Genomic DNA, 56,042 nt, shown 5'->3' with positions numbered 1-56,042 from the left:
TGATCTCGACGATTGGCGCTTTCGTCTTTGCTGCTGGGGTCATGACCTTCGTGATCGATATTTTTCGGCCGAAGCCCGAGACCATGGAGCGCAATCTCAACCCCTGGAACGCCGGCACGTTGGAATGGACCAATGATCCAAGTGAAAGTTGGGGTATGCGTTCGGTGCCGATCATCACCAGCCGCTACCCGCTATGGGAACAACCGAACCTTCAGGCCGATATTGAAGCGGGACGCTACTATCTCCCGGACGCGAAGTCGGGCAAGCGCGAGACGCTTGTGACTTCCGTGCTTGATGCCGAGCCGATCCAATGCCTGCGCGTCGGCGGCCTCTCCTACGTGCCGATGGTGGCCGCCCTGGCACTCGGCGGCGTATTCATCGCGCTGACCTTCCACTGGTGGATCCCAACCATCATCTGCGCCATCATAACCTTCATCGCGATCATGGTCTGGCTCTGGACGGGGACGGCGCAGATCCCAGAAGCGGAAGAGGTGGATGTCGGCCTTGGACTAAAACTGCCGGTCTATGTCTCCGGACCAGCTTCGGTCGGCTGGTGGGCGATGTTCATCACCATGGTCGGCGACGGCACCGCCTTTGCCAGCCTGATCTTCGGCTATTTCTTCTACTGGACGGTGCATGATGATTTTACCTCCGGTGCAGTAGGCCCAGGCGTATCTTGGCCTATGGCGGCGCTCGCCCTCTTCGTCGTCGCATGGCTCCTTACCATCGCGGCAAGGCAGCTGAACGAGAAGGGACCTGCTGGCTGCCGCATCGCGCTCGCCGCCGGCATGCTCGTCACCATCGCAGCCTGTCTCGCAGGGCTTGCCGGTCCCTATTTCCACGGCATGGATCCGACCTTCAACGTCTATCCTGCCACCGTCTGGATCATCGCCATCTGGACCGTCGCCCATGGGGCGGTCGGGGTAATCATGCAGGCCTATTGCCTTGTCGGCAGCCTTACCGGCCGCGTAACTGCGGTCTATGATCAGGATATCCGCAATGTGACGCTCTACTGGCATTTCATGGCCTTTACCGCCGTCGTCGCCTTCGCGGTGCTCGGCCTTTTCCCGATGGTGAGCGCATGAAGAGCGTCATCCCGCGCGAGGTGGAAAGCCTCTGGACCCTGTTTACCGCTCCGACCGTCTGGGCAGTGCACTTCGTTGGCTGTTATACGACCGTTGCCGTCTATTGCGCCAAAGCCTCATCCCTCGGTTTCGGCTTCGAGACGGTAAGGCTGCTTCTGGCAGGCCTCACCATCCTCGCATTGGCAGTCATTGTGCTTTCCGCCTGGCTCGCCTGGCGGCAATGGGGCTTCGGCGTGCATGATCCACCACATGACGAACCGACGAAAAAAGGCCGTACCCTGTTTCAGGGCTATGCGACGCTGCTTCTTTCGGGCCTCAGCTTTGTCGCCGTCGTCTACGCCGCTATTCCTCTGATTTTCATCGCGGAGTGCCAGCGATGAAACGCGCTTCGCTCTATACCGGTTTGATCCTGCTCGTAGCGCTTTGGGGGGTGTTGCTACCCTTCGCCGACCGAGCCTCGTTCACCATCCACATGATCGCCCATATGGGCGTGGTTGCTGGTGTGGCCCCACTGGTCGCCATCAGCCTCTCGGGCACGCGCTTCGATTTCCCAGCACGCTGGCCGTGGTTTTCGCCGATCGTTGCTTCAATATTGGAACTCGCCGCTGTCTGGGTCTGGCATATCCCCGCCCTTCGGGCAGTTTCGGAAATCTCTCCATTCATCGCCGCACTTGAGCAGATTACTTTTCTCGTGGCAGGTCTGGCACTTTGGCTATCCTGTCTCGGTGGGCTTGAAGCGGGCAGGGACGGTCGACGCATGGCCGGAGCCATCGGCCTCCTATTCACCTCCATGCACATGACGCTGCTCGGCGCATTGCTGGCGCTGTCGCCGCGGGCACTTTATGGCTCAGGCGATGTGAGCTGTTTCGGTATCCCGCTCACCCCGATCGTCGATCAGCAGGCAGGCGGCGTCATCATGTTGCTGGTCGGAGCAGCGATCTATCTCGTTGGCGGCGTCTCGCTTCTGGCCACGATGCTCAATTCCGGCAGTCCGCAAGCATCGCGCAGGAGAGGCTGATGACCATTCGCTCGAAACACCTGATCGTGCTCGCCATCCTCGCGCCCCTGCTCGGCCTCGCCGTCGGTTGGTCCGGCCTGTTGAGCGTGCGCGCCTCAAGCGGCCATTGGGCCGTCACCGACTGGTTCCTGCATTGGGTGATGCGCAATTCGGTCTCGGCCAGAGCGGTTACAACCGGCGACGTGCCGCCGCTCAACGATCCTGGGCTTGTCCCGGGTGCCGCCGGCCATTACGAGACGGGCTGTGCCGTTTGTCACGGTTCGCCGGCTCAACCGCGGCCGGATTCAGTGCTCGCTATGTTGCCCCCACCGCCGGACCTGACGGCCGTGGTACCTGGATGGACAGATGCCGAACTGTTCGAGATCGTCAAGCACGGTGTCCGTTTTACTGGCATGCCGGCATGGCCCATCCAGTCGCGAGACGACGAGGTCTGGTCGATTGTGGCGTTGCTTCGCAAACTGCCGGATATGGACGCGGAGGCCTATCTCCAGGCATCCGGCCTGCATGGGTTAGGTCATGCAGGCGAGGTCTCGCCTTTGCCGATCACTTGCGAAAGCTGCCACGCGGAAAGCAAACTCAATGACGGCAGCCTCGTTCCGCGGCTGGCCGGCCAGTCGGAAGCCTACCTTTTGAACGCGCTCAAAGCTTATGCCGGAAAGACGCGCCCAAGTGGCATTATGCAGGTGGCGGTCGGTACATTGTCCTTTGAGAGCCTGCCAGAACTGGCTGCCTACTATGCCAAGGAGGCTCCAGCGGCTCGTGCCGGTGCTGTTCATGATCCCATTTTGGTCGAGAAGGGTAGGGTACTCGCGGAGCAGGGACGTTATGCCGACAAGATCCCGGCGTGCCTGAGTTGCCATGATAAAGCAGATGCGAATCCGGCCTACCCAAAATTGTCCGGTCAAAACTCAGCCTATCTGCAAAATCAGTTGGCCTTATTTCGATCCGGTGGGCGCGGTGGCTCTCAATACCACCATCTGATGACCGGGTTTGCCAAGGAACTCACGGCCGATGATATTTCAGCTGTAGCAGCCTACTTCAGCGCCAGATAGTATGAGAGATAAGTAGCAAAATTGGAATGGATAACGGTGGATGGGGTAGGAGACTATCCTACCCCTCACAAACCATCAGCAGCGATCCACATACCTGTTACCGTTTCGATCGCGATAGTAGCAACGCCCTGGCTGGTCTGCGACATTGCCGATCAACGCGCCGGATACGCCGCCGACAGCCGCACCAACGGCTGCACCTCTGACATTGCCCGTAGCAACACCACCTATGACGGCACCACTCGCAGCACCGATGCCGGCGCCACGTTCTGTCGAAGAGCATGCGGTCAAAGCCAACGCCGCCAACAGCGGAATGATGATTTTATGCATTGAAGCCTCCTTGTGTACAAACAGCAAAACGCCGCGAGGTGTGATGCGTTCCGCCCATCTTTAGCGAGAGAAGAAGTTGGATCTTGCAACATCGATCAGTTCGTCTCCTCGACCACTCATCACCGCCTTGGCGGCCCAAAGGCTCATGCCCATTACCTGTGCCGCCTTGATTTTCGGAGGAATGGATAGCTCTTGCGGATTTGTGACAACATCCAGAAGCGCTGGGCCTGGATGGCGTAGAACAGCCTCAATGCCGCGTTCCAGTTCAGCGGGATCCTCGACACGGACAGCATGAATGCCGGCGGCACGCGCGACCGCTGCAAAGTCTAGTTTTCAAGATCGGTTCCCGTCTCGATATATCCTGCCGCCTTCATCTCCATGGCAACGAAACCCAGAGACGAGTTATTGAAGACGATAACCTTCACGGGAAGATTTTCCTGTTTCAGCGTCAGAAAATCACCCATCAGCATGGTGAAGCCGCCGTCGCCGGACATGCTGATGACCTGCCTGTCTTTATCGGCAGCCTGCGCTCCAATCGCCTGCGGTAAAGCGTTAGCCATAGAGCCATGAACAAGCGATCCAATCAGGCGTCGCTTTCCGTTCATTTTGAGATATCGTGCGGCCCAGACCGTGGGCGTTCCGACGTCAAAGGTGAAGATCGCGTCGTCCGATGCCTGTTCGCTCAGCAGCCTCGCAACATGTTGCGGATGAATTGTCCCTCCGGCTTTGCCGGTCGCGAGGTCATCCAGACCTTCACGCGCTTTCTCGTAGGCTGCAAGGCAGCGATCGAGGTGTTTTGTGTCCGTCTGCTCTCTAAGCTTTGGAAGTATTGCGCTAAGCGTCGACTTGACGTCACCGACGATCGCCAGGTCGAGCGGTGTTCGTCGGCCGAGGTTTTCGGGCCGGACGTCGATTTGCACGACCTTCGCATCGGCCGGATAAAATTGTCTGTAAGGGAAGTCGGTCCCGAGCATGATCAGCGTGTCACATTCGAGCATCGCCTTATAGCCGGACGAAAACCCGATCAGGCCGGTCATGCCCACGTCATACGGGTTATCCCATTCTATATGCTCTTTGCCACCAAGCGCATGGACGATTGGTGACTTGAGGCGCGAGGCTATTGCTACGACCTCGTCATGCGCGCCTTGGCAGCCACGACCGCAAAGGAGAGTGATTTTTGAACTTTCGCTAAGCAGCGCTATCAAGGCGTTGACCTGATCACCGGCCGGGACCACGCTGGGCAAGGCCACTTTCAGAGCTGCCGGAGAGGAGATTTTCGTGGAAAAATCGGCAAGGGCGATATCGCCGGGGATAACGATCACCGAAACGCCGCGTTTGCCAACTGCCGCCCGAATGGCAGCCTCCATGACCCCAGGCAACTGCTCGGGTTGGCTGACGAGCTCGCAATAATGGCTGCACTCCCGAAAGAGCTGATCTGGATGCGTTTCCTGGAAATAGCCTCTGCCGATTTCCCCCGACGGTATCTGTGCTGCGATCGCCAGAACGGGGACACCCGACCGGTGGCAGTCAAACAACCCGTTGATCAGATGCAGGTTGCCCGGACCGCAGCTACCCGCGCAAACAGCGAGTTCGCCGGTGATATGAGCTTCCGCGCCAGCGGCAAAGGCTGCAGTCTCTTCGTGGCGAGTATGAACCCACTCGATATCACCTCGTTTGCGCAAGGATTCTGTCAGCCCATTCAGGCTATCGCCGACAACACCATAAATCCTTTTTACGCCGGCAGAGTACAGGATCTCGGTCATTACGTCGGCGGCTTTGGATTTCATGAGGATACTCCTTCGAAAAAATGGGTTCATGGCGGCTCCACTATCCCAAGTAGTCCCTATGGTGCCCATTCCAACCCTCGCGCAAAGCGTCAGTGTCGTTGTGAAACTGATTTCGAAGGTTTTGTACTTATGAGATGCCCATGAGCACCGTTGCAGCTGTTGCACACACTGGCTTAGCAGCGCAGTCGATGAATTTTTTCGTGATCGATTGGAACCTCACGTCAGCCAGCGCCTTGTCCAGACATGAGCGTGTCACCGAACAAAAACGAACACTGCAAAGCTGATCTCGAGGTACGAGATCAGATAATTCACGCGCTCTACCTCGGGCTCAAATCCGAGAGGGAGACGCGTGAAGCTCTTCTCGATGCGTCCCAAGCTGGTGCCGGACCTGAGGTTCTGGAAGCCATTGCATCCGATCCTATCCCTGTAATCGATGAGTTCGGACAGGAAGAGACGGTAAGGGTGCTCGTCGACCGGTTTATCGTTAGATCGGATATGAAGTCGATCGAGAATAGTGGCACTGGCAGGTGACACGTGATGCCCAACAAGGTTCCTGCCTATCAAGCGAAACGCGATTTTAAGAAGACCCAGGAGCCATCCGGCGATCTCGAGGTTAGGCCGCCCAACTTCCTTCGGGTCATTATCCAGAAGCATGATGCCACTGGATTGCATCATGATCTGCGCCTGGAACTTGATGGTGTTTTCAAATCCTGCGCGGTGACCCGGGCCCGTCTCTCGACCCTGCTGACAAGCGGCCGGCCGTCGAGGTGGAAGATCAACCCCTAGACTACGGTGACTTTAAAGGCACGATCCCGAAGGGCGAATATGGCGGCGGTACCGTTATGCTACGGGATCGCGGTTACTGGGAGCCGAAAGGCGTCTCCCGACCGAGGCCGCCCTGCAGCGGGAACCACTCTGTGTCGAAGCAAGGTAGGCGCTCCAGCATGTCCCCACAGCCTGCCTTCTTGCCGCCGCAGCTATGCAAATCCCAGGATCGGGCTCCATCCGGCTCCGGCTGGCTGCACGAGATCAAGTTCAAAAACTACCGCATCCAAATGCGCGTCTTTGTCGATGTCAGATAGGTGCGTCAAAGGTTCGATCTTCATCACGAGTTAACGATGAGGTCGGCTTGAGCTGGTCATCTGTCGCTTTTAGAATCAAGAAATCCGCGGTGCTTGTTCAGGCGAGTTGCAGATCAAGTTGAGGATACAGCTTCTTGAGGTTCGGAAGCGACTTGGATTGCCAAGGGTAACGCGCCGTACCTTTCACGACCAGTCGCACGACGGCCAACGTGCGCGCTTCTATCGTGAGTTTTGCGAGCAGATTGATGCCCGAAGAGTTCAGGAATTCGAGACCGGTGAGATCGAATATCACGCGCTCATTATTTTCGTGAAGCGCCGCCGAGGCCAGCGAGTAGATCGGAGCGTAAGCCTCCGGCCCGGCCAGGCGCAAAACGCCGTCGAAAAAAACGGTTTCGTCTTCTGTCCAGATTCGAAAATTCTCGTACCTGATTTCCATCTGAAACTCACCCGTTTGAAGCCAGTGGTAATGTAAGCGAGGCGGTCGTCGTAAGCTTGATGCGGTCTCCGCCAAGGGGCTCGAATTCCCACGACATGCGCGCATCGTAGTCTGCCAGAAGCGTCAACAGACCTAGCCCAGAACCGGTGGCGTCGGAAGCTGCATTTGCCTCGATCTGCCCGATGAGAAGCTCGCTTGGATCAGCAGCGAGGATTTTCGTCAGGATATCCTGAAACCGCTGCGAAGTCTCGATATCAATGTCGTTGCTCACCCTCATTAGGAAAACACCCGCGATCACACAGGCCTCGATCATGATCTTGCCGGGCTGGCGAAATTTTACCGCATTCTCGATCAGTTCGTTGCTCAGGTATCCGATGCTGTGATGGATATCGGCATGCAGCGTTTTCGATGCGGAAAACGGCAGAGCCATTGCATCGGCGATGAAGTCCGAGGTTAATCCCGAATGCCGCCATCCGAGCTCCAGCGGCCCGTCGATGAGCGTCAGGCTGGCCCCGGATAAGAAGCTCGCTTCGGTAAGATCGTAGATGCCTAAGATCGTCTTTGACATTGACTACCTGTGCCGCAATACGAGAAGTGTGATGTCGTCGTGAATCTTGTGGGGACCTATATAGGCCATGAGCTTGTCGATAATCCCGGCGACTATGAGGTCCGCACTTTGTAAGTGCAGCCGCACCGCTTCCTGGCAAAGGCGATCGATTCCAAAAAGTTCGCCCTTTTCATTCTCGGCTTCCGTCACCCCGTCGGTGTGGAGAATGATGATATCGTCTTTCGCGAGCGGGACCTTCCGGGTGCCGACGAAAGGTGAGATGTCGGATTCCAGCCCGATCGGAAGACCGAGATCCATGGTCGCTATTCGTTCCAGATTACCATTGGCGCGAACAACAATGACCTCCTCGTGCTGGCCCGAAATAAGCATATCGCTCCCGTCATAATCAAGGAAAGCGAGGGTTAGATGCTTGTCGATCCTGGTGCGCACGATGTTCTTGAACAGGGCGCTATTGAGATCGACCAGAAATTTGACCGGATCGGTTGTACCTGCCTCCTGCAGAGCTCTGGCGACGGACTGGACCATCAGCATGAGAACGCCGCTTTCGAGCCCGTGTCCGGTCACGTCGCCGATGCCGATCTTGAAGCGTCCGTCTGCTTCGAGAACGTCGTAGTAGTCGCCTCCAACCTCGTCGGCAGCACTCATGTAGGCCGCGATCTCCAAATCCTTTGAAGCGGCTAGTTCCGAGGCGAGAGGCAAAACCATCATCTGGATTCTCTCGGCGACCGCCAACTCCGTGCCCAGCCGCCGGTTTTCACGCTCCAATAGCGCATTGAGCGCCGATATCTCTTCCTTCGCACCTTCGATTTCGACCGTGCGCTCTTCCACGAGCTGTTCGAGATTGTCGGTGTGGTAGCTGATCTGCTCGGCCATCCGGTTGAAGGCCTCGCTTGCTTCTCCGACCTCGTCGCGACTGGAGACCGGGACACGGACCGAATAATCCTGCGCCTGGATGCGTCGTGCGGCGCCGGCAAGCGCGCTGATGCCGCCGGTAATGCGCTTCGACACGGCCAGCACCGCCATCGTCACGATCATCAGGGACAGAAGGATCGCAAGAATCTGGTAGACAACGATGCGGTTTGTCGCATCAAAGATCTTGGTCTGCGCGGCAAACAGGGAGGCATAGATCTCGCGTTCAGGAACGACGATCCCAAGCGACATCGCGTCTTGCCTGACCTTGCCCGGTTCCCAGAGATTGACCGGCGGAAGCTCCTTCATGATCACCATGAACGGCACGGGCTCGCCGTTCTGATCCAGGAGCAGATGCCTGATGCCGTCATCATGATTGCCGGCCAGTTGGGCGATTGCCGGCTGCGAACTGTCCCGGAGCGATCGCTCAAGGCCGGTGACGCCGGTTCCCTGGCCGCCACTTGCCGACCGCAGGCCAATTGTCCTTTCGCCCTCCTTGCTGATGGCGATGACGTTTCCGTCGGACATTGCCAGAAATCCGAAACCACTATCGGCGACCTTTACATTCTCGACTATCCCGGCAAGCTGATCGAGGGTGATGTCGGCGCCGGCGGTTCCGGCCACGCTTTTCCTGTCGGCGCTCCAAAGCGGATGAAAGAAGCTGACGATCTGCTTGCCGGTAATGGCGTCGGTGTACGGAGCGGTCTGGGTGATTTCATTGGGCACGGGTCGCGATCCGCGACCAACCGCCCAGCCTTGCCAGGCCTCGTAAAGGCCCGGAAAGAAAAAGTCCCAGAAATTGGCGTCGTTGTGGCCGGGATAGAGCCGGTCGAAGGTTTGCGCCTGCTCCGTATAGGGAGCCGTGCGGAAGATCGGCCGATCTTTCGGTCCAATGAAATACATCTGGAGTTTCGATGAGCCGTTTTTCAGCAGGCTCGGCGCAATGAGGTCGAGAACGGCGCTCGCTCTAATTTCGGTCTGTACGTCGGTCCGCGGTGAATGATCCTTGTCCAGCAGGTAGCCCCAGGCGCTGACAACAGACGGACTGCCGGGCGCATTTTGGGCCCATTGTCCGGCAGGATTGAAGGAAAGCCCGACGCTCCCCGGTGAAATGCCGGATATCGCAGATCCAATCTCCGCCTGTCCTTTCGGATTGTCGATCTGCTCCTGCAGAACGCCTGCTAGAACACCGACATCGTTGTTCACCTGGCCGAGAAGCAGCGAGACCTGGGCTGCAGTAGAATTCGCGTAGGTGCGAATATAGTCCAGGCTGGCCTGTTCAAGTCCGTGGCCGACCTCTTCGGTAGCGTCACGTGACAGGCGCTGGACATTCCATAGAGCGAGCCCGCCGCTGATAAGCAGATCGAAGAGAACAGCGCCACCGACGACAAGAATGAACTTGGCCCGGAAAGATCCCCACGGTCGGTTGCCGATCTGTGTATTCGCCATCAATATGGTTTCCGCCCTGACGCCGCCCAGATCGGCCATCCTGCGTAGCCCTTGGGATGAAGAGCCGCGAGAACGTGATCCTTGAACCCCTGCCTGAACCTACGTATGAAATCCGGCGGGTCACCTCGCCGTACCGCCATCTGCCCGGCATAGACGTTTTCCCATGCTTCGATCATGTTGGCGAAATCCCGCGGATCTCCGTCAAGATTGGTTACCATGAAGGTCTCTACCTGAATGGCATCGAAGCCGGCATCGGTGAGCAGGCGCCGGCTTTTCGGCCCCATCTCGACGTCCATATCGAAATGGCTGAAGAGCCTGGCGACCTGATCATAGGTCCAGCGGATCGATTCCGAATGCGGCTCACCCAGGCAATGGGAGTTCTTCTCGTTGGTGATGTAGACCCTGCCACCCGGCTTGCATATCCGATAGAGCTCGCGCAGCAGAACATCCGGCCGATCGAAAATCTGCAAGGAATGGCGGCACGTGACGAAATCGAACTGGTTGTCTGCCAGCAGCATCTGGGAGGCATCCCCGTAGGTGTATTCGATGGATGTCAGGCCGAAGTCTGCCGCCACCCGCCTTGCGTATTCCAGGCTTTTCCTCGAGTGGTCTAATGCGAGGAGACGCGTCGGATTGAAATGTCGTTTGATCAGGGTCGCGAAGTCGCCGATCCCGCAACAGATATCCGCGATGGCCAGGCCGTCTCGAAGGCCATGTCGGCCAAGAATCTCGCGCTCATGGCGCCAGGTCATCTTTGTCTGGGTTCGAAGGATGGGAATGAAGCTTTCATCCTCCACAAACGTCTGACCCGGATAGAAGGCTGAATCATAGATTTCGACCAGCAGGTTGGGCTCATCGGATGCCAAAGTCCTGAAGAGAGGCGCTGACCAGGCAATGACACTCGACGTCACGATGACGATCTTGCGCTGTCGGTCTGCCTTGCACGCACTGGACAGGATTTCCGCAATACAATTGAACGCGGTCATGTTGATGTGGGTGAGGCGACGCGTATTCACATAGACGGTGTTGCTGTGGCCATCGAGATTGCGCCTGATGACCTCTGCCGCACTCGCCATTTCCTGAACTGTCTGAGGGCGCATTCTGCCGCTCAGCAGGATCTCCTGATTTACGTCGTTGAACTCTGCCGAGAACGATAAGAGAGATCGGCTCAATGGATGCCCTCCTGCAGAATGAATTCTGCAATCAGCGTCACCCGATCATCGGTGCTGCTATCGAAGGACAGTGTCACTCCGAGGGCCTGGCCCATCATTATGAGGTTCCCGGCAGGTTGTTGCCCTTCAGACCCAGAGGAAATGGCCGGAGCCGACCAGCTATCGCGCCCATGCTTGTCGAGTGGAAAGCCGACCTTCATACGCACACATGCATCGCTTTTCAGCAGATTGAAATCGATCCGGCCTCTCGGGCCCACTGAGCGAAAGGCTAGTTCGACAATCTCGTTGGCAAGCAGGGAACTGAAGTTGGCATAGCGCGCGGGATCCTCGTGCGATTGGCCGATTATAGTCGCCAGATATTCCGCAATCGTGTCGCAGAGGCGAAACTCGCACGCGAACAAAGCGGCATCCAATGTCAACGCCGCCATGTCCTGATACTCTGCCGATCTCGGACTAACGTATTGCCCTGTCATGGTCATCTCCACAAATAGATCCGGAAGAATGCGATTTCATCAGGGCTATGGATGTGCCTGCTGGTCAGGTGAACCAGAGCGCCCGGTGAGTGCCTGAATCAGAGATTCCGAGCTCCGGATAAAGCCCTTTATCGACGCGGCCGGCAAAGGCTTACCGACCGCATACCCCTGCAAACGATCACATCCCAGCCCGCGAAGCCAATCGGCCTGCTCGGACGTTTCGACACCTTCGGCGGCGACCTCCATTCCCAGATCGTGTGCGAGAGTTACGACGGACCGGACGATGGCTTGGCTCTTAGGGTCGATTTCGAGATCTGAAACGAAGTATTTGTCGATCTTCAGTGTGTCGAACGGAAAATTCTTCAGATAGCTCAACGAGGAATACTGCGTACCGAAATCGTCGAGAGCTATCCTAATTCCGAGCACGCTGAGCGTGTTAAGAGTATCCAGGTTGTTGACGGTCTGCTCCAGCAGAACGCTTTCGGTAATCTCGAGTTCAAGACGATCGGAGGCGAGGCCGACAGAATCCAAGACCTGCGAAATCCGATCGGTTAGGCCGCTGACTAGGAATTCGGCGGGAGATAGATTGACAGCGACGATGCACTCGGAAGGCCACGTCAATGCCTCGCGACAAGCATTTTCCAGAACCCATCGACCGATATCACTCATCAGACCGTCCGCCTCGGCCATCGGAATAAAAACAGCGGGAGGGATTGAGCCGAGCAGTGGATGTTGCCATCGAAGCAGCGCCTCGAATCCGAACAGTCGACCATGCTCCACGATCGGTTGGTATTCCAGAATAAACTGGTCCTTCTCAAGTGCAATCCGCAGGCTTCTGCGCAACAGTTCTCGCTGCTCGATGATCTGCAGCATAGAAGCGTCGAAGACGCTGGCGCGGCCGCGTCCAGCCTTTTTGGCGGCGTATAGCGCTACATCCGCGGTTTTCATCAGGGTTTCCGGATCGGCCCCATCCGCAGGTGCAATCGAGATACCGACACTCAGGCCAACAAACACCGAAATACCGTCGATCGTGAAGGATTGGTTGAAGGCCTGAACAAGCGCATCCCCAACCTCTTTGTTCCGAAGGCGATGACCAGAGCCAACGGAAATGATCGCGAATTCGTCGCCGGCCAAACGGTAAACTCGCTCACTGCCGGCAAGGCAGTCCCTGATCCGGCTTGAAGCGAATTTGAGCAGCTTGTCACCCGCCGCATGCCCGAGGGTGTCATTCACCGGTTTGAAGTCATCGAGATCTAACTGCATTAGACAGACGGTATTGCCTTCGGCGGTCAGGTCCTTCAACGCCGCCAAAAGGTCGCTCGCAAACTGCCGTCGGTTCGGCAGTCCGGTCAGCGGATCATGAGTTGCCTGATGCAGTAGGGCAGCGCGCTCCGCCCTGTCCCCGCTCCGATACGTATGCACAACGCCATAAAACTCCCCGATGGCGTGAAACGTGAGTTCGCGGACTGCTCCGTTTTCCAGCTCGTGGCTGATGCGAAGCGGCTGCTCCGGCCTCGTCTTGAGATGGGCCGAGACGGTGACACTATCCAGTTCCGGATAGATATCCCAAAGCGACGAGCCACTTTCGCGAAGGGTCGGCCGACTTCCATTCGTCAAGCCGATCAGTTCGAATTGATGATTGAATAGCGCAAGCTTGTCAGTCCAACTGTTCACGGTTTCTGGTGAAGGCTGCCAACTGGATTGCGCATTGCTCATCTGTGAGAGTACCCCCTCATCGTCGTTCACGGACGTGCCTTCGCACAGCCTAACTCCAAATCTATATTAGTGTAAGCTACTTAATAATCGACCAATAAAGCTGATCGCAATGGATATTGAAGGCTCGGACCTCAGCTCGGCCGCCAGTTCGCCGTCGAGTACGACGGATGCGACATTAGAGCGAGACGCGGTTGGGCTGTATCAATTCAATGTCTTTGAGCCGTGTTATGTTCGCTTTCCACACAAAAAGTACGCTTTCTGTTGGCTTCCAGCGGGTGGTCATCCTCGAGCTTGAATCTATGAGCTTTGCCGAAATCATTCGGCAGGCCGCGGATGGCGCGCAGCAAGGCTACGTAAGTTTTAATTTTCGATTTATCCAATCCAGTCGCGTATGCCGATCGGGCAACTCGAGGTGCTCGCTTTACGATTGCCAGGACGACCCTTGAAATATTTCCTCGATACAAACGTTGTCTCTGAGCTTGATAAGGTCGGCGACGGTAAAGCTGATCCGAACGTGACCGCTTGATTGGCGCGCCGGGATCCCGAGATCTGTATTTTTCCGCCGTGGCAGTTTTAGGGCTTGCGCGCGGGATACTTAGCATACAGAGGCGTGACATTGAGAAGGGCACTTGTTTCCAGGCTTAGATGTATAAGCCAGTTCACCCGGAGTTTGCTGAGCGCATCATGTCTGTCGATGAAACAACTGCGACGCGATGGGCCCCTTTACATATTCGCGATTGCGGCAAATGCAACGGATGTACTCATCGCCGCCATGGCCATCGTGCACCGGTTGATGGGCGTGACGCGACACATCAAGATTACCGGGGATCTGGTGTTGCCCTCCTCGGTCCATGCCATGCCTGATGGCCGGGACGCAGAGCGCACTTTAGCTTTTCGGCGAGACTATCTGAAAATGTTACCGATTTTACAGTCAGCGAGCCATTGGTTCCAACCTAACAAGTCCGCTCTCTAGAATATAGATGAGAACTTCAGGTCATCGTTTGGCCGTCGATAGGTAAGACTTTTATCTCAAGTTCGCGTTCACGAGTATCACGTGCATCGCAAACGCTTTGTGCAGATGTGTCTGCAAAGTGATGTTTGAGCGCCAGCCGCAAATCTCTCTGGCTATCTTTGCGGACCTTAAGTGCGGCGAGCTTTCGCATTTTCGACTGCCGCTGCTCATATTCCATATGAAAACACCTAAATGTCGTTTCTCAAATAGTCGCTCGAGAGAGGTATAGACGTGGTCATCTGCCCCTTACGTAGCTGACTAGCGCGATTTGACGGTGTGGTGGCGTGAAACAAGCGTGACATGCTTTTGGGCGCTAGACATGAGGATAACTCGTCCTCCTATTCTGAACGTCAACTGCTCGCCTGATTTCAAAGCCGCCGCTGCGTAATTTCGCGAGCTCAGTTCAGAAAAACACCTCCATTACCGATAGGCACCCAAAAACAAAGACCCAATAAATTTTTGATCTGGCACAACCAAGACCGGTTGCATCGATTACCCGCTTCAATCATTCTGGCAGAATTGTCGAGGGGAAGACGATGACTAAGAAAGTGGGACCGGATCCAATCGACGTGCATGTCGGTGGAAAGATTAAACTTCGCAGACTTGTGTTGCGCATGTCGCAGGAAAAACTTGCGGAAGGATTGGGAGTTACGTTCCAGCAGGTTCAAAAATATGAGAAGGGAACCAATCGTGTCGGCGCAAGCCGGCTTCAGATGATCGCATCCATTCTGCAGGTCCCGGTGGGATTTTTCTTCACGAATACCGTCGGTTCGAACGAAAATTCGCAATTCGATCCGCGGCCTGATGACGTGGTGATGAGGTTTCTCTCGAGCCGGGAAGGCGTAGAATTAAACGCAGCCTTCGTTCGCTTGCGTGACCCAAGAACCCGGCAGAGCGTTGTTCATCTCATTAAATCACTCGCGTCTGTCGGGACTGATCCCACGGCGGAGGATCCGAAGCTCTAACGACAGGCCGATCTGGTGCTGCATTTGACTACATTCGGCCCCGTGACGCTGACCGAACGCGGAAAAGGTGCTCTGCCTTTGCCACGCAAGGCCTTGTTGTGTGCGGCATATCTCGCGACTGAGCAGAACATAGATCCCTCCCGGGAACATCTTGCGGCTATCTTATGGCCGGGCGATGGTAGCACGGCGCGACTAAATCTCAGAAAAATGATAGAGCGCGTGCGTCAATGCGAGACAGAGGGGTGGCTGAATCCTTTCGAGATCTCGCCGTCAACCATGCGGGTTTCCGACAGTGTCCAGACCGATTTCAGCACCTTTGCAGCAAATCTTGAACCGCTGCAAAAGTTGCGGGCCGTGAAATCACTGATCGAAAGACCGTTTCTGGATATCGTCGGAGCTCCGGCGCCGCTCGCTGGCTGGATAGAAAGGCGGCGGCGGGACTATTGGTGGCAGTTCCGGGAAATTCTTGTCGGATCAGCGCCTCATGCCGCAGAGAAATCCGACTGGTTGGTCGTTCGCGAAGGAGGAAAATTGCTTCTCGAAAACGATCCGTCAGATGAAGTTGTTGCGGAAATCTTGTTCAGTGCGCATCAACGGATTTCGGGAAACAGCGGTTCTGTTCGCCTGCATGCTGAACCCCGTCATGAGACGGTACAGCAGCTCGGTGCTCCAGCCGCGCCCTTCAGGGCTCAGCCGGATCTTCCGCGTCTGGTACTGCTTCCGCCCACACTTCACGGCAATGTCGATGCAGGGGTTGCCTCGGCATTGATCGAGGATATCACCATCGGGCTCTGTGCGCTTCGAAGCGCAGCGGTGGTTGCCCCATATACGGCCGCGAAAATCAGAGAACATTCCGATAAGCTCGCTCAGCTCGAGACCCATTCGATTTCATATGTGGTCGACACAAGGATTTCGGAGGAGGGACTGTTTGCGCAAATGGTTTTCCTTCCTGCAGACGCGGTGCTATGGGCGGAGCGCTTTCCTCTTGGCGGAAGCTCTCTCGTGTCTCGGCGCAAGGACGTTGCCGGTCTCATCGTGAGTGCTATTTCGGGTCATCTCGGAAAAAGTGTAGGTCAGCTTGACGAATTTCGCACGCAGCCCGAGGTCTATCGTTCGTATCTTTTCAGCATTCAGCATCTCAACACCTATACACTGCCAGGAATGCGCCGGGCACGCAGCGCATTCAAGGAAACCTTGAAGCTTCGCAGTGATTTTGCACCTGCATTGTCTGGGCTTTCGCGAACGTTTTCATGGGAATGGGTGCTGACGGCAAGGGGAGACGATGAGCTGTTGGTGCAGGCAGAGGCTTTGGCAAGACAGGCGGTGGCCGCGTCTCCGGATCTTGCGACGGCGCATCGCGATCTTGGCCTATCTCTTCTATACAGAGGAGACGTCGATGCCAGCCTTCGATCATTTCACGAAGCAGAGCAACTCAGTCCGCATCTGGCCGATGCGCTTTGCGGCTACGCCGACGCATTGGTTCACGCATCGAGACCGGATGACGGGCTGAGAAAGATCATCAAGGCCATATCGCTCAATCCGATGCCGCCTGATGACTATCGTTGGATCGCCGCGGGAGCGAGTTACTTTCTCGGAAATTTTTCCGGCGCCATTTCGCATATTGAAAGCATGGAGGACGGCTCTTCGGCACGCAGGTTGCTTGCCGCCAGCTATGCCATGGCGGGAGACATGCAAAGAGCGCGGATGCATCGCCGAAAGGCGCAGGAACTCAATCCTCTCTTCGAGCTTGAGAAATGGCTGTCGATCCTTCCGGTGAGGGAGCAATGGCAGAAAGATCTTTATCGGGAAGGCCTGATGAAGGCTGGTTTTCAGTAAGATGTTCCACGAACGCAAATGGAGTATGTTGATGTCAAAGATAGTTGTAATCGGGCTTCCGGGTGAAACGGGACTTTATCTGGCGGATCTGGACGCCGGGACGGTTGTTGCTTTTGAGGTACCCGCAAATGGGACGCTCGCTTCGGCAAATGACATCCGAAAGGCAGGCGGATCCGTCGTGAAGGACGTCGATTTCGCCGTTGCGATTGGTGCCTCAGAGGCTGCTTTTTCAGGGGTGTTCGATGGCTGAGGCGGGACGTGGAGCGAGCATATCCAACTGCTGAGACTTACCGCCGAGTGTCTCCTCACCTGGCGGAATACGGCATTACGCGGGTAAGCCGCCATACCGGACTTGATTTCCTAAACATTCCGGTATGGTGCGCCTACATCCCGAACGCGAAGTCGATTGTGGTTGCCCACGGGAAGGGCCTCACGGATGATGACGCGAGGACTTCCGCAGTAATGGAGGCTTTGGAACGGGCAGTTGCCTGTGATCCGCTGGTCGGCGTGGTCACGGCTAGCCGCACCGCCCTAAAGCGTGATGGACGCAGATACGACCTTCTACCCGAATTTCTGGCCTCTCGTCAGGATGTTGGCGCCTCGGAAGACGAGATTGCCCTCGTCGAGGCCACCGACCTTTTCTCAGGCGAGACCGTACTCGTGCCTTACGATGCCGTGTCCCTGGATCGGACCGTGCCGGATATTCGGTACTGGAAGTCTTCGGACGGTCTGGCATCAGGAAACACGGAGGAAGAAGCCGTTTTCCACGCACTGCTCGAGCGGATAGAGCGAGATGCAATGGCTCTCTGGCAGCTTCGGTCGGAGCCGCGACAAGTCGCTTCTGCGGTATCCCCGGCAGCATTCGAAAATTCCTGCGTAACGGAGCTCGCGAGACAGGTAGAGCGGGCGGGGATGCTGCTGCGGCTTTTTGATGTTACCAGCGATATTGGCATTCCCACCATCGCGGCCTATATCGCCGAAGCGAGCGTCTTGGAAGCGATGGCACCGCGATATGTCGACGTGACATTCGGCTGCGGCACCCACGTGGATGCCGCGAAAGCCGCCTTGCGCGCAATCACCGAAGCCGCCCAATCCCGCCTGACCTATATCAGCGGCGCGAGAGATGACGTCTATCCCGAGACCTATCTGAGACCGTTGCCGGAAGATATTAAGCGTCTTGTGGCCATCCGGCCGGGCGCTCTTTCGCCGAAACGGAACGCCAGCCAATCGAAATCCATCGTCCAGTTATTAGAACGACGCGGGCTATCGCGGCTTTATTCCATCAGACTGTCGGAGCCTGGGTTGCCGTTCGTTGTCGTCAAAATCCTTGCTCCCGAGTTGGAGAACCCGCCCGGGGACAGAAAGTTCAGGCATGGTGCCAGGGCAATAGCCGCTGCGCTTTCGCCATGAAGGTCGTTTTTGTCGGCCCAAGCCTACCCGATGCGACCGAATACACCGGACCATCGGTGGAGATAAGACCTCCAGCCGTTCAGAGCGACATCCTGAATGCCGTGCGCGAAGGAGCCACCGTGATTGGGCTCATCGACGGGGGCTTCGAATACACTGCCCCCGTATGGCACAAGGAGATCCTGTATGCCCTGTCGAAGGGTGTGGTGGTAGCGGGCGCCGCAAGTATGGGCGCGTTGCGCGCGGCGGAATGCCAGTCGTTCGGCATGGTCGGGGTGGGCCGGATATTCGATGATTACGCATCAGGTGCCGTGGTTGACGATGCCGCCGTCGCACTTCTTCACGCGCCGAAGGAATTGGGTTTTCGGGCCATGACGGTGCCGATCGTCAACATCCGCGCAACGGTGGAACGGCTTCGCGACCAGCAAATCTTCTCGGCTGAGGAGGCGCAGGAAATCGAAGAGATCGCCGCCACCCTATTTTTCAAACGTCGCACTTGGTCGGCATTTTACAGCCAATGCGCGAAATTTGGTCGAAACGGTGCGGAGGCGCGCTCCCGGATCTGCCATGACCACTATGTCGATCAGAAACGTCTCGACGCCATACGCCTTATGCGGCTCGTCGCTAATACTGATCGAGGAGTTGTTCCGGCGTGGATTTTTCAAAAGACCTCTCTCTGGAGAAACTAGCCCGGTTCTCCTGCATGCGTTGTGTCACGCTCAATTCACGCTGCGGACTACGCCTCCGGGATTACGATCTGCACAAACCCGGAGGATCGCAGTGATTGACGACACGACTGAAAGACAACAGGAACTGGCTGCCCTCGCCAGACTAGTGATCTACGCAAGGGGATGTGCCGGGATGATAAAGGCGACGCAGGTCGAAGAACAACTGGCCGCAACTCTCGATGCGATAACATCAGAACTTGGTATGACACCTGATGCGGTTCTTGCGGGCACTCTCGGAATTGCGACAACAGGCTCAACTATTCAATAATATCAGGGTGCCAGCCGACACTATTCGCACTCGCGGGGGTATTGCGAATACATTGACAGAGTTGGCGACCCAGAAGAGGGGAATTGTTCCGCTTTATTGCTGAGCCGTTCCCCTCTTTAGCACAATTGTTTTTGGTTTAGACACGATGGCCGCGTCCGCGGCGCAACGTCATCAGGTGCGTACCGCCGACGAAGACATCCAGCCGATCGTCGAACAAGCGAACTCGTAGCCTGTGGCCGATCAGGCGGGACGGCACGGTGTAGAAGACTTTGCGCAGGGTGAAGCCACCGGTCCGGGACACCGTGACGACAATCTCTTCGAAGTCCGTGGTCCGCCGCTCGGGCAGCGCTTGCAGATGGGATCGTTCTGCATCAATGCGCTTACCATGGGCAGCATTACGACGGCTGACGATCTCATCGACAAAGGCGCGATAAGAGCCGAGGTCGTCGAATTCCTTGGTCCCCCTCATCAGCAGGGCATCATGAACGGCGTTCTTGAGATGGCCATGGGAGCTTTCGATCGAGCCGTTCTCATGCGCGACGCCTTTGTTGTTGCGCGTTGACGTCATTCGATAATGGGAGCAAAGCTGATCGTATCGGTGTGTAAGATCGACCTTGGCATCGGCGTCGAGGTTGCGGAATGCCGCCGAGAGGCTGTCGCTCAGCGGCGTACCGCCCACGGACCACAGAGCATTTTGAAGCCCTTCAGCCAGCGCGACAAAGCTTTCTCCGCCGAGAATGACGTGGGCATGTTCGAAGCCGGACCAGACAAGCCGGAAGTGATAGAACAGGTGATCAAGTGGCTGGCCGGCGATCGTTACACCAAGGCGGCTGGCGTCGGTAAAATCCGACAGGCCTAACCGGCCTGGCTCGTGCGTCTGGCGGAAGATGACTTCCTGCGCCTCGCCATGGACAGCACGCCACGACCGGATCCGTCGTTCAAGCGTACGACGGATACCTTCAGACAGTTCTGGATGTCGGCGCAGCATCTCGTTGTAGACGGCGACAGCAAGGATGCCGGGTGCGGCCTTCAGGAGCGGGACGACTTCTGCCTCGAATATCGGCTCCAAAGGATCAGGGCGTCGGCGTCCACTCGGGGAGACGGCGGCGCAATTGACGGTGCCCGACTTCGGTGCCAACCCGTGAGCTTAGGTTAAGATCTACGTCCAGCTATAGGATATCCAGGGCGCACTGGTGTCATTTCGGAGATACTCGGTAGAGAGATGATTGCCCCGGCGGAACATTTACTCGCAGCGCCCGTTCTCTGGCGTCACACAGGAGACCACTATGGCGCACGAAGAAGATCAGATTTCAACGGTTTGGGACCTGGCGGAAAAAATCGGGTTCTGCATGCTGACGACGCAAAGCGGCTCCGATCTGCGAGCGCGTCCAATGTCTGCATACAGCGAGCGCATCGACAACGCGTTTTATTTTTTGACCGACGTGGCGAGCCATAAGGATGAAGAGATCGCGCGATATCCAAACGTGTGCCTCGCCTTTGCTGACTCGAGGGGCCAAAAGTACGTTTCAGTCTCCGGAACGGCCGAAATCCAGAATGACCGTGAGAAAATCCGCGATCTATGGGCGACGCCTGCGAAGGCTTGGTGGGATAACGCCGAGGATCCGTCGATCCGCATTCTCAAGGTGACGCCGTCCTTCGCAGAATACTGGGACAGCCCGGGCACCATCATCAGCTATATCAAAATGGCGGCGGCGGCTGTCAGCAGTTCCCGTCCGGACATGGGGGATAACGCCAAGGTCCAGATGTAGGGGCGTGGCCAGGCATGTTGATTGTCCACCATCTGAATAACAGCCGATCGCAACGCATCCTTTGGTTGCTTGAAGAGCTCGGGCTTGGCTACGAGATCCGGCGTTATCGCCGGAGCTCCGACATGTCTGCACCTAAGGATCTGAACGCGATTCATCCCCTCGGCAAATCACCCATTTTAGAGGATGTGGGTGCGAATGGTCAGAGGTGTATTCTGATCGAGACTGGAGCGATCTGCGAGTATCTTGTCGAGCGAGCGGATGGTCGGTTCGGACCCAACGCGGCAATAGACGCTCTCTTGTATCGTCAGTTCCTTCATTATGCAGAGGGTTCTGTGATGCCAGTCCTCTTCGCACTGCTGGTTGTTTCCAAGATCCCGATCTTGGGCCGCGTCGCGACAAAGCGCATTCAGCCTATGCTGGATACGCATCTGGACTTCATTGAATGGCACCTCGCTGCCAGGCCTTGGTTTGCGGGCGACCAGATCAGCGCAGCGGACGTGATGATGAGTTTTCCGCTTGAGGCTGCTAATGTGCGAGGAACCCTGGCTGAGGATAGACCGGCCATAACAGCATGGCTGGAACGCATCCATGCCCGGCCTGCCTATATCAATGCGCTCGAAAAGGGCGGTCCCTACGCCTTCGCTGCTTAGGTGCATCATGGAAGCTTTCGTGCAAATGATGATGCAGCGCCTTGGCCCATTCGGCATTGGCCTACTCATGTTCCTTGAGAACGTCTTCCCGCCAATACCGTCTGAGTTGATCATGCCTCTTGCGGGTTATCTGGCAACGCGGGGAGACATGAATATCTCTGTCGTGATCGCCTCCGGAACGGTAGGTTCCCTGCTCGGTACACTCCCCTGGTACTGTGTTGGGCGTCGGCTCGGCCACGACGGCGTTCGTCGTCTGGCGGCTAGCCATGGTCGTTGGCTCACCATGTCGCCATCCGATGTCGATGCAGCCTCTGACCGTTTCAAGCGGCACGGAAATTCTTCGGTCCTTCTGGGAAGGCTCATCCCCACGGTGCGGACACTCATCTCCGTTCCCGCTGGCGTTGCCAATATGCCATTGGGGACTTTTCTTCTTTTTTCGTCGATTGGCACGCTTGTATGGACGGCGGCGTTGGCTTTGGCAGGCTATTTCTTGGGACAGGCATACAGCGTGATCCAAGACTTTGTGGATCCCGTTTCGACAGCCGTCCTGATTATTTTGGTCGGCTATTACATTTACCGCATTGTCACCTTCAAAAAGGAGCGAACGTGAGCGAGTGGTTGGCTTCTATGGGTGTGGAACTCGATATCTTCCCACACCTGATCACGTTGCTTATCGCATATGTCCTTGCGCTGCCGATCGCTTGGGATCGTGAGAAAAACGAACGGAGCGCGGGTTTGCGCACCTTTCCTCTTGTCGCTATCGCCGCCTGCGGGTTCGTTCAGGCTGCGGAAACCGTTACTGTTGGAAATGCCGAGGCGACGGCTCGCATCGTCGAAGGTATTATCAACGGCGTCGGCTTTATTGGCGGCGGAGCCATCCTTGTAGGGAAACTTGGAACACGCGGGACGGCGACTGCCGCAAGCATATGGGCGACGGGCGCGATCGGTACCGCGGTCGGACTTGGAGCCTATGACACCGCAATTGTTCTCTCGATAGTCACGTTTGCCACGCTCCGGATAATGGCTAACTTCAAAGCAGCCAGGGACGAATCGGATGATGGCGGATGATAGCGGATGATAGCGAAGGCGAAATCGCGTTTTGGGAGCGGAAAAGTCGGTATGCATTGAGCTTCCGCACATGCCGCTGCGATCATTCCGTTGAGGGTATGCTTGTTGATCCGACCCGCACATGGCTCCCACGTTCCATCACATAGTGATCAAGCGCCGCGATCAGGCCATCGACACTGTTGTGCTCGACGTCGAACGCTTTGATCAAAAAAGCGGCCGCTTCTTCTCCGAACGGGCTTTTCGGGTCGACCGAATTTTCAGCACACCATTCCAGATGCGCGTCTCTGATCGTGTTGAGTTGGTCTACGTTGAAGATCGACGATGAGTTCATGGGAGTTTTTGTCCTTCAAGCATAACGCGAGCCGCTTCCTTAGTGTCGTAGGTTCAGGGGAGCCCCGCGCTTCACATCATTGAGCCTTGGCCCTTTGACGGTGCGATATTTAGCAGCAATTAGGTTATAGACCCCGAATGCGGCTAGACCGATTGCAATGACGACATAAAGGACAGAGCCGAAAGGTAGTTCGCGGAGCCACTCAAGCGCGTCCGCGATACCTCCCGCCTGATCTGGATCGACCTTGAAGCCAGCGTACGCAAACAATATCCCCGTGACAGAGAACACCGCACCTCGTGCCATGAGACCATACACGCAGATGTAAGAAAGCACTCCGCTACGATCGGGGAACTGGACATACTTCTCGAATTTTCGGAGAGCGCCTTTAGCTCCAGTGACAATGCCTCCCACCATCAGTCCGATCCCAATCGCGATTGCCACATACGAGCCGAAGGGCTGCGACATTACCCATTGGGCGAGCCCTTTCTCTTCTGATCCACCGCTATCGCCGCTCGCACTGACCGCGTGACCGAGGGCATATACGGCGAGACCAGTGTAAGTAACTGCGCTACCAAGCAGCGCAGCCCGTATTATCATAGCTTTGCCGTCGTTACCCTGCCCATCGGCATCAGCGATCGACTGGGCCAGCCGCCAGGCCACAAAGCCGAGGAGACCAACACCAATCAATCCAACCCAGACGCGGCCGAGTGGCTGTTGGAGCAGCGTGGAGATCGCTGTTTTCGTTTCTGGCTGCCCACCGGCCATACCTGAGAAGAGTGCCAGAACAGCAACGAGAAGAAACACAATGCCGCGGGCGGCATAGCCTAGTTTTGCAAGTAGCTCGAAACGCATCACTTCCCGCATATCCACCTCCCGGTTGTTCACTGTTTCAACGCACGAAAGCGACTGTCGTTGCCAAAGCGCAAGGTACTATCCTGTTTACGGCCTCTTTTTTGCTATGCTAGTTTGTTTGGGTCATGCTGCGGCTCAGACATCCGCAAGAGTTATGGCGGCGTGAAGACCATTCACAGTGTCGACCTCGACCGGAGGGTCAATGATCTCGATCCGAAGGATCGTCACGTCGCCATGGTCTTCCAGTCCGATGCGCTATATCCGAGTATGACGGTGGCGACGAATATGGGCTTTTCGCTGGAGCACCGCGGTGCCACCAAAGCCGAAGTCGCGGAGCGGGTGAATTGGGCGGCCAGCATACCGGGTCTTACCAATCTTCTAGGTCGCTATCCGCGCCAGCTCTCCGGCGGCCAGCGACAGCGCGTCGCCATGGGCCGCGCGATGGTCCGTGATCCACAGGTTTTCCTATTCGACGAGCCGCTGTCGAACGTCGACGCGAAGCTGCGCGTCGTTATGCGCGGCGAGATCAAGGCGCTGCATCATAAGCTGAAAACGACCACCTTCTAGGTCACCCACAATCAGGTGGAGGCCATGACCATCCCCGACAGGATCGTCGTGATGAATCGCTGCAGGATAGAGCAGATCGGTGCGCCGCTCGATCCCTACGACCGCCCGGCAAACCAGTTCGTTGCGGGCTTCATCGGATCGCCGTCGATGAATTTCCTTAATGGCACGATAACGAAAGCGAGCTTCCAAACATCGGCGTGGTTATGCCCCTGCCTAGGTCTATGGACACCACTATGGGGCGGGCTGCCGTTTACGGGATTCATCCCGAACACTTTCGATTGACTGACACTTAGGTAGCGGAAGCGTTTCTGGCGAAATCGTGCTCATCTAGCCTGTGGGGTCTGAGACCGAGGTGACTATGAGGTTGGGAGATACCAATGTGATTGGCGTCTTTCGTGAGCGAATGAGCGGTACGCCTGGCGATATCATAAATGTCTCGCGCCGGATATCGACGCCATCCACCTTATTCGGAAGACGGCGCTACTCGCTTCAACTCGCACCGTGGGCTATACCTTAATTATATTCAGGAATGTAAAGTCGATTCGCAGTCTATGTCATAAAGCGGTCGCCCGCTTGCACGAATGGACCGGCTTCTCCATGGCTGAACGAGTGGAGGTGTGGGGCGTAGGGACGAAGCAGTTCAAGAGCTAAATTCGCCCCTATAGCTTTCAATGCGTGAAAAAATCCTCCCCTTCTACATAGCCCGTAACCCGGCGCACCTCACGAATGATGGTATCGGCCAAGTGTTTTGCCGCCGGAGACAGATCCCGCTTCTTCATTCGGATTAGGGACATGGCCCTTCGGATATGCGGGGCGGTCAAGGTCATCACGCGCGCGGTGACAGGGGGATGCTTGGCAAGCCGCGTACTCGGCTGGACAGCGATCCCGAGCCCCGCCTCCGCCATGGCAATTATCGTCTCGGCCTGGATGAATTGGTAGCGGTTCGTCTCTTCCAGACCGTTATCGTGCAACACCTGATCGACGATCCGGCGCATCGCAGTCTGCGGGGCCGGCAGAAGTATCGGGAATTGGGCAATTTCCTTCCAGGTTATTGTTTTTCTGGAAGGACCGACGAAGCGGGGATGGACCACCGCGTGAAGCGGTTCAACCAGTATCGGGCTGAATTCGAAGGCATTGTCCGTTCCATGCGGCCCGATCGCGAAATCGACTTCTTGCTTGCGCAAGGCCTCATATAAATCGGCTGAAGTCAACTCACGTATCGTGACGGCGATTTCTGGAAACTGGCTGACGAAATGCGTGAGTATGGGAGGCAGATGAACTGAGGCCACATGAGAGGAGCTTGCGAGTGACAACTGTCCACGCTTGAGATCTGCGGCTTCGCGTATCTCCCGCAATCCATGCAGTATCTCGAAATGCGCCTTCCTGAGACTTCCCTGCAGTTTGGCACCTTCCTCCGTCAGTTTGACGCTGCGTGTCGTACGCTCGAAGAGCTTCACCTGAAGCTGTTCCTCCAGCTGACGGATCTGGATGCTGACGGCTGAATGGGCCCGGTTCAGCTTTTCACCTGCGAGGCGAAAACTTCCTTCGTTCGCAACGACGAGGAAAGTCTGTAGCAGTCGGAGATTGATATCGTTGATCGTATCCATCGAGCGTCCTATTGGTCACTGCAAGAGACCAATAGGTATCATTATTATACTTGCCTTGCCACTGCTCACGGGTCCAAAGTTGGCAAACCGCAATCGGGAAGGGATTGTCGGCATCGGCTCGAGGACCGAGTTTCAAATCGGGAGGAAATATCTTGGACACCCACGAAACCCCTAGGGGCATGAAACGGCGTACGCTGCTCGGATGCAGCGCGGCCTTTGTCGCAGCTCAGTCGCTTGCAATCGGCACGGCTCGGGCCAATGCCTATCCGAGCGACACCATCAATTACATTGTCGCTTTCGGCGTAGGTGGCGGCAGCGATATCGTCGCACGCACCATGGCCAAGGTGATCGACGAAAAGAAGCTCATTCCGGTCAAGATGCTGGTGGAGAACCGGCCGGGCGGGTCGGGAGCTGTCGGCTATTCCTATATCAGTTCCCGCAAGGGCAATCCCTATTATCTCGGCGGCGTTGGCGTCAGCTTCTTCACCACGCCACTGCTCGGCAAGATGCCGCTGAGCTACAAGGACTTTACCCCGCTCGCGGCGATCGCACGCTCGCCTTACATTCTGGCTGTGCTTGCAGATTCCAAGATCAAGTCGATTGATGACCTCAAGAGCGCCAAGGGGCTAACGATCGGTTCGGCCGGTGCAGTCTCCGACCCGGCACTTCTGTCGCATCTCCTCAACAAGCAGCTCGGCAGCTCGATCAAGGTCGTGCCCTATGACGGTGAGGGCGAGGTGATGGCGGCGGTTCTCGGCAAGCATCTCGATCTTCTCTTCGGCAATCCGAACGAGATCCTAGAACAGGTCAATGCCGGCAAGATGCGGGCCCTTGCCGTCACCTCGGCGGAACGGATGGGATCTCTTCCGCAGGTTCCAAGCTTCGAAGAATTGGGGCATGACATCGTCCATACCCAGCTTCGCGGCATAATCATGCCCAAGGACGTTCCGGCGGAAGCGGTGTCCTATTGGGAAGGCGTGATGAAAACCGTGGCGGAAAGCCCGGAATGGCGCAGCCAGTATGTCGACCGGTTCAACGAAATACCGCTCTTCCTCGATAGCAAGCAGTTCGGCGAGGAGATCGTCGCCACCTCGCAGCGTTACGAGACGCTGATGCGCGAGCTCGGCCTGATCAAGTGAGGCTGATCAAGTGAGATTGGCGGCCCCCGATCAGCTTGGGGGCCGATAGTTCCACACGAATTTAAATGCTCTACGCTTGGGAGGCGCGGTAGATGATACCCTTACGTTCATTCGATCTTGGTCTTTCTGCGATCTTCGGCCTGCTCGGCCTCTACATGATCTGGCAGGGAAGCGGTTACGGCTACCAGGAGGGTTCCGTGCCATCGGCCGGCTTCTTCCCCGTCTGGATCGGGGCAGGACTGGCACTCTTTTCCGCGCTAAATTTTCTCAAGGTCGCCAAACAGTCGGACCTTCTCGGCAGCGTCGAGCGGATGGAAGTGGTCCGGGTCGGGCTGGTCAGTCTGGCACTGGTCGGTTTCGTCCTGCTCTCCCAATTCATCGGCATGCTGGTCGCCTCCGTGCCGCTGATGATCGTCATCGGCTGCATATTCGGGGCGCGCGACGCCCGCTCGATTGCGGCCGTCAGCGCCATCGCCGTTGGGATGGCATTCATACTCTATCTCGTGTTTGGCGTGGTTCTCGCCATCCCGCTGCTCTGATCCCTGAAGAAGAGAAGATATCATGCTAGAATCATGGCACTTGCTTGCCGAGGGATTGGTCGCAGCATCGCAACCCTCGGTTCTCGCCGCCATCATGGTTGGCGCCATCATCGGCCTTCTCATCGGAGCCTTGCCGGGCCTCGGACCGACCGCCGGTGTTGCAATCCTCCTGCCGGTCGCCGTCAGCTTTGATGGGACGGCGGCGATCGCGGCACTCGGGGCCGTCTATTACGGCGCCCAGTATGGCGGCGCGGTCACCGCAATCCTGCTCGGCATTCCAGGCGATGCCTCTGCCACCATGACCGTCATCGATGGCCACAAGCTGGCCCGAAACGGCAAGGCCGGCGCGGCACTCGGATTGAGTATTGCCGCCTCCTTCATCGGCGGACTAATCGGCCTCATCCTGCTCACCGCTTTTGCCACCACCATCGCCCAGGCCGCGATCGCCTTCGGGCCGATCGAGATGACCGCGCTGATGATCTTCTCGCTGTCGCTTGTCAGCGTGCTCGGCGGCCGCGATCTCAACAAGGCGATGATGTCGCTGTTTACCGGCCTCTTCATCGGCACGATCGGGCTCGACCCTATGGTCGGCCTGCCGCGCTTCGATTTCGGCGAGGTACGGCTGTTCGACGGCATCGAATTCTCCATTATCGCGGTCGGTCTGTTCGGCCTTGCGGAAATGTATGCGACACCGCCTTCGATCGGAAAGCCGCAAGAGAAGAACCGGTTCCGCTTCCGTGAACTTCTGCCGGATGTGCGCGGCACGCTGCAATGCTGGCGTGAACTGGGCTCCGGCTCGCTGATCGGCTTCTTCATCGGTATCCTGCCCGGCGCCGGCGCGACCGCCGCCACGATGATTTCCTACGCCTTCGCCAAGCGCACCTCGAAACATCCCGAACGCTTCGGCAATGGCGCGATGGAAGGTGTTGCAGCACCCGAAGCGGCCAATAACAGCGCCGCCTATGGCAACATGATCCCGATGTTCGCGCTCGGCATTCCAGGCTCCGGTACAACGGCGGTGCTGATGGGCGGCCTGCTGATGATCGGCCTGCAGCCCGGCCCGATGCTGTTCCAGACACAGTCGGAATTCGTCTGGACCATTTTCGGCAGCTTCTACATCGGCAATCTCGCGCTGGTCGCGATCACCATCGTCCTGACGCCGGTGCTCGCCACCTGTGCCTTCGTGCGGCCGAGCTATCTGTTCCCGGCGGTCATCGCCATCATCGTCTTTGGCATTTTCGGCATCAACAATGCGATGTTCGAGGTGGCTCTGGTGATCGGCTTTGGAGTGCTGGGTTACCTGATGATGAAGTTGGATTACCCGCCGGTACCGTTGGTTCTCGGCATGATCCTTGGCCCCATCTTGGAGCGTGGCATTCGCCGCACCCTGGTCGCCTCGGACGGAAATGTCGCCGTCTTCTTCCAGAGCCCGATCGCGTTGGTGATTATCCTGATCACCGTCGTGCTGCTGGTCTCACCGTGGCTGTTCAAAAACCGCGCGGGCAAGGAACACCAGATGGACGAGCCGCAGGCCAAGAAAATCGGCTGAGGCGGCAAGGGGCGATCCTGTCTCGCGGATTGCCCGGTCTGCCTGACCACATCGCATGTTCATTCCAGATGCAGGCAATCGCTGCGCGTCGCTATCCAATGCGGCCTTGCCGCAGGTCCAGCATCCTCCAGAGCGTCACCGGACGCGCATGAAAAGGACATCTTAAACAATGGTTTACCACCATCTTTACGCGAGCTTCGCCAAGGCTTCTGCAGTTCAGGTCGGCATTATCGGCGCCGGCAATTACGGCACTGCCATCGTCACCCAGGCTCCGGTCACGCCGCGGCTGAATGTGGTTGCTGTTGCCGACATTTCGATCGATGCCGCACGCGGTGCCTATGAGAAGGCGGGCTTCGACATGGCCAAGGTCGCCTATGCCGGAACGGCAGAGCAGGTAAAATGGGAGCTTGCGCGCGGCAATTCCATCTTTACCGATAAGCCGGAACTCATCGGCGCGATTGGTGCCGTCGATATCGTCTGCGAGTGCAGCGGCGTGCCGGAGGCAAGCGTGCGATATGCCATGCAGGCTATCGAGGCCGGCAAGCATGTGGCGATGGTAACGAAGGATTGCGACGTCGCGGTCGGCCCGATGCTGAAGCGTCTGGCAAAGGAAGCGGGCGTGATTTACACCCCCGTCGACGGAGATCAGCACGGGCTGCTGATCCAGTTCTACGAATGGGCAAAATCGGTCGGCCTGACGGTGATTTCCGGTGGCAAGGCAACCGATGGCGAATTCGTCTATGACGAGGCGGCCGGCACGGTCTCGATCAAGACCGACAAGAAGATCCATGAGCCCTATGTCGAAACGGTTGTCGTCTCCGATGAGGATCGCAAATGGCTCGCCATGATCCCCGAGGGACAGGCTGCCGAATATGTCGCGAGGCGTAAGGACATTCTCGCGCGCCTGCCGCAGCCCGGCGCCTATGATCTCTGCGAGATCACGGTCGCGGCCAATTATACCGGCATGAAGCCTGCCGTCGATACGCTCGTCCATGCGGCCCTTCGCATCACCGAAATCCCGGTTGCCTATGCGGAAATCGCCAATGGCGGCCTTTTCGGACAGGTCGATACGATCGACCTCGCCACCTGCCTCAGGCGCCCGGATGAATCAGGGCTCGGCGGCGGCGTCTTTCTCGTCGTCCGGTGCGATAATGCTTATTCCAACCATGTCCTTGTGACCAAGGGCCAGATCCCGAACTATGACGAGACGACCGCGGTCATCTACCGCCCTTATCACCTTTGCGGCGTCGAGACCTCGACCTCGCTGCTGATGGCGGGCCTGCTCGGCATCGATACCGGATCGGATGATTATCGGCCCCGCTACGATCTCGTCAAGGTCGCGGCGCGCGACATCAAGGCGGGCGAAGTCTTCGGCAATGACCATAGCCCGATGTTGAAGGCCCGCATCGTCCCGGCGGTGCCTGTCGCGCTTGAAAACCCCGCCTGCGCCCATCTTCTCACCGGCAATTGCGCCAAGGTGGATATCCCGGCGGGTACGCTCATCACCTATGACATGGTGGAGGAGCCGCAGGCTTCGTCGCTTTGGGAAATGCGCCGGCTGCAGGACCGTACATTCCTGGCCGCGCAGTGAGATCGCCATGACGTTCAAGCCGCGCATATTCCTCTTCTATGCCACGCCGGTTGCGATGGCGCCTGTGACCGATGCCATGCGGCAACTCTGGCCGGAGGCCGAGGCCGTCAACATTCTCGACGAGAGCCTGTCACTGGACCGGGCGCGAGAGGTTGGGCCACTGTCGTCGGGCCTCAGCGAGCGTTTCGTCGCTCTCGGCCGGCAGGCCGTTTCCGGCGCTGCAGATGGTATCCTGATCACCTGCTCCGCTTTCGGCCCGGCCATTCGCAGACTTTCGTCGGAGATAGGGATACCGATCCTCATGCCCAACGAGGCGATGTTTCGCGCCGCGATCATGGCCGGCTCGGACATCGGCATGGTGGCGACATTTGCCCCCGCAGTCGCAACGATGGAAGACGAGTTTCGCGAGTTTGCGGCAGAGACGGGAAGCTCGGCGCGACTTCGCACCGTCATAGCGCATGGCGCGATCGAGAAGCTCCGGCAGGGCGATGCGGCCGACCATGATGCACGGGTTGCCCATGCAGCGCATGGCCTTGGCGACTGCGATGCCATCATGCTCGCCCATTTTTCAACGGCGCGGGCGGCCGGTCCGGTCAGAGAAGCGGTGGATTGCGCCGTGCTGACCGCGCCGGGCAGCGCGGTGACACGAATGAAACAGTTGATGGACAGGCAGGAGCACTAGACAATGCTGCTCGGAGTTATCGCCGACGATTTTACCGGGGCCGGAGACGTAGCCAACACGCTTGCAAAGGGCTTGCCGGGGCAGGGTGGACTTGCGGTCACGCAATATCTCGGCGTTCCCAAGGTGAAGGCCGACCGATCGGTCGAAGCGGGGGTCATCTCGCTCAAGACCCGCTCCTCATCGGTAGAGGATGCGGTCGAACAATCGCTTGCGGCGCTCGAATGGCTGCGCAACCAAGGCTGCGAGCAATTTGTCTTCAAATATTGCTCGACTTTCGATTCTACGCCGGAAGGCAATATCGGGCCTGTAGCGGAGGCGCTCGCGGCTGCTCTCGGTGTGAAAGGTGTGATTGCCTGCCCTGCCTTCCCGACGGTCGGGCGCACCGTGCATCAGGGCCATCTCTTCGTCCAGGATCGGCTGCTCAGCGAATCCAGCATGCGACACCATCCACTGACGCCGATGACGGATTCCGACATCCGGCGCTGGCTGGCACAGCAGACGCGCGATCCGGTCGGGCTGGTGAACACGGCGACCGTGCGCTCTGGAAGCGAAGCGGTGAGGGCGGCGCTGGATGCCGCGGCCGCCGACGGGACGACGATGGTCATCTGCGATTCCTCGCTGGACGAAGACCTCGTCACGCTCGGCAGAGCGGCGGCAGGGCAGCGGCTTGTGACCGGCGGTTCGGGCATCGCGATCGGCCTTCCGGCAAACTTCCTGCGCAGCGGCAAGGCGAAGGGAGCGGTCAGCGCCTTTTCCGGCGTAGACGGACCCGAGGTGATCCTGGTCGGCAGCTGCTCGGATGCGACCCGCCGGCAGATCGCCATCCATGCCGCAGGCCATCCGACCATGGCGCTCGATGTCGAAGCTGCTATGGCGGGAAGGTTGGACATAGGCCGAATTATCGAGTTCGCGTCAGTTCATCGTGGCAATGCACCTCTCTTTTTTTCGTCGGATGATCCATTGGAGGTCGAGCGCCTGCAGAAGCGCTATGGCCGGGAAAAGGTGGCCGCGACGCTCGACGGATTGTTCGCCGAAGCAGCCCGTTCGCTGGTAGAAAGTGGCGTGAACAGATTGGTCGTGGCAGGCGGCGAGACATCCGGCGCGGTCGCCCAGGCGCTCGATCTCGAAGCGCTTTCGATCGGGCCGGAAATCGACCCGGGCGTACCGATCCTGATCGGCGGCAAAGGCAGGATTGCGCTAGCGCTCAAATCCGGCAATTTCGGTGCGCCGGATTTCTTTGCCAAGGCATTGGAAAATCTGAAACGGGGGGCAAGCGGTGACAGAGGATGAACTACGCGCAGATATCGTGAGGTTCGGCGCGCTTCTTTACGGGCGCGGACTTGCGCATGGAAGCGCCGGAAACCTTTCGGTAAAGCTGGACGACGGCACGATCCTCGTCACGCCGACAAATTCGTCACTGGGCTTTCTGTCTCCCGCGCTGATATCGAAGGTCTCGGCCGAGGGTGCCCATGTAGCCGGCGACCCTCCGTCGAAGGAGGCCTTCTTCCATCTGGCGGTCTATCAGGAACGGCCGGCAGCAAGCGCGATCGTCCACCTTCATTCCACCCATGCAGTTGCTCTGTCATGCCTCTGCCATGAGGACACGTCTGATGTGCTTCCGCCGCTCACCGCGTACCAAATGATGCGGATCGGCCGATTGCCGCTTGTGCCCTATTATCGGCCCGGAGATGGAAAGCTTGCTGATGCGGTTCGTCAATTTGCCGGTGGACACAAGGCAATGCTGCTTGCCAATCATGGGCCAATCGTTTCGGGTAAGTCTCTGCAAGATGCGGTTCATGCTTATGAGGAACTTGAAGAAACAGTGAAGCTGTTCTTCCTTGTCGGTGACCGACCGGTTTCTCGTCTGACCTGCGAGGCGATCACCGATCTGAATGAAGCTTTCCCGAATTGATGCCGGAACAAGCGTGGTAAGGGTCAGGCCTGGAAAAGTGGATCTTGCTGTTAGCCGCAGCACTCGGCGCTGGAGCGCTGAGCGATGCAATCGGAACCGACGAATGTTGGCGTCCAAGTCCAGTTCAAAAGCTTCTGCGACCTCCAAAGCCGGGCCGTCGAATTGAAGCCTTCGAGAACTGTGGATAGCCACCCTGCGACAGCGATCAAGATGTAAGCCAGTGTCCAGGCCGGCGTGAAGAGCCAATTCGGTGAAGGTCCGGATACAGATCCTCAAGCGGTGGCCAGTCTCAGGGAAGCAATTTTGCACGAACGTGATCTCGCCGTGAATATCCTCAACCATCGCCGTGATGGATCAACGTGCTGGAACGCCTCGTGTCTCATGAAGAGTTCCCGGCCAGGGCCGAAAATCGCAAGGCGTTGACGATGGAGTAATTTTATCGCGACGTCCGCCGCAAGACCGGCATGCTGATGAACTGCGAAGAGCCGGTCGGCGGAAAGGACTTCGGCGTCACCCCGTCTCAAATTCGCAGAGGGCTAACCAAATGCGACGACGGTGGATACAGCTCGATCTTCCAACAGTTGACGTCTTCAACGATGCAGCACAGCGAACGTTCCTGGGCTTAACAGTGCAAAATGTTCGGTCCGGTCATGTTTCGTATTCTGAGCCGAGGGTGCCGCGAAGGTGGTATTCGTAGCCTCCCGCGGGGTAAGTAGCCTGAGCTTTTCCCTTGAAGTAGGTAGGCACAATCCGCTCGGTGAGCCGTGATCCAAATCCCGAGCGCTTTGGCTCCATAATGACTGGCCCATTGGCTTCGGTCCAACTGAACTGGAATTGGTTGTCACCCGGCGTCTGCCAGCGGACAATGATCTTGCCATCCGGTACCGACAGCGCTCCGTATTTCGTGGCATTGGTGGCGAGTTCATGGATAGCGAGCGCCAATCCGAGCGCAGGTTGTGCGGCGATTGCCACTGATGGGCCGGAAATGTCAAACCGATTGTGACCGTCATTATGAGGGGCAATCGCCGTACGGACGACAGTTTCCACGTCACCCGCTTCCCAGTCTGTCGCAGTCAGCGCGTCCTGCGCCAGGGCCAATGCCTGGATACGTGCGGATGCCTGCTCTGCTGCAAGCTTCGTGTCAGTCGCATTGCGCAGGCTTTGCGAAACGACAGCCTGGACCATCGCGAGCGTATTTTTCATGCGATGAGAGAGTTCGCGCTGTAAGATACGTTGCTGCCGCTCTCTATCTCTCTGTTCGCCGAGCAGACGCTTTTGCTCAACAAGAAGTGCATCGCTTTTTCGACGCTCATCCTGGAGACTGTCGAGCGCCTTGTGCATCACCTGTATGAGAAGGATATCGACGATGACGACGCCGGCATAAAATGCAAGTGCGACCAGGACGGACGCATTCAGCTCGAAGTTTCCTGATGGGGGAATAAACCAATACCATGCAGCAAAGCCGCAGGCCAAAGCACATACGGCCCCGGGCCATAGGCCAGCCATGAACGTGGTGAGGATGACTGCGGGGAAAAAAGTCAGATAGGGGAAGCCTGGCGGGAGCAGGTGGTCTGAGAGGAACCTGACATAAAGAGAGACAATGAACGCGCAAATAGCCAAGCTCCACGCTTTCAGGGGAGAGGCTCGAACACGATCGCTAAGACCGAATAACTGGCGTCGTATCGTGCTCATTCTATCCTACGTCTGCGAGACTACTACTGCCTGAGTGTTCTGCCATATCAAGTCAATATCACTTACTGTGACACATCAGACTACAGGAACATCAAGCAAGCATTTCGCGGATCTTCTCAACGATCTGCTGTTCACGATAGGGCTTGGTGTAAAATGCGGTCTCCGCTGGGATTTGTCCGCCGGGATCGTCGATATGTCCGGATACGATGATCACCTTGATGGGCGGCCATCTGTCTCGGATGATGGCCGCCAGCCGCATTCCATCGACGCCTCGAGGCATGTCGACATCTGTCAGGACAAGCCGGATATCGTATCGTGATTCCAGGATAGTCACGGCTTCCGTTGCGTCCGCTGCGGCGATCGCCTGAAAGCCGGCGTCCTCAACTAGATCAATGGCCGCCAAGCGCAAAAGTGGCTCATCCTCGACGATGAGGATTACCGGCGGAGCGATGGGACGTATAATTCCCGACGTCATGACTGCCTCAACTGCGAAACAAGAGCCTGCATCGTCACGGTCAAACCGTTCGCGTCGTACTCGACTTCGACCCCGCCGGTTCCCGTCAAACCTAGTTTGATCAACTTCGATCCGAACCCTTTGCCAACCGTGCCTCGGATGATTGGTCCATCTCTTTCTTGCCATTTTAGGATGAGCGCGTCCTCGGATGAAGTCTTTCCGATAGACCAAGACACCGACACCTTGCCCTTCTCGCTTGACCACGCGCCGTATTTAAGTGAGTTGGTGCCGAGCTCATGCATGATCAGAGCAAGCGACAAGGCCGTTCGGGGTCCAAGCTCCATGTCCGGGCCAGAGATCGTGAAGCGATCAGACAAAGCGAGTTGGCTTAGCACCGAATCGATGACAGCCGCCATCCGTGCCGTCGACCAATCGTGCCCAAGTAGGACCTCATGGGCCTTCGACAAAGCATGCAGTCGACTGGTGAACGCCTCGACTGGAGCGCGATCCGTCACAGGACGAAGTGTCTGGGTGGCGATCGCTTGCACCATCGCCATCGTGTTCTTCAGGCGATGGCTGATTTCGTGATTGAGAACTTGCTGCTGCTCTTCCGCCCGTATACGGGCTATAGCTTCTCTTGTCCGGTCGGCGATCGTGCGTACGAAATCGCGCTCTTCGGCGGTAAAATCGTGTGGCTTATCGTAGTGCACGAACATGACACCGACGATGGCCCCATGCTCCATGATCGGAACGTTTACCAGAACGGAAATGCCGATCGAGTGAAGCAGGTCCGATGACGCTGACGTTCGTGGATCTGTCGAGACATCTGGGATGATAAGCATCGCACCCCGTTTCAGGTCTTCGATATATGAACCGTAGTGGCGGAAGTGATGGAGACCCGCGATGGTATCCGTTCCGTCTGCACACCAGTCAGGCAGCATCTGTACCGTCTCTGCGATCGGGTCGACGACCCCATAGCCCGCGCGCGTAGACCCATACAGGCTATGGGCCAGGATTTCCGCAGCCGCAAACGCTACCTCGTGAACGCTGTCTAGCTCTCGGATTTTGCCGCCGAGTTCCAATAGAGCGAGCTGCCGATCCTCGGACCGCTTTTGTGCCGTCGCGTCTCGCGCGACCTTGATGTAGCCGCCTAACTTGCTTTCTGGGTGGCGCGGAAGCGGTCTCACAGTTCCATCCAAAAATACGCGCGAGCCATCCGAGGTGATATGCCACCGGCGATCCGGTGCGACGCCATCTATTGACGCTCTCGTGATTTCCGCCTCTGGCGCGCCGGCTGCCTGATCTTCTGGCGTAAAGATTTCACAGAACGAGCGGCCAAGCATATCGCTCTTGCTCCACCCGAAGGTTTCCTCGGCCCCGCCAAACCAGTTTGTGATACGTTGATCCTCGTCAAGCGTCAGGATTGTGTAATCCTTCGCGCCCTGCACAATAAGGCGTAAAGTCGTTTCGCTATCGCGCAACGCTTCGACGGCTTCCATCCGGTCGGTGACGTCTACGAATGTGATGACGAAGCGGTCTTCTCCTGTTGACTGGATGTATCCGTCGAACCAGCGAGCGATTTCCTCAATCCTGCGAGTAAAGCGTTTGGGTCGACCGGACTCGACAACTTCCTCAACGTCAACAGTCCACTCCTCATCCAACTTGGGAAGGATGTCTCGAATGTTTCGGCCTTCTGTTTCCTCACCCACAACCTGAAACAGCCTCGCCCCTGCTGGGTTGACGGTTTCGCATTGCCAATCGACAATCCGCTTTCGTTCATCACGCACCACAGCGCCGATGACAATGCCTTCTTCAAGCTGCTCGAACAGCGAACTCCACCGTCGCTCTACCAGAAACGTGGCGATCTGATTGGAAACGATTTTTCCGATCCTGCTGAGCGTTTCAAGCTCGGCGTCAGTCCAGACGCGCGGCTCACCATCGATCGCGGCAAGGGCGCCGATCACCATGCCATCGGGAAGGGTAACCGGGACGCCCATATAGGAGATAACGCCCAGATCGGTTATCGCGAGGTTATCGCGGACGAGGTCATGTAAAGTTGCGTCACCGATAATCAGTGGCTGCTTGTCGCGCACAACATGCTGGCAGAACGAATGCGTGAGCGGTGTTTCTGCGGCTTCGGCCCATTTTTCAGGCAGGCCGAGATGAGCGAGAAACACCTGGCGGTGTTCATCGAGGATCGATACCAGCGCAACTGGACAGTTCAACCCCGCCTGTACAACTTCGATTATGTCATAAAATTCGGTTTTGTTCTTTGCGTCGAGTAGACCGGAGTTGCGGACGGCTCTTATTCTGTCTGACGAGTTGCCCAACGATCTGAGCCTTTGCTTTTTTGTGAAGGTCCGTTCAGGCTGCTATTTTTGCGAGGACTTCGGGAGACATTACCAGACTTGGAGGGGGTGTTTTTTCATCCGGCTTCCCAGCGACGAAGCTTTCGATGAATGAAAGCGCATTCTGAAGACCATTCATCGTATACGGCTTCTCGATCGCCCCGACCGCTCCGGCAAAATCTTCCGGGATCCGTTTAAGGTTGCCTGAGACGAAGACATAAGGGATGGACTTTGCGGATAGATGCCGTCCGACCTCAATTCCGGTTGGCCCGTCAATGAGTTGAATATCGACGAAGGCAAAGTCTGGACGGACCGAGTCAATGAGGTCCTTGGCCTCCCGGCTGTCCGCCGCCAGCCCGACGATGTCATGGCCCGCAGCCTCGATTTCGCTCTCTAGTTCCATGGCGAGCAGCACTTCGTCCTCAACGATCAGAATTTTCACAAAGAAACCTTTCAGTCTTTTACCAGTAGCGTGACGGAGACTTCAGTAAGGCGGCCTTCCACGCGGCGTTCGAGCTTTGCGCGCAGCTGCTGCAAGCATGCTTCAAGCATCTTTTGGCTAAATGCTGCTTCCTCGCGGTCAACATCCACCGGGGTTACCGTATCTACAACCCGAATGAGGAAGTGACCGTTCAGACGCCTGACTTCAAGATGGATCTCGCCTCCACCATCGCGCAGCCCCCGGCGAACCGCGTCGCCGACAAGTTCATTGATGATCAAAGCCAATGGAGAGGCCTTCGTTGCGGGCACAACTACCTCGCGCAGATCTGTCGTCAGCACGATATCGGTGCGTTTCAGGGCGCCAATGACATCGGTTGCGAGATCGTTTGCGAAATCAGCCACATCGAAGTGCCCCACATCCTCATCATTCAAGAGCTTTCGCTGGACGGTACTTAGTGCCTCAACTCGGTTTAGAACGGACATCAATGTCCGCTCTACAACATCGCTTTCTGTCATCCTGGCTTGCAGCTTGACGATGGATGCAATGGTCAGAAGATTGTTCTTCACCCGATGGTCGACTTCGTGGACGAGCGCAGTTTTGGTGGTCAGCGCCGCGGTCAGATCGACAGTACGGCGCGCGACCTCCTGCTCAGCCATATGCCTGGCTGCAGCGAGCTCCGCTTCCTTGCTCTTGATATTGGTGAAATCAAGCTGTGATGCAAAAAAGTATATAACTTCGCCGGTTTCGTCCCGGACCGGGCTCACAAACAACGCATTCCAGAAGGTCGACCCGTCACGCCTGTAATTAAGGATGTCGATCGAGAGATCCCGCTCTTCCGAGATCGCTGTCCTCAACTTCGCAATCGCTTCAGGGTCAGTTTCGGCGCCTTGAAGAAGGCGGCAGTTGCGGCCAATGAGCTCGTCACGTGAGTAGCCGGTGAGTTTTGTGAATGCGTCGTTGGAGAAAATGATCGGATTATCATATTGTCTGGGGTCGGTGATAATCATCGGCATTCTCGTCGCCTTGAATGCCGCTGCGAACGGGTCTTCTGAAGCATGTGCTGCAATCAGGCGATCGCCTGCATCCTGAGCGTCGCGAAAATCATTCTCTTGATCCATAAAAACTTGTCCGGACGCTTTGAATTGAGGTCTTTGGGGCGTTTCGCTGATCTGGGAGGCACCGTGAGAACTTCAAGATGCTAAGGAGAATAGCTGCATGCGTAATTTCACTGACGCAGCTTGCTTTATAGTGGCCGCAGCACGCCCTCGCTTGCTGAACCGTTAGAACATCTGGTGAATAGACCATCGGGTCCCAATTAAGCGACATCGGTCGGATAAGGAGGCGCTGGGTGATCGATTAGAGCAGCAGCATTCTATTTGTCTACTGCACGAGCCAAACGAACATGAGGCCGCCGAGAACGACACTGATAGCTGCGCCATAGCTTTGTAACGGCTCAAGCCACCTTCGCTGCAATCTCATTGTCACCCCTTCGATCGGAGAGATCCAGCCAAGTCTACGACATCTCTCGCCTGCAGCTTCAAATGCGTCGGCTTGGGTCTCGAGTGGCCCGATAACGTAGTCAATCATGTGACCCTGAACAATCACTACGCTTTTGGCTACACCGTCGTAAAATACGCTTGTTTCGTCATTCACACGTTTCATGGATAGGCCCCGGCTTGCAGGCTTAATGCATCAACGCAGAAAAGGTTCCGCACGCATCCTGACCGCATCGTCTCAAGGGCGACCGTTATGCCGGAATGGCATCCGATGATCTGAAAACGCACCTTGATGCGGTACGCACCTTCCTTGCTCTGTGCTTTCAGACGCAACCCGATGCGGCGACCTTCGAGCGACTTCTGTCGAATGCCGCAATGGCGTCTTGGGTGATGACAAAACGGTACCGTCAATGACGGTTGATGTAGCAGATGGCCTTCCGAAAGCTCGGGTGCCCGTGTTGCTGCTTTACGGTGGCAAAGACAATCTGGTCATGACTGGCGCCAGCATCGCAGGCGCGAAGGAGCTTAATCCCAACGTGCAGTCAAAGGTCTATCCTAATTCAGGCCACGCGCCTTTTCTGGAGGAAGTCCCTCGCTTCAGCAGAGATCTCGTAGAATTTGCGAAATCGACCTAAGTGGCAAAGTGATTTGTGTCGGGGCGGCTCTCTCGCCCCGATTAACTGCTTCATGGACCAACATAGATGCCCGAAACGAAATGTAGGCGACCGAGGACCATAGGGCTGTTCGATGAGCGCACGCCTTTTGACCTGCGGCACGCCAAAATCAATTCTCGACGGCGATGGCGAAGTCCGGCATCAGATCTGTGCCATACCACCGTCGACAGCGATCTCTGAACCAGTCGGAAAACTGCTCTCTTCGCTTGCAAGAAAGAGAGCTGCGGCCGCGACTTCTTCGGGTCGACCCATGCGCCCGAGAGGGATCATATTCGACAGTGCGTCGCGAACTTCTTGAGAGGCTGCGGCCATCATGGCCGTATCGGTGGGACCAGGGCTAACGACGTTAACGCGGATGCCTTTGGGAGCAAGTTCGTTCGCCCAGGTTCGTGTAAACGAACGGACTGCAGCTTTGGTCGCACCTTACACGCCATAGCCTTTGGTGCCGATGTCTCCCGCAATCGAGCCGATCAACACAATCGTTCCGCCCGTCTGCATCATGTCGATCGCACCCTGCGCCGCGAACACGAGGGATTTCACATTCAAGCCGAATGTCCGATCGAAATGATCCTCGGAAATGTCTTGAAGCGGTGCGTATTCGGATATTCCCGCATTCACGACGAGTACGTCGACGCGGCCTTGCTCTGCTCGGATCTGCTCGAATACGCGCTGAAGATCGGCTCGATCACTGTCATCTGCCCGGATCGTCTGGAGGTTTACGGTTTGGACCTGTGACTCGTCCCCAGCTCCCCTGCGGCTGGTCGCGTAGACCTTTGCGCCCTCGGCTACAAACCTTTCAGAAATGGCTCCCCCGATCCCACCCACGCCGCCGATAACTACGGCAACCTTGCTTCCTAATCTGCTCATAATAACAGACCGGGCTCTTGAGTTCGCCGGTCGTCTTCTCATGCTCGGCGCTCATCTGCTGCGCAGTCGCCTTTGCCGACGAGCATGATCTGCTGGCCCCAGATACCGATTCCATCGTCGCGTCTCACCGTCGCCAGGACAGAGGTCCACACATCCGGTGACGCTACGATGATCCTGACATGTTGCGCGAGATCGCCAGCAACGCGACGGCGATGGGGCGATGGCGCTGCCTCCGGGCCTTCGACTAGAGCGTTCAGCAGATGTATTGCGGGCGCGGGCATTGGCGGTTGATGACGAGCGGACGATCTTGGCGGCATGGGCGCTGGCATCCTTAGCCGCTGTGGCTCGGACGCTCTTCGGCTCGACGCTATGCTATCTTCAGCAAAAATCCATTGCATTCTCCGGTATCGCTCAAAGCGACATCAGGCTGCGGATCGTGCCCACTACTTTTGCGTGGTCGTACGGCTTTGCGAGAAAAGGTATGTCTTCGGCCAAATTCCCCAACGGATTTACTCGACCTGAAGTGACAATGATCTTGATCGGCGGCCAGCGATCTCGCACAAAAGCCGCAAGCTTCATACCGTCCATAGTTCCCGGCATATCGATGTCGGTGAAAACGACCGCGATTTCCGGATGGTGCTCGATCATTTTGATGGCCTCGTCCGCGTTGCCGGCAGAGAAAACGACAAAACCCTGATCCTCGAGTTCGTCCTCTATAGCCAAGCGTATGAGGGCTTCGTCTTCGACAACCAGTACGGTGACAGGGAATGATTGCACGACGCCAGATCTCCAAACGAGGACAGCGGCTCTGCTTCAAGCCCTCGAACCGACCGTCCGATATCGTACAAACTAGTCTTTCTCTCAATGCGTTCCAGTCAGGCTCGGAAAATTGTCCTGCAGGGCGTCCTATGCCTTGGAAGGCATGCCAATTTGAGCGTAGTTCGCCTGGAAAAGACGCACCCGAGAACAGGACGAAGATATGCATCCAGCGGCGGCAGTCGCTCCGGGCTTCCTTGCCAACCACGCTGCCCGCGTATTCAACCGATTGGTGGATAGGGCTTTGCGGCATCACGGGCTTTCGCTCTCTCTCGTCGGTCCAATCATGCTGCTGTTTAGAAGGGCCCGATGCTACAGCGCAACCATGTGCGCTCCTCGCCAATCAAGCAGCCAGCGATGGTTGCCCCTCTCGACATCCTGGAGGCGATATCGGGGAGGCGTTAGTGGCCTATGAGATGCGATGCGGGCGTTGGTCGGAGGGTCAGGGTGTGCCGAAGATTGCTCCCAGCATCATGAATCCTCACAATCGGCTGGCATCAACCTGATGCATAACGCCCTCAACATCGCGAGCAAGCTGGCCATCCGCAGCCTTGCCGCCAAGCTGTTTGAACAGCCAACCGGATGGACCGAATCTTCCACGCTATAATGAATTGCCAAACTGAGGCATCATCGACGCTACCGTTTCACGCTCGTTCGTCGTGATCGCTGTCCTCGTCCGGTCGAAACGTCGTCAGCGGCAGTGGCAAAGTACGGCGCATTGGGTTAAGATAACTCGACAGCGCGTGCTGCGGTGCTGCGGGTTCCCCCGAAATCCACGGAGACTTCGATCAACCTTCCAACCAAGGGAGCGCGAACCCATGTCTTCGACAGCTTCAAAGGGCCGCATTCAATCAACTCTCCGCCACTTTCTCGACAAGGAGGCATCTGGCGGTATTGTCCTCATGATCGTCGCCGTCCTGGCGATCATTACGGCGAACTCGCCGGTCGCTGATGATTATTTCCACGCACTGCACGTTTATATCGGCCCGCTCAGCCTGCAGCACTGGATCAATGACGCGCTGATGGCCGTCTTCTTCCTGCTCGTTGGGCTCGAGATCAAGCGCGAGATGCTGGACGGCCAGCTTTCCTCGTGGAGCCGACGCATCCTACCCGGTGCGGCCGCTGCGGGCGGCATGCTGTTTCCGGCATTGTTCTTCGTCTTCTTCAACCGGCAGGATCCCTCGGCGCTGCGAGGATGGGCAATCCCGACGGCCACCGATATCGCCTTCGCGCTGGGTGTGATCTCGCTGTTCGGATCGCGCGTACCTGCATCGCTCAAGATCTTCCTCGCGGCACTGGCAATCATCGACGATCTGGGCGCCGTTATCGTCATTGCCACGTTTTACACCGAAGATCTCAACCTGATGGCGCTTGCCGGCGCTGCAATCGTGCTCGGCAACCTGATCATCTTCAATCGCATGAAAGTGACGGCGCTTTGGCCCTATCTGGTTCTCGGGGCAGCGCTGTGGGTCCTGGTTTTTGCGTCAGGTGTTCACGCGACGCTGGCTGGCGTGATGCTGGCCCTGACGATCCCGCTGAAGCTGACGCCTGGCACGCCGGAAGCCACTCATGCCGAATCCCCGCTCCACAAACTCGAGCATAGTCTCCATAAGCCGGTGGCTTTCATCGTCGTGCCCGTCTTCGGTTTTGCCAATGCTGGTGTCTCGTTTGCTGGAGTGACGGCAGATGTTTTCGCTGAGCCTTTGACCATGGGCGTAGCGGCCGGTTTGCTGTTCGGCAAACTGGTCGGCGTTCTCGGGACGGTCGCGCTTCTCGTCAAGCTGGGACTGGCCGACCTGCCGGCTAAAGCAAGCTGGGGTCAGATGATGGGAACCGCACTCCTGTGCGGGATCGGCTTCACGATGAGCCTGTTCATCGGCCTGCTCGCGTTCAATGATCCCGTCGTTCAGGATAATGTCAAAATCGGCATCCTCATGGGTTCCGTCGTCGCCGGAATTCTCGGCTCGATCTGCCTGATGGTATTCAGTCGTCGAGGCGGATAGCCAAAGGGCAGTGACATCCTTGAGCTCGCCGACGATAGCTCTTGATTGCCGACGGTTAGCAGCGGCACTTCGGGCGTCCATCGTCATCCCCTATGACAGTCAGCGGATCGCCCAGGTTCGGAGGATGTTGGAGACATCAAGCCCATCGAATGCCCTCTCGTGCCGAAAGGCTTGCTCGTCGCGTACGGAGCAAGCCTATCAACTAGCTAAATAACAGTCCTCGCCTTGGCTATGCCAAGAAATCGAGCAGATCCTTGTTCAGCCGGGCGGGTGCGGTGGCAAACAGACCGTGCGGCTCACCTTCATATTCAATGAGTTTTGCGCCTGGGATCGCAGCGGCCGCGGTCCGGCTGGATGGATCGATCGGCACGGTCTTGTCCGCCGTTCCGTGGATGATGAGGGTCGGGATGGTGAACGCCGAGAAATCGCCCCGGAAGTCAGTCTTTCCGAACGCATCCACGCAATCGATCGTCGCTTTTGGACTGGCCATGATGCCGAGTGTAAAAGACCAGTCGAGAATGCCGTCGCTTACCGGGCTTGTGACCCATCCAACACCATAGAACGTCTTTGCGAAATCCTGAAGGAAGGCAAACCGGTCCTTGCGGATCTGGGATTTCATATCCTCGAATACGCTTACGTCCACGCCATCGGGATTACTTTGGTCCTTCAGCAGATATCCCGCAACCGATGCAACCAGGATCGCTTTGGACACACGAGACGCCCCGTGGCGGCTCAGGTAGCGCGCGATTTCACCACCGCCCATCGAAAAGCCGACAAGTGCAACGTCCTGTAGGTTGAGTTCCTCAAGAACGCTTGCCAGGTCATCGGCAAACGTATCGTAATCATAACCGGTTGCAGGATGACCGGACTGACCAAATCCGCGGCGGTCATAGGTCACGACCCTGTATCCGGCTTCGAGAAGCGCGAGGGTCTGATATTCGAACATGTCGCCGGTCAGCGGCCAGCCGTGGATGAGAACCACTGGGCGGCCATTTCCCATGTCTTTTACATGCAGTTGCGTTCCATCTTTCCCCTCGACAAATGCCATCGGTATCTCCTCTTGCGTGACGGGGAGTAAACGCTTCGGCAGGACGCGGTGTTCCAGGTTAGACGCGAGCTTATGCTGCAAAAAACGAATAGCCCGATGGCTGGACATGGAAGCGCCTTGGTCTCGGATTTCGCATTCAACGGCTTAGATACTTTCAAAGCTTTCCCACTACACCATTTAAGTTAGCTATGGCATTGGACCATGTGGCGCGTCAGACAGGAGCAGCGTTTTGAACTACTGGGAAGGCTTCGACTGGGCGAGTACGCGATTAGGTCCAAAAGAAACATGGTCGTCAGCGTTGCGCACGACCTACGACATCATGTCTTCTACCAGCTTTGGCATGTGCGCGACCTGGGGATCGGAAAAAACCTTCCTCTATAACGAAGCCTATGCGCCCTTCCTCGGAGATCGGCATCCCTGGGCACTGGGGCAACCTATCGACCAGGTTTGGCCCGAAGTGTGGCAGGAAATCGAGCCGTTGATTGCGCGGGCGATGGCCGGCGAAACCGTTTATCTGGAAAACCTTCACCTCGTGATGACCCGCAAGGGTTATCCGGAAGATACCTACTGGACATTTTCCTACAGCCCCCTGCGCGACGGAGACACCATCCAGGGATTTCTGGATGTCGCCTACGAGACGACAGAGTTACTCGCTGCGCAGTCACGCGACCGCGTTAACGCCGAGCGTGTCCAACTGGCGTTGAGCGCCGGGGCGATCATCGGCACCTGGGTCTGGGATATTCCGACGGACCAGTTCACCATCGATGCGGCCTTCGCGGATAGTTTTGGTCTCGATCCGGCATTGGGTCGCAGCGGGGTTCCCCTGGACCAGATCATTTCCACAGTCCACCCGGAAGATCGCGATGGGCTCGTCGCGGCCATCAATGATGCAATCGAACGGCGAGGGCATTATGCCCACCAATATCGCGTTCGGCGTCAAGACGGCAATTACTACTGGATCGAAGCAAACGGTCGTGTCGATTGCGATGCCGATGGGAAGCCGTTTCGTTTTCCCGGTGTGCTCATAGATGTTGACGATCGCCGTGCCGTCGCGGCGGAGCGCGACCGGGCGATCGCCATGCTGCAGGTTTTGAACGACGACCTGGAGCATCGGGTTGCCGAGCGTACAGCAGAACTCCTCAAGGCGGAGGAGGCGTTGCGCCAAGCGCAAAAAATGGAGGCCGTGGGCCAGTTGACCGGCGGCCTTGCTCACGACTTCAACAACCTGCTCGCAGGGATATCCGGAAGCCTACAACTCGTGACACGCCGCCTTAACCAAGGTCGCACGGCAGATGTCGAAAGATATCTCTCGGCAGCCCAGGGTGCCGTTCAGAGGGCCGCCGCATTGACGCACCGACTGCTGGCCTTCTCGCGCCGCCAGACGCTCGATCCGAAGCCGACCAGTGTCAATCGGCTGATCAACGAACTGGAGGATTTGATCCGTCGCACTGTTGGTCCGTCGATCGAGCTCAATGTGATCGGGACGACCGGCCTTTGGCCGGCGCTGGTGGACCCATCTCAGCTGGAAAACGCGCTTCTCAACTTGTGCATCAACGCCCGTGACGCCATGCCGAATGGTGGACGAATTACCATCAACAAGGATAACATCGTGCTGGATCAGGCTGCGGCTTCGGCGCATGACTTGCCTAAGGGTGAATATCTCCTGATCTGCGTGAGCGATAGCGGTACGGGTATCCCCGAAGACATCCGCGAGAAGGTTTTCGAGCCGTTCTTCACGACCAAGCCGCTCGGCGAAGGAACTGGGCTCGGCCTATCGATGATATATGGCTTCGCAAAGCAGTCCGGCGGACAGGTGACGATCTCGTCGGAAGAAGGAAAGGGCACGACCGTCTGCATATATCTTCCACGACATGTGATGGAAGGTGATGTAAACGACGAACAGGCCGAGCAGCGAGTGCTTACGCGCTCTGAGCAGGGCGAAACCGTTCTGGTGGTCGATGACGAGCCGACAGTGCGAATGCTGATCTCGGATATACTGCATGAGCTCGACTACACGGTCATTGAAGCTGGTGATAGCGTTGCTGGCATGAAGATCCTGCAATCGGACGTCAGGATCGACCTCCTCGTCAGTGACGTCGGCCTTCCGGGAGGTATGAATGGCCGGCAGATGGCGGACGCTGCACGCCAGTCACGGCCGGATCTCAAAGTACTCTTCATAACCGGATACGCGGAGAGTTCGACTGTCCGCGATGGTCACCTCGATCAAGGAATGTCCGTCATGAGCAAGCCGTTCCCGGTGGAACTCCTAGCCGCCCGCGTGCGAGAGATGATTTCTCAGAACTGACGGGGAGGCGTTCATCTCGCTCTCGACCGTCAGCCGCTCAAGGCTGCAACCGAGATGTCAAGCGCGGTTTTGACTTAGTGCCGGCAGCTCGTCGGAAGGCATCGTCATTCGGGTAGGAGCGCCATCGGAATGCGCAGAGTGAACCGCGTCTCGTGCGAGGTGGAGACAATATCGATCCGGCCGCCATGCGCTTCGGCGATCCTGGAGGCGATGTAAAGTCCAAGGCCCAGACCTTCAGTACGTTCCTGACCGTGATGCCGGCTGAACGGCTGGAACAGCTTCTCCAGCGCGCTGTCCGGTATTGGTTTGCCGCCATTGGATACCGAAAGCTCCAGCCCGGTGTCCGATGTGGCCGCCATGACGAGCACGGGCAGATCGGCAGCCCCGTGGGTCAGAGCATTACCAAGCAGGTTAGAGAAGAGCTGTGCAATCCGTTTGTGGTCAACCGACACCTGTCGCTCCAGCGCAAAATGGGTAACGATCTCTCGTTCCGTCCAGACGCTCCGTAGTTCTCCCACAACCTGATCAAGGGCCGGCTGGAGTGGCTCATCCGACAGCTGAAGGGAGATGCCGCCGCCGAGGCGGCCGCGGGCAAAGTCCATGACGTTGTCGACCAAGTTCCCCATGCGATCAACGCTCTTCAGCATCATCGCGACCACTGTTCTGGCGCGATCGTCCAGAGTAGACTTGGTCAGAAGCCGTGCGCCAGCTCCGATCGAGGCAAGAGGGTTGCGCAGGTCATGCCCGAGCACGGCGATGAACTGTTCGCGGATTTCCGCGACCTCAATCTCTTCCTGGAGCCGCTCTTCAGAGGCGACGAGCCGATTGCGTGCATCCAGATGATTTGCAATCAGTTCTGCAAACAGCTTGAACATCGTCAGGATCTTGGAATTGTTCACCTGCGCCGGGCGTGGATCGATCGCGCACAACGTCCCGAAGAATGTGCCGTCACTCAAGGTAATCGGAACTGAGATATAACTCTGGAAGCCGTATTGCAGCGGCGTATGGTGCCCAATCCAGATATCGCTTTTGTCGACATGGTCGATTGCGACCGCCTCTTGATTTTGGCGGATCTCGTGGCAGATGGTGGTTTCGACCTGGAGTTCGCCACCTGGCTTTAGGCCGAAATCGATGTTGTCGAGAACCTCGCAGGCAATCCACCGTCCCTCGGTGACACGAGCGACTGCAGCAAATCCCATGCCAGTGGTCTGGCGGATGACGTCAAAGATCGAAGATACCGCGGGAATATCGGCAATGGCATCGATGTCAGCTTGAAATTCGTGCGTCAATAATCTTGTCCGGTCTCGACGGTTGCAGTTATCGAAACGGACAGGGAGACGCTTGCTGTCCGAAACCTTATATCACCAAATTCAATCGCATAATTCTCTGATCGTCGTCAAAACAAGTTCTTGATTAATCGGGTTGTTGAGGAAACGAGCGTGGGTCGGAAGATTCCCCTTCTTCGGGGATCACAGCGCCAGAGGCGACAATGATGGAGATATCTGGCCAGTGCTCCCCGATGTAGTTGGCCAACTCAATCCCATTGAGGCGGCCGGGCATCTGCACATCCGTAACAATCAACTTCAAGGTATTGTGCTGTTTCAGGAAGGCGAGGGCGACGCGCCGGGGGCTACTGCTGAAATGTGCACCGGCCTCGCCCGCGGCAACGCCGGAGGTTTCAGGCGAGACAACCGCGTCGACAACAACTGATGCGCCCCCCCAACCGCGACCCCGTCGGCCGAGAGAGCCGCAGCCGATAGGGCTGTTGGCTCCGACGGCCTTCCTGAGCGCACCGTTCTTGACGTCACAGAGCAGCAGCTCGAAGAGGCTCTTGAATTTGAGGGCGTGAACGCGAAGCAGTAACATTAAATAGCGTTCCCGCGAATTGTAGGAGCGCTGACCTTTAATGAAGCGTGGCGCTTATCTTCGACGTCTGAATGGTACGGTTTCCTTGCGCGGTAAACTGACACGCAAGGTCGACCACTTGGGCAAACGAGCAATGCGGAGAATCGTACGGATCTCGCTCGAATAATTGCAAGATTTCTATAAGTTTGCGGGCGGATCCCGCCAGGCGGCGTTTTGTCGTAGGGTCGAAGCCTTTAAAGGTCTTAACGACTTCCATACGCAAGGCCTCGAAAAACATCCGTTTTTCTTTTGTGCTTAGGCGAGTTTCAAAATTCTCTGTGTCTAAAGCCTCAGTCACAGTCGCCTCCCAATATTGGTATGAATTCCCGACTTGTGAGATAGCCCTAACGTGGCACCACCCTAGCCAGCCCGAAGTCACCTTTGCTATCGCGACTTTGACTACGCTTCGGTCTGTCGGTTCTGAGGATGCTTTCATTTAGGCATACACACAACGTGGTCCGCCTAAGGTCGGGTGGTACTTCCAGCAGGCTGATTGCTTTCTGAAGGCCCCCGTGTGCCGCCATCGGAGTGCGGCGTTTTTTAAATAGCAGTAGGCACGGCTGGCTCCACGCTCTGAGACGCAGTGGTCGGGTTATTGTCCCCAGCAGGCGGCGTAACTGTCTGAGCAGCGGGGGTGTCAGTCGTTTCCCCCCAGATCTCTGCGCCTATCCAGGCAAGCAACGCTAGCGTCAAGCCTGCGATTAGAACTATAAGCACCGGTCGGCCGGTGCGCCCCTGTCGTGCTTCGGTCCCAGTTTCATTGACCTTAGGATCGGTCATAGCGCGTCGCGTTTTGGATTGTTTCTCCGAGCGTCCTTGAGGCCCTTTTCAGCAGCCCTCGAAAGTTCCTCGCGGTTCTTGTCCGCATCGTCGCCGCTGCGAGCATCATCGCTTTCAGGATTGGGCTTCTTTTCCATCATCTTGCTCTCCATGGGGATGCACGCAAAAGGGGATATGAAGGCCTAGTCCATCCCTTTGAATACGCTAACTCAAAAGGCTATCGATAGTTGATTTGTTTGGCTCTGATACAACGATGATGTCGATGACAGCTGAAGCAACAAGAACGCGAATAATTTGTCAGAACGCGGAAAAATGTCCGACTAAAACGAGAGACGCTCGGTCGGTTGATGAAAAACTACGTTTCAGTGCACTTTAGTTCAGCATCAGTCATCACGATGGAAACATCCTTGCCGACGCGGCGACTTCCTTGCGCATCGCATCGAGTGACCCGCGAAGGACACGGATCTCTGCACTGAGCGCAGGAGCCGCGTCTTGCTGCTCCCAGTAGAGAAGGGTGTTGTGCCAACCAGTGGTGGTTTCGATCAATCCGCGTACACGCTGCATCGTGCGCTCGTCTACCTGTATTGCAGCTCGCTCCGCGTTGCGGGCCAATTCCACGAGATCGTTCGCTTCGACGCCCCATATTGGCAGCGCCGTACGAAGCTTCAGAATCTGCGCATCGATGTCGTCAATCTGAGATTTTTCCATGAAAATGATATGGCTCTAATCTTTGAACCTTCAATGGGTATCCAAAACTAAAAGTTGAAAACGGAATCCCGAGCTGCAGTAGAAAATTGCGTTCAGCGCTTGGTCCGCTAGCGTACGGCGAGGGAACGCACGCCGGTTTGGCCCGTTCAGAAGCAGCACAGCGCATGGCGGTGCGAGGAGCCCAAATGAGTAAACGCATCGCAATCGTTGGGTCCGGCCCGACAGGCATTTATGCACTTCAAGAATTACTTTCCTGTAGCGCTAAACTTCATATCACGATCTTCGAGCGGAGCGAAATCGCCGGAAAGGGAACTCCTTACCAACGCGGCATCAATGACCCGTCGATGTTATCGAATATTCCCAGCGTAGAAATCCCACCACTACCGCAGACTTTATACAGATGGCTTCTTCTGCAGTCAGATAAGTATCTTGCTGAATATGACGTCACTCGAGATCAGATTTCAGATCGTGCCTTCTATCCACGTATAGTTGTCGGCGACTATTTTAAATCGCAGTTTTCCACGCTGATTGATAGTGCATGCGAAACTCGTCATGAAGTCCAGGTGTCGGAAAGCTGTGAGGTAGAGGACATCACGCCTGTCGAGGATATGTTCAAGCTGACGATCGCAGGGCGTAATCGCGAAGACAATTGTGTCTTCGACTACGTCGTTGCAGCGACGGGCCACAGCTTTCCGACCAACCCTGAAAAATCACCTGGCTTTTTCGAGGCTCCATGGCCTGCGACTGCCCTGAAAACCATCCCGAGTGGAGAGGTGGCAGTTCTTGGTACCTCACTGAGTGCGATCGATGCGATCATGACTGTTGCGACCACGTATGGCAAATTTCGGCGGACGAAAAAGGGAATTCTGGAATACCGACCGAGCAAATCCGGCAGCCGCCTTCATATGACAATGATGTCTCGAAAAGGCTTGTTACCGGAGGCCGACTTCTATTTTCCCATTCCCTATCTCGAGCCCCGGATTTGTACAAAGCAGGCCGTGGATGATCGTACCAGGCTAGGCTCTAGTGGGCTATTGGACGATCTCTTCGATCTGTTCAAACAAGAGATTGCTGTCGCCGATCCTGAATACGCTGCAGCCATCGGCCTGGACGAACTAACAGTCGACGACTTTGCTGAAGCTTACTACGGCGTTCGGGATAAAATTGAGCCTTTTGAGTGGGCTAGGCAAAATCTTGTTGAGGCAGGCCGAAACTATAGCGCTGAGCGTACGGTACAGTGGCGGTACGCCATCTTAATTACACATGAGATTATCGAAGCTGCGGTCGATTGTCTAAATGCCGACGATCTAGAGCGCTTCAACCGGTCATTCAAAAGTATCTTCGCAGATGACTATGCGACGGTGCCGCATCTTTCGATTGAGCGTCTTCTCGCTCTCCACGAGTGTGGCCGTCTCGAAATCCTCGCTCTCGGAAACGATTCTGAGATTTCCAGCGACGGGCTCGCACGTGGCGTGACGGTAAATTCGGCTTGCGGACGAAGGGTATTTGACACTTTCATAGATGCGACAGGGCAGAAAAATCGCTCAGCTGCCGACCTACCGTTTCGAGGGCTGGTAGAGCGTGGCCTCATTTCTGAGGGATGGACGGTCACTACGACAGGCAACCAACGAAGAACTGGCGGCATAGATCTCGACGCACAATGTCGCCCGCTGATCTCTGGCACACAGCCGATCCGACGGCTCTTCTTCCCCGCAGTAGCATACCTGCTTCACAAACGTCCCTTCATCCAAGGTATTACGAGTGCGGCCGAATTGGGTAAAGTCGTCGCGCACTCGATCATTGCGGACGTCACAAGGCCTCATCGCAGCAGGCGACGGACTGTTAAGAAGGTCCAAAGCTTACCGTTGGAAGCGGCTGCCTGACACCCTACGGACTTGTACCGGCGTAGATTTAGAAGTTTCGGCACTGGACAGCCTATCAGAGAAGCTCCCCTCATTCTGTTGTGAAGCTTTTTCCGCTAGTTATCGACTTTCGATCTCTTGCTGTGACAGCGTTACTGCTTCGGGGTTGTTAGTCCCGGGAATGAGTTCCATGACGACCACTTTTTTACCGTGCGATTTTTCAAGCTGCTTAACCGCATCGGACGCTGTCGCTCCCGCGGCTTTTTGGCTTCCGTCCTTCACCTTGAAACTCATCATCACTCGCTTTGGGCGTGGAACTATCGCAGCCCCAGTTACTCGAAACGGACGACCGACTTGAGCGGGATTTTGTCGAAGACCTCGCCCTGCTCGCTTGTGATCTCGAAAATCTGGCCATCAACAACTTCCCCTTGAAGTATTTTGTGCGCCAGTAACTCTCTTGCAGCGTGTCGAACTTCCTCGACGGCCAGGTCCAATGTCGCCAACTCAGTTCCTTCCGGATCTCGATCTAGGCGGTCGCCGTCACGAAGATGGAAATAGTATCTTGGCATCTGCCACCCATGAAGTTTAGCATGTTGTCAAAGCGTAACCCGGCTGGCCTCCACTTGTTCCGGCTGTTCGGGTGAGCAAGCCGCCCATATTGCATGCTGCTTTTGTGAGGGGGAACAGAGAGATGCGCATTGATTTCAATTTGGCGCGTGGCAATAAGTTACTGGCGCGTCTGCCAAGTGAAGACCTCAATGATGTCGCAAACGGGTTGGAGCCAGTTAGTCTCACCCATGGGGTGATGCTTGGTGTGGAAGGCCAGCCGATTGAGCACGTCTACTTTCTCACCAAAGGCATTTGCTCTGTGATTGCAAAAACACCTGAGGGCGCGCGGGCGGAGGCGGGCATCTTTGGCTACGATGGATATATTCCAACTTCTGCCATTGCTGATGTTGATGTGTACACATACGATGTTTACGTGCAGCTGGATGCTGCGGGCTATCGTATCCGGTACGATGACTTTCGCCATCTGATGGAAAATCGGCGAAATTTTCTCAAAGTTATAATCCGAGCGATTGAGGCATTTGCTGTTCAGCTTGCATATACGGCTGTCTCCAACGCTATTCATGATGTCAACGAGCGCCTCGCGAGATGGCTGCTTATGTGTGACGACAGAATTGATGGAAACGAGCTGCCGCTCACCCATGATTTCATTTCCATGATGCTCGCTGTCCGTCGCCCAAGCGTGACTACCGCGCTTCACGTGCTAGAGGGAAACGGTTTCATTCGAGCAGACCGGGGACTCGTCACGATCAGAGATCGTGAAGGAATGGAACAGTTCGCTGCCGATGCGTATGGGAAGCCAGAAAAGGCGTATGAACGCTTAATGAGCGGACTTTTTTGAAAAGTCGTCGTGTCGTTGGCTACTGCCAGGGCATCGTGGCACAATGACATCTTCGTGCGGGTTCGTTTTCATGCGGAAACGGCGCTGTAGAGAGCGCTGGCGTGCTCTGTGGTTACGCCCATTCCCGTGTCGCTATGATGGCCTTCAGGTCGTCCCTTATTCTCCCAAATGTCATGGGCTTGAAGCATGATACGCTCGTTGTTTCCGCACCCATAACTAGCTCCAACCGTTCGATCCAAGCCCGGTCCAGGAGCCACTTTATCAATATCATCGAAGGCATTGCCGACGCGCTGAACCATGCCAGAAGAACGGAGTCTCATCGTTGAAAACTGGAAGCGACGACATCCTCAGCGTGATTGGGGGTAGGGGACTAGCCGTTGTTAGAATACCAATTCCCAAGAAGTCGTTTGTCCTTGGCAGCCGACCGGTTTTGAAGCTCACGCCGCCGGAAACCAACGATTTAAGCGATCCAAGGGTTGAATTATTCCTTGCTATCGCGCCCAACGTTATGGTCGGGGTAGGCCCTCTCGATCAAGGCGAAGTCATCGTCGATATCAGCGACAAGAATGTCCGCTTAACGAACGAGAGCGTCTGCACTCAAAGTTCGCAAATAACAGGCAGGTCTAAGGAATTGATTGCGTCGCTTTCGCCATTTGTTGGGAGAAAAGTCGGGAAATTCCCGTTGCCTGAAGCGTGGGATGAACCTTGGTTTGACAGGTTGCGGACTAAGCCATTTCCCGTTTGCGGGAAGCTGACAATCCCCGTAACGTCTCCAGCGGTCGTCCCGGCACTGTGTCAGATGCTTCATACCTAACGACCGAGTCCGCACGCTCTTTGTAGTTGGGCCACGTTACTTTCCGGTTTGGGCCAAAAGATCGCAGTTTGGGCCAAACTTGGTTCCGTTTTTAAATCTCGATGTTGTAATAAGCAAGGTCGAATTTCCCAAATAGTGGACAAGACCCCGCAAACCCTTATGTTCTGGCCCTCTTTCGGATGTCGAAGCAAAGCCCGATTCCCAAAATGAAGTCTCGTTTTTCCCAAATGCTTAGACAATAAAAAACCGGGCGGACGCCCGGCACAAACAAAGTTTCAAATTAACTGCGATATTTCGGTCCGATCGTAGAAAGCCTCGCCGACATCGGCTTCGGAAATGATGGGAGTGAAGTCTTCAATCCGGTGACGTCGCCCTAGTTTTCGCCAGTCTCGGAGACACTGGCTCAACTCAAGACGCGACATGTGTCGCCGCATAAATTCCTCCAGCTCCTTGATCGGTATTCGCCAATGGGGCTTCGGATTGTCCGCTCTGAAAATCGGCAAGTGACCGTCATTTGCAAGGGACCAAATCACGTCAGTTTTCGTCTTGAGTTTCGACTTCGCTTTGGAAAGTGGCACAGACCGGTCGGGCGCGCCTTCGGCCAATCTGGATTCAAACTCTTCACATTGGAGCATTGTTCTGAAGCGGGCTCGGGCTTCGGTATACGAACTTCTATCAGCAGAGAATTCCACACGAAGGTTTTCGACGAGCGCGGCGTTAAACATTTCGGCGCTATTTCGCTTATCCTGTTGGTTTCCACGCAGAACTGAGCCGGTTAGGCGCATAATTTCCATTGAGAATTGAGCCATGTGAACCTTCCCCCAACGCGGTGAGCGACGGGGGCAACGGAGTGATCCACATGGGACTTTTAAAC

Annotated in this window: 56 protein-coding genes and 5 pseudogenes (1 of these 61 running past the window's edge); 31 read left to right on the top strand and 30 right to left on the bottom strand. The window is 56.6% G+C overall.

Features of this window, described 5'->3' with window-relative positions; genetic code table 11:
* The 4 genes in view from ctaD to MRBLMR1_RS18695 are tightly spaced (each overlapping or abutting the next) and all read left to right on the top strand, a layout consistent with a single transcriptional unit that may run on beyond the window.
* A protein-coding gene (gene ctaD, locus MRBLMR1_RS18710) for a cytochrome c oxidase subunit I (RefSeq protein ID WP_500065601.1) crosses the window boundary here: on the top strand, nt 1–1,085 show its final stretch. It extends 1,429 nt beyond the left edge of the window; 1,085 of the gene's 2,514 nt are visible here — the last part of the coding sequence; the start codon falls outside the window, past its left edge; its stop codon occupies nt 1,083–1,085.
* The gene (locus tag MRBLMR1_RS18705) at nt 1,082–1,465 is read left to right on the top strand and encodes a hypothetical protein (protein ID WP_500065599.1); all 384 of its coding nucleotides are present in this window, start codon (nt 1,082–1,084) and stop codon (nt 1,463–1,465) included. The genes ctaD and MRBLMR1_RS18705 overlap by 4 nt, the downstream gene beginning before the upstream one ends.
* Entirely contained in the window at nt 1,462–2,103 is a 642-nt protein-coding gene (locus MRBLMR1_RS18700) for a cytochrome c oxidase assembly protein (RefSeq protein WP_500065597.1), read from the top strand. The genes MRBLMR1_RS18705 and MRBLMR1_RS18700 overlap by 4 nt, the downstream gene beginning before the upstream one ends.
* A complete protein-coding gene (locus MRBLMR1_RS18695) occupies nt 2,103–3,155 on the top strand; it encodes a c-type cytochrome (RefSeq protein WP_500065595.1) in 1,053 nt (350 codons plus the stop codon). Before MRBLMR1_RS18700 ends, MRBLMR1_RS18695 begins: the two co-directional genes overlap by 1 nt.
* 75 nt (nt 3,156–3,230) lie before the next feature.
* Here MRBLMR1_RS18695 and MRBLMR1_RS18690 read toward each other — a convergent pair whose 3' ends face one another.
* Both MRBLMR1_RS18690 and poxB read right to left on the bottom strand, forming a co-directional pair.
* On the bottom strand, nt 3,231–3,482 hold the full coding sequence (locus tag MRBLMR1_RS18690; protein WP_148148365.1) for a YMGG-like glycine zipper-containing protein: 252 nt from the start codon (nt 3,480–3,482) through the stop codon (nt 3,231–3,233).
* 60 nt (nt 3,483–3,542) lie between these two features.
* Nucleotides 3,543–5,269: pseudogene (gene poxB / locus MRBLMR1_RS18685) on the bottom strand (ubiquinone-dependent pyruvate dehydrogenase).
* Between the two features lie 140 nt (nt 5,270–5,409).
* On the opposite strand from poxB, the gene MRBLMR1_RS18680 reads away from it, so the two are divergent.
* From MRBLMR1_RS18680 to MRBLMR1_RS18670, 3 genes and pseudogenes are all read left to right on the top strand, one after another.
* Nucleotides 5,410–5,553 (top strand): hypothetical protein, encoded by a 144-nt coding sequence (locus MRBLMR1_RS18680; RefSeq protein ID WP_500065606.1) that lies wholly within the window; start codon nt 5,410–5,412, stop codon nt 5,551–5,553.
* On the top strand, nt 5,519–5,800 hold the full coding sequence (locus MRBLMR1_RS18675; protein WP_206828252.1) for a hypothetical protein: 282 nt from the start codon (nt 5,519–5,521) through the stop codon (nt 5,798–5,800). Before MRBLMR1_RS18680 ends, MRBLMR1_RS18675 begins: the two co-directional genes overlap by 35 nt.
* 6 nt (nt 5,801–5,806) lie before the next feature.
* Nucleotides 5,807–6,333 (top strand): annotated as a pseudogene (locus tag MRBLMR1_RS18670) (DNA polymerase ligase N-terminal domain-containing protein); the annotation flags it as partial.
* A 115-nt stretch (nt 6,334–6,448) separates the two neighbouring features.
* On the opposite strand, the gene MRBLMR1_RS18665 reads toward MRBLMR1_RS18670, so the two are convergent.
* From MRBLMR1_RS18665 to MRBLMR1_RS18635, 7 genes are all read right to left on the bottom strand, one after another.
* Nucleotides 6,449–6,787: a slr1659 superfamily regulator gene (locus tag MRBLMR1_RS18665; RefSeq protein WP_206828253.1), complete on the bottom strand. Its 339-nt coding sequence runs from the start codon at nt 6,785–6,787 to the stop codon at nt 6,449–6,451.
* Between the two features lie 7 nt (nt 6,788–6,794).
* Complete coding sequence (locus MRBLMR1_RS18660; protein WP_500065593.1) at nt 6,795–7,355, bottom strand: slr1658 superfamily regulator; 561 nt, start codon at nt 7,353–7,355, stop codon at nt 6,795–6,797.
* A gap of 3 nt (nt 7,356–7,358) precedes the next feature.
* Complete coding sequence (locus MRBLMR1_RS18655; protein ID WP_500065591.1) at nt 7,359–9,713, bottom strand: SpoIIE family protein phosphatase; 2,355 nt, start codon at nt 9,711–9,713, stop codon at nt 7,359–7,361.
* The gene (locus MRBLMR1_RS18650; protein ID WP_500065605.1) at nt 9,713–10,813 is read right to left on the bottom strand and encodes a class I SAM-dependent methyltransferase; all 1,101 of its coding nucleotides are present in this window, start codon (nt 10,811–10,813) and stop codon (nt 9,713–9,715) included. The genes MRBLMR1_RS18655 and MRBLMR1_RS18650 overlap by 1 nt, the downstream gene beginning before the upstream one ends.
* A gap of 68 nt (nt 10,814–10,881) precedes the next feature.
* Nucleotides 10,882–11,358, bottom strand: a complete 477-nt coding sequence (locus MRBLMR1_RS18645; protein WP_500065589.1) for a hypothetical protein — start codon at nt 11,356–11,358, stop codon at nt 10,882–10,884.
* 45 nt (nt 11,359–11,403) lie between these two features.
* Entirely contained in the window at nt 11,404–13,074 is a 1,671-nt protein-coding gene (locus MRBLMR1_RS18640) for a putative bifunctional diguanylate cyclase/phosphodiesterase (protein ID WP_148148373.1), read from the bottom strand.
* Nucleotides 13,075–14,063: 989 nt separating this feature from the next.
* The gene (locus MRBLMR1_RS18635) at nt 14,064–14,264 is read right to left on the bottom strand and encodes a hypothetical protein (protein WP_148148609.1); all 201 of its coding nucleotides are present in this window, start codon (nt 14,262–14,264) and stop codon (nt 14,064–14,066) included.
* 358 nt (nt 14,265–14,622) lie between these two features.
* Between MRBLMR1_RS18635 and MRBLMR1_RS18630 the strand changes: the two genes are divergently transcribed.
* The 6 genes from MRBLMR1_RS18630 to MRBLMR1_RS18605 all read left to right on the top strand — a co-directional run bounded on the left by MRBLMR1_RS18630 (nt 14,623) and on the right by MRBLMR1_RS18605 (nt 19,290).
* On the top strand, nt 14,623–15,051 hold the full coding sequence (locus MRBLMR1_RS18630; RefSeq protein WP_148148608.1) for a helix-turn-helix domain-containing protein: 429 nt from the start codon (nt 14,623–14,625) through the stop codon (nt 15,049–15,051).
* 354 nt (nt 15,052–15,405) lie between these two features.
* Nucleotides 15,406–16,887 (top strand): hypothetical protein, encoded by a 1,482-nt coding sequence (locus MRBLMR1_RS18625; RefSeq protein ID WP_500065587.1) that lies wholly within the window; start codon nt 15,406–15,408, stop codon nt 16,885–16,887.
* 31 nt (nt 16,888–16,918) lie between these two features.
* Nucleotides 16,919–17,137, top strand: coding sequence for a hypothetical protein (locus MRBLMR1_RS18620; protein WP_148148606.1), 219 nt, complete (start codon nt 16,919–16,921; stop codon nt 17,135–17,137).
* Between the two features lie 8 nt (nt 17,138–17,145).
* Nucleotides 17,146–18,297, top strand: coding sequence for a YcaO-like family protein (locus MRBLMR1_RS18615; RefSeq protein ID WP_500065586.1), 1,152 nt, complete (start codon nt 17,146–17,148; stop codon nt 18,295–18,297).
* On the top strand, nt 18,294–18,983 hold the full coding sequence (locus MRBLMR1_RS18610) for a TfuA-like protein (protein ID WP_148148604.1): 690 nt from the start codon (nt 18,294–18,296) through the stop codon (nt 18,981–18,983). The genes MRBLMR1_RS18615 and MRBLMR1_RS18610 overlap by 4 nt, the downstream gene beginning before the upstream one ends.
* Nucleotides 18,984–19,074: 91 nt before the next feature.
* A complete protein-coding gene (locus MRBLMR1_RS18605) occupies nt 19,075–19,290 on the top strand; it encodes a hypothetical protein (protein WP_500065584.1) in 216 nt (71 codons plus the stop codon).
* A gap of 148 nt (nt 19,291–19,438) precedes the next feature.
* Here the strand turns inward: MRBLMR1_RS18605 and istA are convergent.
* Nucleotides 19,439–20,377: pseudogene (gene istA, locus MRBLMR1_RS18600) on the bottom strand (IS21 family transposase); the annotation flags it as partial.
* Nucleotides 20,378–20,576: 199 nt separating this feature from the next.
* On the opposite strand from istA, the gene MRBLMR1_RS18595 reads away from it, so the two are divergent.
* From MRBLMR1_RS18595 to MRBLMR1_RS18580, 4 genes are read left to right on the top strand one after another with little or no spacing between them, the layout of a single operon-like run.
* Nucleotides 20,577–21,059: a pyridoxamine 5'-phosphate oxidase family protein gene (locus MRBLMR1_RS18595; RefSeq protein ID WP_500065582.1), complete on the top strand. Its 483-nt coding sequence runs from the start codon at nt 20,577–20,579 to the stop codon at nt 21,057–21,059.
* A 14-nt stretch (nt 21,060–21,073) separates the two neighbouring features.
* Nucleotides 21,074–21,709, top strand: a complete 636-nt coding sequence (locus tag MRBLMR1_RS18590) for a glutathione S-transferase N-terminal domain-containing protein (RefSeq protein WP_500065581.1) — start codon at nt 21,074–21,076, stop codon at nt 21,707–21,709.
* A gap of 7 nt (nt 21,710–21,716) precedes the next feature.
* Nucleotides 21,717–22,319 (top strand): DedA family protein, encoded by a 603-nt coding sequence (locus MRBLMR1_RS18585; RefSeq protein WP_500065579.1) that lies wholly within the window; start codon nt 21,717–21,719, stop codon nt 22,317–22,319.
* A 17-nt stretch (nt 22,320–22,336) separates the two neighbouring features.
* A complete protein-coding gene (locus tag MRBLMR1_RS18580) occupies nt 22,337–22,777 on the top strand; it encodes an MgtC/SapB family protein (protein WP_148147206.1) in 441 nt (146 codons plus the stop codon).
* A gap of 82 nt (nt 22,778–22,859) precedes the next feature.
* On the opposite strand, the gene MRBLMR1_RS18575 is transcribed toward MRBLMR1_RS18580, so the two are convergent.
* Both MRBLMR1_RS18575 and MRBLMR1_RS18570 read right to left on the bottom strand, forming a co-directional pair.
* Nucleotides 22,860–23,108: a hypothetical protein gene (locus tag MRBLMR1_RS18575; RefSeq protein ID WP_148147199.1), complete on the bottom strand. Its 249-nt coding sequence runs from the start codon at nt 23,106–23,108 to the stop codon at nt 22,860–22,862.
* A 39-nt stretch (nt 23,109–23,147) separates the two neighbouring features.
* Nucleotides 23,148–23,972, bottom strand: coding sequence for a DUF1206 domain-containing protein (locus tag MRBLMR1_RS18570; protein ID WP_500065578.1), 825 nt, complete (start codon nt 23,970–23,972; stop codon nt 23,148–23,150).
* Nucleotides 23,973–24,074: 102 nt separating this feature from the next.
* On the opposite strand from MRBLMR1_RS18570, the pseudogene MRBLMR1_RS18565 reads away from it, so the two are divergent.
* Nucleotides 24,075–24,992 (top strand): annotated as a pseudogene (locus MRBLMR1_RS18565) (ABC transporter ATP-binding protein); the annotation flags it as partial.
* Nucleotides 24,993–25,195: 203 nt separating this feature from the next.
* On the opposite strand, the gene MRBLMR1_RS18560 reads toward MRBLMR1_RS18565, so the two are convergent.
* A complete protein-coding gene (locus MRBLMR1_RS18560; protein WP_148147197.1) occupies nt 25,196–26,134 on the bottom strand; it encodes a LysR family transcriptional regulator in 939 nt (312 codons plus the stop codon).
* Nucleotides 26,135–26,313: 179 nt separating this feature from the next.
* Here MRBLMR1_RS18560 and MRBLMR1_RS18555 point away from each other — a divergent pair, with 179 nt between their 5' ends.
* The 7 genes from MRBLMR1_RS18555 (at nt 26,314) to otnC (ending at nt 33,546) form a co-directional block, all read left to right on the top strand.
* Entirely contained in the window at nt 26,314–27,273 is a 960-nt protein-coding gene (locus tag MRBLMR1_RS18555; RefSeq protein ID WP_148147196.1) for a Bug family tripartite tricarboxylate transporter substrate binding protein, read from the top strand.
* A 92-nt stretch (nt 27,274–27,365) separates the two neighbouring features.
* Nucleotides 27,366–27,812: a tripartite tricarboxylate transporter TctB family protein gene (locus MRBLMR1_RS18550; RefSeq protein WP_206828277.1), complete on the top strand. Its 447-nt coding sequence runs from the start codon at nt 27,366–27,368 to the stop codon at nt 27,810–27,812.
* Between the two features lie 22 nt (nt 27,813–27,834).
* Nucleotides 27,835–29,361, top strand: a complete 1,527-nt coding sequence (locus MRBLMR1_RS18545; RefSeq protein WP_500065575.1) for a tripartite tricarboxylate transporter permease — start codon at nt 27,835–27,837, stop codon at nt 29,359–29,361.
* Nucleotides 29,362–29,530: 169 nt separating this feature from the next.
* Nucleotides 29,531–30,952: an NAD(P)H-dependent oxidoreductase gene (locus MRBLMR1_RS18540; protein WP_500065574.1), complete on the top strand. Its 1,422-nt coding sequence runs from the start codon at nt 29,531–29,533 to the stop codon at nt 30,950–30,952.
* A gap of 7 nt (nt 30,953–30,959) precedes the next feature.
* Entirely contained in the window at nt 30,960–31,634 is a 675-nt protein-coding gene (locus MRBLMR1_RS18535; protein WP_500065572.1) for an aspartate/glutamate racemase family protein, read from the top strand.
* A 3-nt stretch (nt 31,635–31,637) separates the two neighbouring features.
* Nucleotides 31,638–32,924 carry a 3-oxo-tetronate kinase gene (otnK, locus tag MRBLMR1_RS18530; RefSeq protein WP_500065570.1) on the top strand — a complete coding sequence of 429 codons (1,287 nt, stop codon included), beginning with the start codon at nt 31,638–31,640 and terminating at the stop codon, nt 32,922–32,924.
* Nucleotides 32,911–33,546 carry a 3-oxo-tetronate 4-phosphate decarboxylase gene (otnC, locus tag MRBLMR1_RS18525; RefSeq protein WP_148147190.1) on the top strand — a complete coding sequence of 212 codons (636 nt, stop codon included), beginning with the start codon at nt 32,911–32,913 and terminating at the stop codon, nt 33,544–33,546. The genes otnK and otnC overlap by 14 nt, the downstream gene beginning before the upstream one ends.
* 50 nt (nt 33,547–33,596) lie before the next feature.
* Here the strand turns inward: otnC and MRBLMR1_RS18520 are convergent, their stop codons facing one another.
* From MRBLMR1_RS18520 to MRBLMR1_RS18495, 6 genes are all read right to left on the bottom strand, one after another.
* On the bottom strand, nt 33,597–33,755 hold the full coding sequence (locus MRBLMR1_RS18520; RefSeq protein ID WP_500065568.1) for a hypothetical protein: 159 nt from the start codon (nt 33,753–33,755) through the stop codon (nt 33,597–33,599).
* Nucleotides 33,756–34,194: 439 nt separating this feature from the next.
* Nucleotides 34,195–35,238, bottom strand: coding sequence for an HWE histidine kinase domain-containing protein (locus MRBLMR1_RS18515; protein WP_500065566.1), 1,044 nt, complete (start codon nt 35,236–35,238; stop codon nt 34,195–34,197).
* Nucleotides 35,239–35,329: 91 nt separating this feature from the next.
* Nucleotides 35,330–35,713: a response regulator gene (locus MRBLMR1_RS18510; protein WP_148147188.1), complete on the bottom strand. Its 384-nt coding sequence runs from the start codon at nt 35,711–35,713 to the stop codon at nt 35,330–35,332.
* A complete protein-coding gene (locus MRBLMR1_RS18505; protein ID WP_500065564.1) occupies nt 35,710–38,022 on the bottom strand; it encodes a GAF domain-containing protein in 2,313 nt (770 codons plus the stop codon). The genes MRBLMR1_RS18510 and MRBLMR1_RS18505 overlap by 4 nt, the downstream gene beginning before the upstream one ends.
* Nucleotides 38,023–38,056: 34 nt before the next feature.
* On the bottom strand, nt 38,057–38,482 hold the full coding sequence (locus MRBLMR1_RS18500; protein WP_148147186.1) for a response regulator: 426 nt from the start codon (nt 38,480–38,482) through the stop codon (nt 38,057–38,059).
* An 11-nt stretch (nt 38,483–38,493) separates the two neighbouring features.
* On the bottom strand, nt 38,494–39,600 hold the full coding sequence (locus MRBLMR1_RS18495) for a PAS domain-containing protein (protein WP_206828291.1): 1,107 nt from the start codon (nt 39,598–39,600) through the stop codon (nt 38,494–38,496).
* Between the two features lie 788 nt (nt 39,601–40,388).
* Between MRBLMR1_RS18495 and MRBLMR1_RS18490 the strand changes: the two genes are divergently transcribed.
* Complete coding sequence (locus MRBLMR1_RS18490) at nt 40,389–40,613, top strand: alpha/beta fold hydrolase (protein WP_500065562.1); 225 nt, start codon at nt 40,389–40,391, stop codon at nt 40,611–40,613.
* Nucleotides 40,614–40,793: 180 nt separating this feature from the next.
* On the opposite strand, the pseudogene MRBLMR1_RS18485 reads toward MRBLMR1_RS18490, so the two are convergent.
* Both MRBLMR1_RS18485 and MRBLMR1_RS18480 read right to left on the bottom strand, forming a co-directional pair.
* A pseudogene (locus MRBLMR1_RS18485) lies at nt 40,794–41,519 on the bottom strand (SDR family NAD(P)-dependent oxidoreductase).
* 411 nt (nt 41,520–41,930) lie between these two features.
* A complete protein-coding gene (locus MRBLMR1_RS18480) occupies nt 41,931–42,296 on the bottom strand; it encodes a response regulator (RefSeq protein WP_183688236.1) in 366 nt (121 codons plus the stop codon).
* An 857-nt stretch (nt 42,297–43,153) separates the two neighbouring features.
* Between MRBLMR1_RS18480 and nhaA the strand changes: the two genes are divergently transcribed.
* Complete coding sequence (gene nhaA, locus MRBLMR1_RS18475) at nt 43,154–44,338, top strand: Na+/H+ antiporter NhaA (RefSeq protein WP_183688234.1); 1,185 nt, start codon at nt 43,154–43,156, stop codon at nt 44,336–44,338.
* 229 nt (nt 44,339–44,567) lie between these two features.
* On the opposite strand, the gene MRBLMR1_RS18470 is transcribed toward nhaA, so the two are convergent.
* A complete protein-coding gene (locus MRBLMR1_RS18470) occupies nt 44,568–45,386 on the bottom strand; it encodes an alpha/beta fold hydrolase (protein WP_183688232.1) in 819 nt (272 codons plus the stop codon).
* A gap of 229 nt (nt 45,387–45,615) precedes the next feature.
* On the opposite strand from MRBLMR1_RS18470, the gene MRBLMR1_RS18465 reads away from it, so the two are divergent.
* Nucleotides 45,616–47,691 carry an ATP-binding protein gene (locus MRBLMR1_RS18465; protein WP_500065559.1) on the top strand — a complete coding sequence of 692 codons (2,076 nt, stop codon included), beginning with the start codon at nt 45,616–45,618 and terminating at the stop codon, nt 47,689–47,691.
* A 104-nt stretch (nt 47,692–47,795) separates the two neighbouring features.
* On the opposite strand, the gene MRBLMR1_RS18460 is transcribed toward MRBLMR1_RS18465, so the two are convergent.
* The 5 genes from MRBLMR1_RS18460 to MRBLMR1_RS18440 form a co-directional block, all read right to left on the bottom strand.
* Nucleotides 47,796–48,980: a GAF domain-containing sensor histidine kinase gene (locus MRBLMR1_RS18460; protein WP_500065557.1), complete on the bottom strand. Its 1,185-nt coding sequence runs from the start codon at nt 48,978–48,980 to the stop codon at nt 47,796–47,798.
* Between the two features lie 124 nt (nt 48,981–49,104).
* Nucleotides 49,105–49,557: a response regulator gene (locus MRBLMR1_RS18455; RefSeq protein WP_206828298.1), complete on the bottom strand. Its 453-nt coding sequence runs from the start codon at nt 49,555–49,557 to the stop codon at nt 49,105–49,107.
* Nucleotides 49,558–49,594: 37 nt separating this feature from the next.
* Nucleotides 49,595–49,894, bottom strand: a complete 300-nt coding sequence (locus tag MRBLMR1_RS18450; protein WP_500065555.1) for a hypothetical protein — start codon at nt 49,892–49,894, stop codon at nt 49,595–49,597.
* A gap of 478 nt (nt 49,895–50,372) precedes the next feature.
* A complete protein-coding gene (locus MRBLMR1_RS18445; protein ID WP_183688614.1) occupies nt 50,373–50,516 on the bottom strand; it encodes a hypothetical protein in 144 nt (47 codons plus the stop codon).
* A 250-nt stretch (nt 50,517–50,766) separates the two neighbouring features.
* Nucleotides 50,767–51,084, bottom strand: a complete 318-nt coding sequence (locus MRBLMR1_RS18440) for a hypothetical protein (protein WP_500065553.1) — start codon at nt 51,082–51,084, stop codon at nt 50,767–50,769.
* A 185-nt stretch (nt 51,085–51,269) separates the two neighbouring features.
* On the opposite strand from MRBLMR1_RS18440, the gene MRBLMR1_RS18435 reads away from it, so the two are divergent.
* Nucleotides 51,270–52,967 carry an FAD/NAD(P)-binding protein gene (locus MRBLMR1_RS18435; RefSeq protein WP_500065551.1) on the top strand — a complete coding sequence of 566 codons (1,698 nt, stop codon included), beginning with the start codon at nt 51,270–51,272 and terminating at the stop codon, nt 52,965–52,967.
* A gap of 99 nt (nt 52,968–53,066) precedes the next feature.
* Here MRBLMR1_RS18435 and MRBLMR1_RS18430 read toward each other — a convergent pair whose 3' ends face one another.
* Nucleotides 53,067–53,240 (bottom strand): hypothetical protein, encoded by a 174-nt coding sequence (locus MRBLMR1_RS18430; RefSeq protein ID WP_500065549.1) that lies wholly within the window; start codon nt 53,238–53,240, stop codon nt 53,067–53,069.
* A 38-nt stretch (nt 53,241–53,278) separates the two neighbouring features.
* Nucleotides 53,279–53,515, bottom strand: a complete 237-nt coding sequence (locus MRBLMR1_RS18425; protein ID WP_148148868.1) for a DUF6894 family protein — start codon at nt 53,513–53,515, stop codon at nt 53,279–53,281.
* 122 nt (nt 53,516–53,637) lie between these two features.
* On the opposite strand from MRBLMR1_RS18425, the gene MRBLMR1_RS18420 reads away from it, so the two are divergent.
* The gene (locus MRBLMR1_RS18420; protein WP_500065546.1) at nt 53,638–54,354 is read left to right on the top strand and encodes a Crp/Fnr family transcriptional regulator; all 717 of its coding nucleotides are present in this window, start codon (nt 53,638–53,640) and stop codon (nt 54,352–54,354) included.
* Between the two features lie 322 nt (nt 54,355–54,676).
* Complete coding sequence (locus MRBLMR1_RS18415; protein ID WP_500065544.1) at nt 54,677–55,168, top strand: hypothetical protein; 492 nt, start codon at nt 54,677–54,679, stop codon at nt 55,166–55,168.
* Between the two features lie 275 nt (nt 55,169–55,443).
* On the opposite strand, the gene MRBLMR1_RS18410 is transcribed toward MRBLMR1_RS18415, so the two are convergent.
* Nucleotides 55,444–55,977 (bottom strand): hypothetical protein, encoded by a 534-nt coding sequence (locus MRBLMR1_RS18410; RefSeq protein WP_500065543.1) that lies wholly within the window; start codon nt 55,975–55,977, stop codon nt 55,444–55,446.
* Nucleotides 55,978–56,042 lie beyond the last annotated feature (65 nt).

Source organism: Neorhizobium sp. LMR1-1-1.1 (assembly GCF_040675795.1).
GTDB lineage: Bacteria > Pseudomonadota > Alphaproteobacteria > Rhizobiales > Rhizobiaceae > Neorhizobium > Neorhizobium cellulosilyticum.
The sequence above is the reverse complement of the archived record's forward strand: the minus strand, read 5'-3'. Positions and strand labels throughout refer to the sequence as shown.

Bases quoted from the DNA above. Each gene is read 5' to 3' on its own strand.
- MRBLMR1_RS18705 (WP_500065599.1), top strand. From the start codon at position 1,082: ATGAAGAGCGTCATCCCGCGCGAGGTGGAAAGCCTCTGGACCCTGTTT.
- MRBLMR1_RS18700 (WP_500065597.1), top strand. From the start codon at position 1,462: ATGAAACGCGCTTCGCTCTATACCGGTTTGATCCTGCTCGTAGCGCTT.
- MRBLMR1_RS18695 (WP_500065595.1), top strand. From the start codon at position 2,103: ATGACCATTCGCTCGAAACACCTGATCGTGCTCGCCATCCTCGCGCCC.
- MRBLMR1_RS18690 (WP_148148365.1), bottom strand. From the start codon at position 3,482: ATGCATAAAATCATCATTCCGCTGTTGGCGGCGTTGGCTTTGACCGCA.
- MRBLMR1_RS18680 (WP_500065606.1), top strand. From the start codon at position 5,410: ATGAGCACCGTTGCAGCTGTTGCACACACTGGCTTAGCAGCGCAGTCG.
- MRBLMR1_RS18665 (WP_206828253.1), bottom strand. From the start codon at position 6,787: ATGGAAATCAGGTACGAGAATTTTCGAATCTGGACAGAAGACGAAACC.
- MRBLMR1_RS18660 (WP_500065593.1), bottom strand. From the start codon at position 7,355: ATGTCAAAGACGATCTTAGGCATCTACGATCTTACCGAAGCGAGCTTC.
- MRBLMR1_RS18655 (WP_500065591.1), bottom strand. From the start codon at position 9,713: ATGGCGAATACACAGATCGGCAACCGACCGTGGGGATCTTTCCGGGCC.
- MRBLMR1_RS18650 (WP_500065605.1), bottom strand. From the start codon at position 10,813: ATGCGCCCTCAGACAGTTCAGGAAATGGCGAGTGCGGCAGAGGTCATC.
- MRBLMR1_RS18645 (WP_500065589.1), bottom strand. From the start codon at position 11,358: ATGACAGGGCAATACGTTAGTCCGAGATCGGCAGAGTATCAGGACATG.
- MRBLMR1_RS18640 (WP_148148373.1), bottom strand. From the start codon at position 13,074: ATGAGCAATGCGCAATCCAGTTGGCAGCCTTCACCAGAAACCGTGAAC.
- MRBLMR1_RS18635 (WP_148148609.1), bottom strand. From the start codon at position 14,264: ATGGAATATGAGCAGCGGCAGTCGAAAATGCGAAAGCTCGCCGCACTT.
- MRBLMR1_RS18630 (WP_148148608.1), top strand. From the start codon at position 14,623: ATGACTAAGAAAGTGGGACCGGATCCAATCGACGTGCATGTCGGTGGA.
- MRBLMR1_RS18620 (WP_148148606.1), top strand. From the start codon at position 16,919: ATGTCAAAGATAGTTGTAATCGGGCTTCCGGGTGAAACGGGACTTTAT.
- MRBLMR1_RS18610 (WP_148148604.1), top strand. From the start codon at position 18,294: ATGAAGGTCGTTTTTGTCGGCCCAAGCCTACCCGATGCGACCGAATAC.
- MRBLMR1_RS18595 (WP_500065582.1), top strand. From the start codon at position 20,577: ATGGCGCACGAAGAAGATCAGATTTCAACGGTTTGGGACCTGGCGGAA.
- MRBLMR1_RS18590 (WP_500065581.1), top strand. From the start codon at position 21,074: ATGTTGATTGTCCACCATCTGAATAACAGCCGATCGCAACGCATCCTT.
- MRBLMR1_RS18585 (WP_500065579.1), top strand. From the start codon at position 21,717: ATGGAAGCTTTCGTGCAAATGATGATGCAGCGCCTTGGCCCATTCGGC.
- MRBLMR1_RS18580 (WP_148147206.1), top strand. From the start codon at position 22,337: ATGGGTGTGGAACTCGATATCTTCCCACACCTGATCACGTTGCTTATC.
- MRBLMR1_RS18575 (WP_148147199.1), bottom strand. From the start codon at position 23,108: ATGAACTCATCGTCGATCTTCAACGTAGACCAACTCAACACGATCAGA.
- MRBLMR1_RS18570 (WP_500065578.1), bottom strand. From the start codon at position 23,972: ATGCGGGAAGTGATGCGTTTCGAGCTACTTGCAAAACTAGGCTATGCC.
- MRBLMR1_RS18560 (WP_148147197.1), bottom strand. From the start codon at position 26,134: ATGGATACGATCAACGATATCAATCTCCGACTGCTACAGACTTTCCTC.
- MRBLMR1_RS18555 (WP_148147196.1), top strand. From the start codon at position 26,314: ATGAAACGGCGTACGCTGCTCGGATGCAGCGCGGCCTTTGTCGCAGCT.
- MRBLMR1_RS18550 (WP_206828277.1), top strand. From the start codon at position 27,366: ATGATACCCTTACGTTCATTCGATCTTGGTCTTTCTGCGATCTTCGGC.
- MRBLMR1_RS18545 (WP_500065575.1), top strand. From the start codon at position 27,835: ATGCTAGAATCATGGCACTTGCTTGCCGAGGGATTGGTCGCAGCATCG.
- MRBLMR1_RS18540 (WP_500065574.1), top strand. From the start codon at position 29,531: ATGGTTTACCACCATCTTTACGCGAGCTTCGCCAAGGCTTCTGCAGTT.
- MRBLMR1_RS18535 (WP_500065572.1), top strand. From the start codon at position 30,960: ATGACGTTCAAGCCGCGCATATTCCTCTTCTATGCCACGCCGGTTGCG.
- otnK (WP_500065570.1), top strand. From the start codon at position 31,638: ATGCTGCTCGGAGTTATCGCCGACGATTTTACCGGGGCCGGAGACGTA.
- MRBLMR1_RS18515 (WP_500065566.1), bottom strand. From the start codon at position 35,238: ATGAGCACGATACGACGCCAGTTATTCGGTCTTAGCGATCGTGTTCGA.
- MRBLMR1_RS18510 (WP_148147188.1), bottom strand. From the start codon at position 35,713: ATGACGTCGGGAATTATACGTCCCATCGCTCCGCCGGTAATCCTCATC.
- MRBLMR1_RS18495 (WP_206828291.1), bottom strand. From the start codon at position 39,600: ATGGATCAAGAGAATGATTTTCGCGACGCTCAGGATGCAGGCGATCGC.
- MRBLMR1_RS18490 (WP_500065562.1), top strand. From the start codon at position 40,389: ATGACGGTTGATGTAGCAGATGGCCTTCCGAAAGCTCGGGTGCCCGTG.
- nhaA (WP_183688234.1), top strand. From the start codon at position 43,154: ATGTCTTCGACAGCTTCAAAGGGCCGCATTCAATCAACTCTCCGCCAC.
- MRBLMR1_RS18470 (WP_183688232.1), bottom strand. From the start codon at position 45,386: ATGGCATTTGTCGAGGGGAAAGATGGAACGCAACTGCATGTAAAAGAC.
- MRBLMR1_RS18455 (WP_206828298.1), bottom strand. From the start codon at position 49,557: ATGTTACTGCTTCGCGTTCACGCCCTCAAATTCAAGAGCCTCTTCGAG.
- MRBLMR1_RS18445 (WP_183688614.1), bottom strand. From the start codon at position 50,516: ATGATGGAAAAGAAGCCCAATCCTGAAAGCGATGATGCTCGCAGCGGC.
- MRBLMR1_RS18440 (WP_500065553.1), bottom strand. From the start codon at position 51,084: ATGGAAAAATCTCAGATTGACGACATCGATGCGCAGATTCTGAAGCTT.
- MRBLMR1_RS18435 (WP_500065551.1), top strand. From the start codon at position 51,270: ATGAGTAAACGCATCGCAATCGTTGGGTCCGGCCCGACAGGCATTTAT.
- MRBLMR1_RS18430 (WP_500065549.1), bottom strand. From the start codon at position 53,240: ATGAGTTTCAAGGTGAAGGACGGAAGCCAAAAAGCCGCGGGAGCGACA.
- MRBLMR1_RS18425 (WP_148148868.1), bottom strand. From the start codon at position 53,515: ATGCCAAGATACTATTTCCATCTTCGTGACGGCGACCGCCTAGATCGA.
- MRBLMR1_RS18420 (WP_500065546.1), top strand. From the start codon at position 53,638: ATGCGCATTGATTTCAATTTGGCGCGTGGCAATAAGTTACTGGCGCGT.
- MRBLMR1_RS18410 (WP_500065543.1), bottom strand. From the start codon at position 55,977: ATGGCTCAATTCTCAATGGAAATTATGCGCCTAACCGGCTCAGTTCTG.